Source organism: Leptolyngbya sp. CALU 1928, assembly GCF_056784215.1.
In genome coordinates, this window is the sequence record NZ_JBXBCE010000001.1 from 2,190,612 (window position 1) to 2,248,282 (window position 57,671).

The 57,671-nt window shown below is 49.6% G+C and carries 52 protein-coding genes, 1 tRNA gene and 2 riboswitches (2 of these 55 cut by a window edge); of the genes, 28 read left to right on the forward strand and 25 right to left on the reverse strand.

The annotated features are described in order from the left end of the window. The 7 genes from tilS to AC1S5B_RS10200 all read right to left on the reverse strand — a co-directional run. Positions 1–718, reverse strand: the 5' portion of a protein-coding gene (gene tilS / locus AC1S5B_RS10170) for a tRNA lysidine(34) synthetase TilS (RefSeq protein WP_482035561.1). The gene continues 308 nt to the left of window position 1, outside the view; the window shows 718 of its 1,026 coding nt (coding positions 1–718); it begins with the start codon at positions 716–718; the stop codon falls past the left edge of the window. A 15-nt stretch (positions 719–733) separates the two neighbouring features. Further along, positions 734–1,162 carry a KGK domain-containing protein gene (locus AC1S5B_RS10175; protein ID WP_482035562.1) on the reverse strand — a complete coding sequence of 143 codons (429 nt, stop codon included), beginning with the start codon at positions 1,160–1,162 and terminating at the stop codon, positions 734–736. A 1-nt stretch (position 1,163) separates the two neighbouring features. Beyond that, complete coding sequence (gene ccsB / locus AC1S5B_RS10180; RefSeq protein ID WP_482035563.1) at positions 1,164–2,171, reverse strand: c-type cytochrome biogenesis protein CcsB; 1,008 nt, start codon at positions 2,169–2,171, stop codon at positions 1,164–1,166. A gap of 85 nt (positions 2,172–2,256) precedes the next feature. Beyond that, entirely contained in the window at positions 2,257–3,975 is a 1,719-nt protein-coding gene (locus AC1S5B_RS10185) for a DUF3352 domain-containing protein (protein ID WP_482035564.1), read from the reverse strand. Positions 3,976–4,111: 136 nt separating this feature from the next. Further along, complete coding sequence (locus AC1S5B_RS10190; protein WP_482035565.1) at positions 4,112–5,788, reverse strand: tetratricopeptide repeat protein; 1,677 nt, start codon at positions 5,786–5,788, stop codon at positions 4,112–4,114. Further along, positions 5,769–7,142: a P-loop NTPase fold protein gene (locus tag AC1S5B_RS10195; RefSeq protein ID WP_482035566.1), complete on the reverse strand. Its 1,374-nt coding sequence runs from the start codon at positions 7,140–7,142 to the stop codon at positions 5,769–5,771. The genes AC1S5B_RS10190 and AC1S5B_RS10195 overlap by 20 nt, the downstream gene beginning before the upstream one ends. Before the next feature lie 125 nt (positions 7,143–7,267). Next, a tRNA-Leu gene (locus AC1S5B_RS10200) sits at positions 7,268–7,349 on the reverse strand. A 176-nt stretch (positions 7,350–7,525) separates the two neighbouring features. Between AC1S5B_RS10200 and AC1S5B_RS10205 the strand changes: the two genes are divergently transcribed. The 4 genes from AC1S5B_RS10205 (at position 7,526) to AC1S5B_RS10220 (ending at position 11,431) form a co-directional block, all read left to right on the forward strand. Next, positions 7,526–8,317 carry an LmeA family phospholipid-binding protein gene (locus AC1S5B_RS10205; RefSeq protein WP_482036616.1) on the forward strand — a complete coding sequence of 264 codons (792 nt, stop codon included), beginning with the start codon at positions 7,526–7,528 and terminating at the stop codon, positions 8,315–8,317. 150 nt (positions 8,318–8,467) lie between these two features. Then, a complete protein-coding gene (locus AC1S5B_RS10210; RefSeq protein WP_482035567.1) occupies positions 8,468–10,579 on the forward strand; it encodes a CHASE2 domain-containing protein in 2,112 nt (703 codons plus the stop codon). 145 nt (positions 10,580–10,724) lie between these two features. Then, on the forward strand, positions 10,725–10,931 hold the full coding sequence (locus AC1S5B_RS10215; RefSeq protein ID WP_482035568.1) for a ssl0294 family protein: 207 nt from the start codon (positions 10,725–10,727) through the stop codon (positions 10,929–10,931). 206 nt (positions 10,932–11,137) lie between these two features. After that, a complete protein-coding gene (locus AC1S5B_RS10220) occupies positions 11,138–11,431 on the forward strand; it encodes a hypothetical protein (RefSeq protein WP_482035569.1) in 294 nt (97 codons plus the stop codon). Here AC1S5B_RS10220 and AC1S5B_RS10225 read toward each other — a convergent pair. From AC1S5B_RS10225 to AC1S5B_RS10245, 5 genes are all read right to left on the reverse strand, one after another. Further along, entirely contained in the window at positions 11,333–12,697 is a 1,365-nt protein-coding gene (locus tag AC1S5B_RS10225) for an NAD-dependent succinate-semialdehyde dehydrogenase (RefSeq protein ID WP_482035570.1), read from the reverse strand. The two genes, AC1S5B_RS10220 and AC1S5B_RS10225, sit on opposite strands and share 99 nt — an antisense overlap. Before the next feature lie 186 nt (positions 12,698–12,883). Beyond that, positions 12,884–13,297 (reverse strand): type II toxin-antitoxin system VapC family toxin, encoded by a 414-nt coding sequence (locus AC1S5B_RS10230; protein WP_482035571.1) that lies wholly within the window; start codon positions 13,295–13,297, stop codon positions 12,884–12,886. A gap of 12 nt (positions 13,298–13,309) precedes the next feature. Continuing rightward, positions 13,310–13,531, reverse strand: coding sequence for a hypothetical protein (locus tag AC1S5B_RS10235; RefSeq protein ID WP_482035572.1), 222 nt, complete (start codon positions 13,529–13,531; stop codon positions 13,310–13,312). Between the two features lie 132 nt (positions 13,532–13,663). After that, positions 13,664–14,434, reverse strand: coding sequence for an MOSC domain-containing protein (locus AC1S5B_RS10240; protein WP_482035573.1), 771 nt, complete (start codon positions 14,432–14,434; stop codon positions 13,664–13,666). A gap of 8 nt (positions 14,435–14,442) precedes the next feature. Then, complete coding sequence (locus AC1S5B_RS10245) at positions 14,443–15,540, reverse strand: tetratricopeptide repeat protein (RefSeq protein WP_482035574.1); 1,098 nt, start codon at positions 15,538–15,540, stop codon at positions 14,443–14,445. 68 nt (positions 15,541–15,608) lie between these two features. Between AC1S5B_RS10245 and rpiA the strand changes: the two genes are divergently transcribed. Further along, on the forward strand, positions 15,609–16,328 hold the full coding sequence (gene rpiA / locus AC1S5B_RS10250) for a ribose-5-phosphate isomerase RpiA (RefSeq protein ID WP_482035575.1): 720 nt from the start codon (positions 15,609–15,611) through the stop codon (positions 16,326–16,328). Between the two features lie 48 nt (positions 16,329–16,376). Here rpiA and AC1S5B_RS10255 read toward each other — a convergent pair whose 3' ends face one another. Continuing rightward, positions 16,377–17,102 (reverse strand): ATP-dependent Clp protease proteolytic subunit, encoded by a 726-nt coding sequence (locus AC1S5B_RS10255; RefSeq protein ID WP_482035576.1) that lies wholly within the window; start codon positions 17,100–17,102, stop codon positions 16,377–16,379. 75 nt (positions 17,103–17,177) lie between these two features. Further along, positions 17,178–17,987, reverse strand: coding sequence for a YebC/PmpR family DNA-binding transcriptional regulator (locus AC1S5B_RS10260; RefSeq protein WP_482035577.1), 810 nt, complete (start codon positions 17,985–17,987; stop codon positions 17,178–17,180). A gap of 192 nt (positions 17,988–18,179) precedes the next feature. Here AC1S5B_RS10260 and AC1S5B_RS10265 point away from each other — a divergent pair, with 192 nt between their 5' ends. Further along, positions 18,180–19,715 carry a cation:proton antiporter gene (locus AC1S5B_RS10265; protein ID WP_482035578.1) on the forward strand — a complete coding sequence of 512 codons (1,536 nt, stop codon included), beginning with the start codon at positions 18,180–18,182 and terminating at the stop codon, positions 19,713–19,715. Between the two features lie 128 nt (positions 19,716–19,843). Continuing rightward, positions 19,844–20,410, forward strand: coding sequence for a hypothetical protein (locus tag AC1S5B_RS10270; protein WP_482035579.1), 567 nt, complete (start codon positions 19,844–19,846; stop codon positions 20,408–20,410). Between the two features lie 5 nt (positions 20,411–20,415). Here the strand turns inward: AC1S5B_RS10270 and AC1S5B_RS10275 are convergent, their stop codons facing one another. From AC1S5B_RS10275 to AC1S5B_RS10285, 3 genes are all read right to left on the reverse strand, one after another. Continuing rightward, complete coding sequence (locus AC1S5B_RS10275) at positions 20,416–20,613, reverse strand: hypothetical protein (RefSeq protein WP_482035580.1); 198 nt, start codon at positions 20,611–20,613, stop codon at positions 20,416–20,418. A gap of 17 nt (positions 20,614–20,630) precedes the next feature. Then, positions 20,631–22,106, reverse strand: a complete 1,476-nt coding sequence (gene glcD / locus AC1S5B_RS10280; protein WP_482035581.1) for a glycolate oxidase subunit GlcD — start codon at positions 22,104–22,106, stop codon at positions 20,631–20,633. 367 nt (positions 22,107–22,473) lie between these two features. Beyond that, a complete protein-coding gene (locus AC1S5B_RS10285) occupies positions 22,474–22,884 on the reverse strand; it encodes an HHL1-like protein (RefSeq protein WP_482035582.1) in 411 nt (136 codons plus the stop codon). Between the two features lie 312 nt (positions 22,885–23,196). Between AC1S5B_RS10285 and psb32 the strand changes: the two genes are divergently transcribed. The 3 genes from psb32 to AC1S5B_RS10300 all read left to right on the forward strand — a co-directional run bounded on the left by psb32 (position 23,197) and on the right by AC1S5B_RS10300 (position 26,606). Further along, the gene (gene psb32 / locus AC1S5B_RS10290) at positions 23,197–23,940 is read left to right on the forward strand and encodes a photosystem II repair protein Psb32 (protein ID WP_482035583.1); all 744 of its coding nucleotides are present in this window, start codon (positions 23,197–23,199) and stop codon (positions 23,938–23,940) included. Positions 23,941–24,099: 159 nt separating this feature from the next. After that, complete coding sequence (locus AC1S5B_RS10295; RefSeq protein ID WP_482035584.1) at positions 24,100–26,022, forward strand: AMP-dependent synthetase/ligase; 1,923 nt, start codon at positions 24,100–24,102, stop codon at positions 26,020–26,022. A gap of 134 nt (positions 26,023–26,156) precedes the next feature. Further along, on the forward strand, positions 26,157–26,606 hold the full coding sequence (locus tag AC1S5B_RS10300; RefSeq protein ID WP_482035585.1) for a YlqD family protein: 450 nt from the start codon (positions 26,157–26,159) through the stop codon (positions 26,604–26,606). 2 nt (positions 26,607–26,608) lie between these two features. Here the strand turns inward: AC1S5B_RS10300 and AC1S5B_RS10305 are convergent, their stop codons facing one another. Then, positions 26,609–26,788, reverse strand: coding sequence for a hypothetical protein (locus AC1S5B_RS10305; RefSeq protein ID WP_482035586.1), 180 nt, complete (start codon positions 26,786–26,788; stop codon positions 26,609–26,611). Here AC1S5B_RS10305 and AC1S5B_RS10310 point away from each other — a divergent pair. The 5 genes from AC1S5B_RS10310 to AC1S5B_RS10330 all read left to right on the forward strand — a co-directional run bounded on the left by AC1S5B_RS10310 (position 26,777) and on the right by AC1S5B_RS10330 (position 32,261). Beyond that, a complete protein-coding gene (locus tag AC1S5B_RS10310) occupies positions 26,777–30,715 on the forward strand; it encodes an Eco57I restriction-modification methylase domain-containing protein (protein WP_482035587.1) in 3,939 nt (1,312 codons plus the stop codon). The genes AC1S5B_RS10305 and AC1S5B_RS10310 overlap by 12 nt on opposite strands. 118 nt (positions 30,716–30,833) lie before the next feature. Continuing rightward, positions 30,834–31,070 carry a hypothetical protein gene (locus AC1S5B_RS10315; RefSeq protein ID WP_482035588.1) on the forward strand — a complete coding sequence of 79 codons (237 nt, stop codon included), beginning with the start codon at positions 30,834–30,836 and terminating at the stop codon, positions 31,068–31,070. Continuing rightward, positions 31,067–31,486 (forward strand): type II toxin-antitoxin system VapC family toxin, encoded by a 420-nt coding sequence (locus AC1S5B_RS10320; protein WP_482035589.1) that lies wholly within the window; start codon positions 31,067–31,069, stop codon positions 31,484–31,486. The genes AC1S5B_RS10315 and AC1S5B_RS10320 overlap by 4 nt, the downstream gene beginning before the upstream one ends. A gap of 111 nt (positions 31,487–31,597) precedes the next feature. Further along, complete coding sequence (locus AC1S5B_RS10325; protein ID WP_482035590.1) at positions 31,598–31,897, forward strand: nucleotidyltransferase family protein; 300 nt, start codon at positions 31,598–31,600, stop codon at positions 31,895–31,897. After that, entirely contained in the window at positions 31,890–32,261 is a 372-nt protein-coding gene (locus AC1S5B_RS10330; RefSeq protein ID WP_482035591.1) for a HepT-like ribonuclease domain-containing protein, read from the forward strand. Before AC1S5B_RS10325 ends, AC1S5B_RS10330 begins: the two co-directional genes overlap by 8 nt. Positions 32,262–32,327: 66 nt before the next feature. Here the strand turns inward: AC1S5B_RS10330 and AC1S5B_RS10335 are convergent, their stop codons facing one another. From AC1S5B_RS10335 to AC1S5B_RS10355, 5 genes are all read right to left on the reverse strand, one after another. Further along, the gene (locus tag AC1S5B_RS10335) at positions 32,328–34,286 is read right to left on the reverse strand and encodes a S9 family peptidase (RefSeq protein WP_482035592.1); all 1,959 of its coding nucleotides are present in this window, start codon (positions 34,284–34,286) and stop codon (positions 32,328–32,330) included. 88 nt (positions 34,287–34,374) lie between these two features. After that, positions 34,375–35,163 (reverse strand): phosphate ABC transporter ATP-binding protein PstB, encoded by a 789-nt coding sequence (pstB, locus tag AC1S5B_RS10340; protein ID WP_482035593.1) that lies wholly within the window; start codon positions 35,161–35,163, stop codon positions 34,375–34,377. Continuing rightward, positions 35,157–36,098 carry a phosphate ABC transporter permease PstA gene (gene pstA / locus AC1S5B_RS10345; protein ID WP_482035594.1) on the reverse strand — a complete coding sequence of 314 codons (942 nt, stop codon included), beginning with the start codon at positions 36,096–36,098 and terminating at the stop codon, positions 35,157–35,159. The genes pstB and pstA overlap by 7 nt, the downstream gene beginning before the upstream one ends. Before the next feature lies 1 nt (position 36,099). Beyond that, positions 36,100–37,083 (reverse strand): phosphate ABC transporter permease subunit PstC, encoded by a 984-nt coding sequence (gene pstC / locus AC1S5B_RS10350; RefSeq protein WP_482035595.1) that lies wholly within the window; start codon positions 37,081–37,083, stop codon positions 36,100–36,102. Between the two features lie 120 nt (positions 37,084–37,203). After that, complete coding sequence (locus AC1S5B_RS10355; protein WP_482035596.1) at positions 37,204–38,211, reverse strand: PstS family phosphate ABC transporter substrate-binding protein; 1,008 nt, start codon at positions 38,209–38,211, stop codon at positions 37,204–37,206. A gap of 316 nt (positions 38,212–38,527) precedes the next feature. On the opposite strand from AC1S5B_RS10355, the gene AC1S5B_RS10360 reads away from it, so the two are divergent. The 4 genes from AC1S5B_RS10360 (at position 38,528) to AC1S5B_RS10375 (ending at position 44,662) form a co-directional block, all read left to right on the forward strand. After that, on the forward strand, positions 38,528–40,930 hold the full coding sequence (locus AC1S5B_RS10360) for a protein phosphatase 2C domain-containing protein (RefSeq protein WP_482035597.1): 2,403 nt from the start codon (positions 38,528–38,530) through the stop codon (positions 40,928–40,930). 103 nt (positions 40,931–41,033) lie between these two features. Beyond that, the gene (locus AC1S5B_RS10365; RefSeq protein WP_482035598.1) at positions 41,034–42,689 is read left to right on the forward strand and encodes a CHAT domain-containing protein; all 1,656 of its coding nucleotides are present in this window, start codon (positions 41,034–41,036) and stop codon (positions 42,687–42,689) included. A 12-nt stretch (positions 42,690–42,701) separates the two neighbouring features. Further along, positions 42,702–43,058 (forward strand): translation initiation factor, encoded by a 357-nt coding sequence (locus tag AC1S5B_RS10370; protein ID WP_482035599.1) that lies wholly within the window; start codon positions 42,702–42,704, stop codon positions 43,056–43,058. Between the two features lie 182 nt (positions 43,059–43,240). Continuing rightward, positions 43,241–44,662 (forward strand): 1-acyl-sn-glycerol-3-phosphate acyltransferase, encoded by a 1,422-nt coding sequence (locus AC1S5B_RS10375; protein ID WP_482035600.1) that lies wholly within the window; start codon positions 43,241–43,243, stop codon positions 44,660–44,662. 27 nt (positions 44,663–44,689) lie between these two features. Here the strand turns inward: AC1S5B_RS10375 and AC1S5B_RS10380 are convergent, their stop codons facing one another. Continuing rightward, a complete protein-coding gene (locus tag AC1S5B_RS10380; protein ID WP_482035601.1) occupies positions 44,690–45,505 on the reverse strand; it encodes a biotin--[acetyl-CoA-carboxylase] ligase in 816 nt (271 codons plus the stop codon). Positions 45,506–45,622: 117 nt separating this feature from the next. After that, a riboswitch (guanidine-I (ykkC/yxkD leader) is annotated at positions 45,623–45,753 on the forward strand. Between the two features lie 121 nt (positions 45,754–45,874). Between AC1S5B_RS10380 and AC1S5B_RS10385 the strand changes: the two genes are divergently transcribed. Genes AC1S5B_RS10385 through AC1S5B_RS10400 form a run of 4 tightly spaced genes read left to right on the forward strand, consistent with a single transcriptional unit; the run spans position 45,875 to position 51,736 of the window. After that, a complete protein-coding gene (locus AC1S5B_RS10385; RefSeq protein WP_482035602.1) occupies positions 45,875–46,624 on the forward strand; it encodes an urea amidolyase associated protein UAAP1 in 750 nt (249 codons plus the stop codon). A 31-nt stretch (positions 46,625–46,655) separates the two neighbouring features. Then, positions 46,656–47,297, forward strand: coding sequence for an urea amidolyase associated protein UAAP2 (locus tag AC1S5B_RS10390; protein WP_482035603.1), 642 nt, complete (start codon positions 46,656–46,658; stop codon positions 47,295–47,297). Between the two features lie 8 nt (positions 47,298–47,305). Beyond that, entirely contained in the window at positions 47,306–50,938 is a 3,633-nt protein-coding gene (gene uca, locus AC1S5B_RS10395) for an urea carboxylase (RefSeq protein ID WP_482035604.1), read from the forward strand. A gap of 45 nt (positions 50,939–50,983) precedes the next feature. Continuing rightward, on the forward strand, positions 50,984–51,736 hold the full coding sequence (locus tag AC1S5B_RS10400) for a cobalt-precorrin-6A reductase (RefSeq protein ID WP_482035605.1): 753 nt from the start codon (positions 50,984–50,986) through the stop codon (positions 51,734–51,736). A 28-nt stretch (positions 51,737–51,764) separates the two neighbouring features. Here AC1S5B_RS10400 and cbiE read toward each other — a convergent pair whose 3' ends face one another. Beyond that, positions 51,765–53,027, reverse strand: coding sequence for a precorrin-6y C5,15-methyltransferase (decarboxylating) subunit CbiE (gene cbiE, locus AC1S5B_RS10405; protein ID WP_482035606.1), 1,263 nt, complete (start codon positions 53,025–53,027; stop codon positions 51,765–51,767). Positions 53,028–53,081: 54 nt separating this feature from the next. Beyond that, positions 53,082–53,240, forward strand: a riboswitch (adenosylcobalamin-variant (AdoCbl-variant) riboswitch). A 57-nt stretch (positions 53,241–53,297) separates the two neighbouring features. Here cbiE and cobG point away from each other — a divergent pair. The 5 genes in view from cobG to cobJ are tightly spaced (at most 47 nt apart) and all read left to right on the forward strand, a layout consistent with a single transcriptional unit that may run on beyond the window. Next, positions 53,298–54,818: a precorrin-3B synthase gene (gene cobG, locus AC1S5B_RS10410; RefSeq protein ID WP_482035607.1), complete on the forward strand. Its 1,521-nt coding sequence runs from the start codon at positions 53,298–53,300 to the stop codon at positions 54,816–54,818. Further along, entirely contained in the window at positions 54,815–55,444 is a 630-nt protein-coding gene (locus AC1S5B_RS10415; protein WP_482035608.1) for a precorrin-8X methylmutase, read from the forward strand. The genes cobG and AC1S5B_RS10415 overlap by 4 nt, the downstream gene beginning before the upstream one ends. Further along, on the forward strand, positions 55,441–56,145 hold the full coding sequence (locus AC1S5B_RS10420) for a precorrin-2 C(20)-methyltransferase (protein ID WP_482035609.1): 705 nt from the start codon (positions 55,441–55,443) through the stop codon (positions 56,143–56,145). The genes AC1S5B_RS10415 and AC1S5B_RS10420 overlap by 4 nt, the downstream gene beginning before the upstream one ends. A 47-nt stretch (positions 56,146–56,192) precedes the next feature. Continuing rightward, a complete protein-coding gene (locus tag AC1S5B_RS10425; RefSeq protein WP_482035610.1) occupies positions 56,193–56,918 on the forward strand; it encodes a Uma2 family endonuclease in 726 nt (241 codons plus the stop codon). After that, on the forward strand, positions 56,908–57,671 hold the 5' portion of the coding sequence (gene cobJ / locus AC1S5B_RS10430; protein WP_482035611.1) for a precorrin-3B C(17)-methyltransferase. It continues 658 nt past the right edge of the window; 764 of the gene's 1,422 nt are visible here — the first part of the coding sequence; it begins with the start codon at positions 56,908–56,910; its stop codon lies beyond the right edge, outside the window. Before AC1S5B_RS10425 ends, cobJ begins: the two co-directional genes overlap by 11 nt.

The window sequence follows — 57,671 nt, forward strand, 5'->3', positions numbered from 1 at the left end:
CGGCTTGCAGCAATTCTGCGGTCTGGTTGAATGCTTGCTCCACTTGAGGATTGAAGTGCGCTTGCAGATAGGGAATGAGTTCTAAGCGAATGCGATTTCGGGCAAACTCTAGGCTTTGATTGGTGCTGTCTTCCCAAATGGTTAGTCCCACTTCCTGGCAAAACTGGGCAGTTTGGGCACGAGTGATACTCAACAGTGGACGAACTAGCTGAAGATTTTCAACGAGCGATCGCGTCCAGGTCAACGCTTGCAATCCATCTGCGCCGCTCCCGCGCATCAGGTTATAGAGCAAGGTTTCGGCGCGATCGCTGGCAGTATGTCCTGTAACAATGATGTCATAGTTCTGCCGTTGGGCAATCTGCATCAAGCTTTGGTAGCGCCATTCACGCGCCGCTGCTTCACTGGATAGACTCATTTCCGCCGTTTGTTCAAAATAGTCAACCTGCCACTGATGCGCCAAGGTTTGCACAAACGTAGCATTCTCGGCTGAATCCGATCGCCAACGATGATCACAATGGGCGATCGCTAGTTTCCAGCCCCACTTGGGTTGCAAATCTAACAGCAGCTTTGCTAGACAAAGAGAATCTTGCCCACCGGAAACTGCCATTAAAACCCGCGATCCTTGCTTTAATAAGAGCTTTCTTTTCAGGCTTTGGTGCAAATGAGCGTGCAGACCTGTCCAAGAAGGAAGAGAGTTTTCTGGGGCAAGGTGACTCATTTGAGAGACTAGGGGCTAGTAATCATCATCTGGGCTACCGTAAAAGTCTTCCAAGTCTGCCTCCGATCGCCCTGATTGATAGATATCATCCCGATCAAGCCGAGGGGGAGAATCGGAGCGTGGCTCTAATCGCCCTAGTCGGCGTGGTTGTTCAGTCATGCGTCGCTCAGGCAGTCGGGCTTTGGGGCTATCCGGCGAGAATTCTAGCCGAATCCGAACCCGACCACGCTGCCAGCCTTGACCGCTAAACCGCAGGGCTTGACACTCCAAGCCGTCATTAAACCAGCCTTCGTTTTCTTCGACCCAGTCATTTTCGCGATCGCTGACTGCCTGTGCCAACGCATCGATAAACTCACCTACCTTAAAGGTCGGGTTTGCCATTAGCACCCGACCCAGGCTGACAAACAGCACTTCATCATTATCCAAAGGTTGAAACTCATCCATGTTAGAAAAACCAGCCGTAACTATGAAGCCCTTTACCCAACAAATTTACGCCCAAATAGCAGACCCAAACGACCAGAAAACCCGCCGCCGCAAGCAATGCCGGACGACGACCCTGCCATCCTTTAGTAATTCGAGCGTGCAAATAAGCCGCAAACACCAGCCAGGTAATCAGTGCCCAGGTTTCCTTTGGATCCCAACTCCAGTAAGAACCCCACGCTTCATTTGCCCAGACGGCTCCGGCAATGATGCCAATGGTGATCAGGGGAAATCCTAACCCAATCATGCGATAGCTAATGTTATCTAGGGTATCTGCCAGACTGAGGCGCTGCGGTGACAAAGCGACCGAGATTGCCGGAGGTTCCATGACCGCAACAGAGCCATTCTTAGAAAATGCAGCCGTCATTTCTGTGCTTAAGCTCTCGCCGATGGGTTCACCCGCTTTCCGCAGTTGATATTTGCGATCGCGATAGCTACCCGTGCCCACAGAACTTCCCTTTAGCTCAATGTTCTGCCCACGAGTGACGACTAAAAACGCGATCGACAGCAGTGCCCCCACCATCAAGGTTGCATAGCTCAACATCATCACGCTAACGTGCATCATTAGCCAGTTAGATTTAAGTGCGGGCACGAGCGGCGCAGAAGCCTGCATTTCCGTGGGCAATGTCAACGTAGCAAAGGCAGCAATCCCCATTGAAATCGGTGCAGTTACCACCCCCACGAGGCGATTGCGACTCATCTGCTCTGCCACAAAATGCATGGTGGTAATGCCCCAAGCTAAGAAAAACAGAGACTCATATAGGTTGCTTAGGGGAAAGTACCCCGCTTCTAGCCAGCGTGCGCCCAAGAGTGCCGCCATGCAAAGATTGGCGATCGCCATTCCAGTCGTGCCCGCCATTGCTAAATAGGGCAGGTTTGGAAATGCTGCCCCAACCCAGTAAACCAGCATTGTGATAAACAGGACTGCAAAGGAAGCATTGTCTAAAATGCCTTGCAGTTTAACCAGATCCATCTCGTGTTCTCCACAAAAATCTTTAAGTGAATCATTCTTATCCCTCTATCCTACGATGCTGGCTGCCATACGGACAGGGTTAGATTTATTGCGGGGGTGGCACAACCGGAGTCGGGCTTGGTGATATTGGTGGAACTGTTGGGGTCGGTAACGGTTTCGGATTTCCCGCTTTTTGCAAACCCACAAACACATCGTAGCGAGTGGTGCGATCGCCGCTCACTGCCGCCGTAACACCCAGCGATCGCACAGCTGCAACCAGTTCTCGGTTTCCTGGTGGCAGTTGCAAAATGGGAAACTTTTTGGCGTTAATTGCCTCATCCACATTCAGATAAAAATGCCCGTTGTTTGGATTGAGTCCAGCCGGGATCGCTTTTTTGAATGCTTCACTATCTGCCAATGGTTTAGCAGGACGCGGCACAATTGCGCTGGCGATCGGTGCGCCCAAGGACAGAAACGTGATATCTCCATCCATCCAACCCCGATTGATCACTGCTCCACTTTGAGGCACTGTCCAAGCAGTCACCGGCTTGCCTGCAACATCGGTTTGTTCGACCTTGAATTTATAGCGCTCCACCATGGCATCATCTAGCTTTTTCAAAGTAGCCTCGGCAGCCCGACGATCGCTGGCTTTCGTCATAATTAACAAACTAAACGGCAGACTGGCAGACGTTCCCTCTGGCGCAGCGGCAAGGGCGATCGCGAACTCGCCATCCATCCAAGGCAAAAAGTCTTGCTCCCAATCCATGCCCACTGTGGATTTAATCCCGGATCGAATCACCTCTGGATTAATCGGGGTGACTGGATTTGCCGCCGCGCCCTGACTATAATCCTGCCAAAACTTTTTCAGGTTGCCGCCTGATGCCATCACAATTGTGTCGGCAGGTAGCTGACTTGGCATAACGGAAGCGGTATTTTTACCGTCAAACTTGCGGGTGCTGTCGGGTTTTAGCCAAGATACACTTTTAAGCTGAACGCCCTCTGGTTCCAAGGTTACCGTGGCTGCCACGCCTTGATTCTGCTGGAGTTGCTCCACGTTTTGAGGAGAGAGCGATCGCCCCGTATTTGCCGCCGTCACCACTGCCGCCGCTGGCAGATTTACATACACCTTGCCAAAGGCTTGGGGCACTTTGATTTGACCCAATGCCTGATTGTAGCCCGGAGTTTTTGCCAGGTTTGCATCCCCTTTATAGGCATCGATCGCGCGATCAGTGGCTTTAGGATCGTTCGTGACTAAAAGATATTTGCCATCAATCGCCGTTGCCGAAAATGCTTGTGCGGTTCCCTGGGTTTCCTTAATTTGAAAGCCTTTATAACTGCGATCGTTGAGCTTGCCACCTTGGGAACGCGGTTGTTCTAAAATCTCTTTTGCTTTGAGCGGATCGCGAATCGGCAGTACCACCACAATCGACTGTTGGTTGGGCGGAATCGCCGGAGCGGTCACGGGTGCCCTAGGTCCCAAAAATGCCACGGTGACTTCTCCACCTACCCACGGCTGAATATCTTTTTGATAGTCAAATCCATTGCTGGTCAAGACGCGATCGCGTGCCTCTGCCAAATTTTTATCAAAAGCTGCCTGACTTTGAACCGTGCCAAACTCGCGTAATTTTTGCCACTGCCCCGGCTCAGTAGTGACTGAAATTGTGATCAAGGCATCTTGCGGAATCACCTCCGCGCCGACAGGCAAGTCTTCCGGTGCAGCTTTGGACTGAGATAAGTACCAATACGCCCCACCGCCACCAGCGATCAACAACGCAGCGGCTCCAGCCGTTAACAGGAGAGGGGACTTTGTTTTCTGGGCAACCATGGGTGTTTCACTAAGCTCAACGGGCAATGTCCCTGCCACTCTAGCAAAACTCAGAGCGATCGCCGCGAGAAATCATCCAAATAGAGTTTCTTCAGCTACCGTTTTAGCAGCCAAAATAGAAGCGCGATCGCCACACCTACCGAAACCCAAAACCAGAGGGTTTTTGACGGCGTTTACGGGAGGATGGGCGTGGAGCAGAGGGTTGATCATTAATTTTGGGAGCAGACCTAGGCTGCTGTACCGGAATAGTTTGGTTGAGTTGATAAATCTCAGTGGTACAGTTTTCCACTTCATGTTTCAGCCCCAAAGATTGGTAAATCTGCTTGGCTTGCTGGTAATGCTGAAGTGATTCCCAAGATTGCCCCAGTTTGGCAAGCGCCCTCGCCATATTGAACAGAGAAAGAGCTTCGCCGTAGCAATCGCCAATCTCGCGCCTAATTCCTAAGGACTGCTGAGAGAAATCGATCGCCCTCCGGTATTGCCCCAGGTTGCGGTAAGCATTGCCCAAATTCATAAGCCAGTTGGCTTCACCCTCCAGATCTCCAAGCTCACGTGTAATTTCTAAGGCTTGCTGAGCGAAGTCAATCGCTTGCTGGTATTGCCCCAGTGCATCATAAGCATTGCCCAAACCTCCAAGAGAATTGGACTCAAAATTGCGATTTCCCACTTCCCGTTGGACTTCCAAAGCCTGTTGATAAAATTCAATAGCCCGTGGGTACTGCCCCAGTTTGCTATAAGCATTAGCCAGATTACAAAGGCTTCCTCCCTCATCATTGCGATTGCCGATTTCACGTTGGATTTCTAAAGCCTGCAGAAGGTAATCGATTCCTTGTAGGTATTCTCCTAGCATGAGATAAGTACTTCCTAAATTGCCGAGAGCAGCGGCTTCACCTTGGCGATCACCGATCTCACGCGCTATCTCCAGCGATTTTTCGTGACAGATGATCGTCTCTGGATCAAGGGATTGAAACTGAAGGAAAAGCCCCAATTGTGTAAGCGCACTCATCTCAGCCGATCGGTTGTTCTGGGTTTGGTGGCGGTGAATTGCTTGCTGAAAGGCGTTGATGGTTTGTTCTCGTTCTTGCTTCAGATTTTGGGCAATGCCTTGGCTGATGCGTTGGGCATAAACGTGTCCTAAGCGGTCATAGAGAGTTGCCAATCCGGGTGCGTTTGGGTCTTTTGCGGTGAGGGTGGCGATTTCTGCCTGTAACTCTGCCAAGGGTGGCAAATTTTCGGGTTTGGGGTTGTCCTGAATGGGTTGCGAGGGTGAGTTGATCGGGATGGGAAACTGAGTTAGCTGGGGCGATTCATCCACAAACCGCAAGACTGCTTTACGCCAACTCCAAAAATCGGGGGCGCGACGGCTCATTTCCCGCAAAATTCGCTGCGTCACCCAAAGAACGATGGGATAGCGAAACTCGCGCAAGCCTTCCCGTGTCCATTGCAAATAGCCAAAAAATTTGTCTAAATCGCTCTGTTCGTCCTGACGATCAATCGTCACCCGCAGCAATAACTCGGCTCCCGTCACCGTAAACACTGCCGCTCCATCCTGCTGCAAATGGCTTTCCTGTTGCTTGAGCGTCTCCAACCCGGCTCTCATACTGGGTTCTTGCCCCAACCCAATTCGGTAGGGGCGAATTTGTGCCTGCCGTGCTTCAGTTTCGTAGCGCATAATGATTCGTTGCCGCAAGGCACTGTCATCACAGGAGACAATGATCGGCGCGAGTCGTCCCTGGGAGTTCTCGATCAGGGAAATCAGTTGGTCATAAGTTTCTTCGTTTTGGGTTTGGGGGTCATCCCGTTGCGGCACCATCCAGCACCCCCTCTTCCACTAGCAAATCCTGGACGATCGGGTTGAGGTCATACCAATGCACGCGATTGCGATACTCCAGCACATACAAGCCATGCAGCAAATCTAAAAATCGCTGATTTTCTAAATCTTTGGGCTTAAACTCGCGATAAATCCCAACCAGCAAATCGAAGTCATTTTGTCCGAGCGATTCTGAGTAGCTAATCTGCAAATCGGTTAGCACAGACTCTAAAATTGGCTGATCGATCACCACGGTCGGCTGATCAAACTGCTGTTGGCGAATCTGGCGGCGGATCTGTTGTAGGGCGCGATCGCAGCAGAGATCCACAATCCGAATCAGTTCGCGCAACACGCCGCCGCTTTTGAGGATGATCTGGGGCAGAATGGCTGGATCGATTAGATGTTTCGGTAAACGCCGATCTAAAATCTCGCCAAACACCGCCACTATTGGCTGATTAGGAATGCGATCGGGCTGGCGTACTGTGGCTTTACTAAAAAACTTCGCCACAGGCATCGTATGAATCTTTTTAATATTTGCCGTGACAATGCTCTTAATCGCCGCTTCTCGCAGGGTTGAAATCGGAATGGTGTAAATAATCCGAGAATTGGGAGCCAATAGCGTCTTAATATTTTTGCTGAAGACTGTTTCTGTTACGCCCAAATCCAGTTTATCTAAGTCATCAATGATTACCAGAACCGTTTGCCCCGTGGCATTTTCGATATAGGTTTGAATTTCATTAATTCGGGCAATTAAGTCAGAAATCTTGCGGGCAAATTCGATACTGATTTCTTTCCGAATCACTGAATTCACTTTGAGGCTAGATTTCACCTTTGCCAAAAATTCCAAAATTACAGGAATTCCTCCCTTGAGGCTAGCTTCGCCACTCGCTTCGATCGCCGATTCCACTGTTTTCGATTCTGTTTGGGTGTGCTTGCCCAGCCAGTGATAGAGATCCTGCTTCAGACCGGGCTTCAGCTTCACATCCCGCCGTTCGGATGCATCCAACAGTTGCACCGCGATCGAAAACAAAATATTGACGTGATCCACCGCTGATTCTTCAATCGTGTCAGCGATGGAGAAATTCACTACAAAATATTTCCCTGTTTCCGTTAGCCGAAAGCCTAACTCCGCCAGCAGGGTCGATTTGCCACAGCCCCGATGCCCCGTAAAAATCAGCTTATTATCTTGCCCGGTGCAGTCTTCAACGGCTTGCTCTAGCTCATCCACCAGTTCCGTTTGATACTCCACCCCAAACCGTGCTAAATCTTTACGCTTCACCAACGGCTCAAGCTGAAGATTTCGCCCCGCTTCACGAAAGTCTTCAAGCTGACGTTGGAGTGCTTCCTGATCCGGCATGACTCATCTCACTCTCAAAATGTCTCTGTATTGTACTTCAGAGAATAAATAGGACTCCTATATCTCAAGCCTCAGCCTCATAATTTAGGAGATTGCTGAGAAAAAAGATATCCCAAAGGGTGTAATGCGGATGAAAGGACTTGAACCTTCACTTCGTGAGAAACTAGAACCTAAATCTAGCGCGTCTACCAATTCCGCCACATCCGCATGTGTTGCTTGCCTATGATAGCAAATCACGGTCTTAGTGAGAAATCGAAATTTAAAAATAGAGGCGAATAGAAGAATCTCAATCTCTAACATCGAGAAATTAATCCCAGCAACGTTGCCAGTTCTTCATGGTTTGTTACACAATGAGGTGAACTGTATCTGAAAAAGTGACAGGTATGTTTGGCGGCTTCACTGCAAAACCGGGTGGCGACTTTGGAGAGCGAATGCTCAACACAGTTGCCAGCCAATCGATTCGACACCTATTTACTGAAAGTGAATCAGTGGAGGTGGTCATTCGTTGCAACCCTTCTAGCAAGCTGCTTCAGGGAAGTATCGATAATTTCCGCATGGAGGGACGGAATGTCGTCATTCGGCGAGACTTTCAAGTTGAGGAAATGTCGTTTGAAACCGATGCTGTTTCCATCGATTTTGGGTCTGTCCTATCAGGCAATATTCGGCTGCGTCAACCTACTCAGGCAGTGGCTCAAGTGACGCTCACTGAAGCCGGAATTAACCATGCGTTTACCGCAGAACTGGTGAGAAAACACCAGGAAAATCTAACCAACCCTGAGTTGATGCAGCTTTCTGGCGGTGAACCCGTTTCTTTCACCGATGTGAATGTGCAGCTTTTGCCAGAGAATCGGCTAGCGATTTTTGCCAAAGCGACTTTGCCGAATGGAACCGTGCCGATTAGCCTCAGCGCCACATTGGATGTAGAACGTCGTCGCAAACTGCTGTTCCAAAATCCTCAGTTTGAGCCAGAAGTAGTGCCGGAAGCGATGCGGGGTGTTTCTGAGGTTTTGACGAAAGCATTTGCCGAAATCCTCAATGGCATGGTGGATTTAGATCGATTCGATTTAGATGGGGTGATGATGCGGATTAATCGCTTAGAAACGAAGGGTAACCTGCTTATTTTTAGTGGGTATGCTCAGATTGAGCGGTTTCCGAAAGCGAGTAAAGTGGGTTAATTAGGGGCGATCGCGCCTCTTATCTTTTCCTGAGAAGTAAGAAATTTAGGAGAATTTAGGCATAATCTACAAACCATGCTGATTTTGCTGACCCTGGCATGATCAGAACTACGGGTGCTGCTTGATTCATTTGCAATTGACCCAAAAATAATGTCGGAAACGCTGCTGAATCATCGTTATCGACTGCTTCACGTATTGGGAAGCGGTGGCTTTGGGCGTACCTATGTGGCTGAAGATATTCAACAAGTGGGAAACCCCAAATGCGTCATTAAGCAACTGAAGCCTGTCAGCCAAGATCCGGTTTTTCTAGAGGTTGCCCGTCGCTTGTTTTTGAATGAAGTGGAAATTCTGCGAAGACTAGGCGGACACGATCGCATTCCTGCCCTGCTGCAAGATTTTGAAGAAGACCATCAGTTTTATCTGGTGCAGGAATATATTGAAGGGCTACCCCTGAGTGAAGAACTCGTCGCCTTAAAGCAGTTAACAGAAGTTGAAGTGGTTACGCTGCTGCGAGATGTGCTGGAGATTTTGGAGTTTGTCCACCAGCACAACATTGTCCATCGCGACATCAAACCCAGTAATCTCATGCGACGGCAACGCGATCGCCGCATCGTGTTGATCGACTTTGGTGCAGTTAAAGAAATGCAAACTCAACTGCTTCAAGGAACGGGACAGACAAATTTAACCGTGGGCATTGCCACGCAGGGCTATGGTCCCAGTGAGCAACTGGCTGGCAAACCCCGATACAACAGCGATATTTATGCCTTGGGCATCACTGCCATTCAAGCCCTCACCGGGCTGCACCCGTCTCAATTGCCGACTCATCCTACTACCGGGGAAGTCATCTGGCGCGATCGCGCAGTAGTCACTCCGTGGCTAGCGCGGATTCTTAATCAAATGGTGCGCTATCACTTCAATCAACGCTTTCAGTCAGCGGCAGAGGTGTTACAGGCGCTTGATCAGACTGCATTATTAGATGCGCCAACGCTGGGCACTGATGAAACACTGCTGCCACTCACTCAGATGGATACCTTGGCAAACGAGGGAGCGCGACCTGCTGAAATCACTGAGGTTCCGGCAAAACCCCGCCATCGTCGTAGGGTTGCCCCTCTGGTGATTGGCGCGGTTAGCCTAGTGGCGATCGCGATTGTGAGTGGAGCTAGAAACTTGGGCTGGTTGCAACCCATGGAAATCGCTGCCTATGACTGGAAGATGCGAGGTAGACCGGAGCCTGAACCCGATCCGCATTTGCTGGTAGTGGGCATTACTGAAGCCGACATTCAAGTGCAAAAGCGGTTTCCGCTCTCTGATGAAACGATCGCGGCGACCATTGCCCAACTTCAGCGCCATCAACCGCGAGCGATCGGGCTGGATATTTTTCGGGATATTCCTCAACCACCAGGGCGATCGCAACTCTTGACTGCCTTGAAAGCGCCCAACATTGTCACGATCACCAATCTTGGAACCCCCATCACCCCCGCGCCACCCGGTGTTCCCAGCGATCGCGTTGGGTTTAATGATGTGGTGCTGGATGCCGATAGTGTCGTGCGGCGTAATCTCATGTTTGCCGATTTGAACACCACCACCTATTATTCCTTTGCGTTACGGTTAGCGGTAATGTATCTAGCTAAAAAGAATATTCAGTTGCAGCCCAGTCCGGGCGATCGCACCATTGCCCAGTTAGGAACTGTTGCATTTCCGCCGCTGAGTAAAACCGCAGGGGGCTATCAAGATCTAGACGATCAAGGCTATCAGGTAATGCTGAACTATCGGGGGCGAACCGTTGCCCAGCAGGTGAGTCTCAGCCAGGTATTAAATGGGCAAGTGCCGCCAGAGCAAATTAAAGACCGAATTGTTCTAATTGGCACAACCGCCGCCAATGCCAAAGATTTATTTCTTACACCGTTCAGCGTGACTGAAACAGAAAATTCTCGGCTGCCAGGAGTCTTGATCCATGCTCAAATGGTCAGCCAATTTTTGAGTGCCGGACTGGATAAAAAACCAGCAATTTGGTACTGGTCTAATGAGCTTGAAATCGTGTGGATTGGCGGCTGGGCAGTTTTGGCAGGCGCGATCGCCTGGTTTATAGTGCGTCGTCCAGTTTTGGTTTTACTGGGGGAAGCTGGACTGATTGCGATCGTGATCATCACTGGCATTGGCACATTTAGTGCTCAAGGCTGGATTCCAATGATTCCACCCATTTTTGCAATCATCTTGACCGCAAGTGGAATCGCCACTTATCGCATGACAAAGGGCAAATAACGGAGGACGAATGACGATTAAGGCGAAAAGCAGCAATCCAAGACTCGAAACTATATCAGTTCCTCTTTAACCAGCGTTACAATCTCCAAAGGAACGCCTACTCAAACTTTAGCTTTCACCCTAATTTCGGCAAAGGAGCCTTGCAATGTTTTTCGACGAACTCACCCCCATCTTCACAGAACTGACTCAACAGCCTGTTGCGTTCATGGGCGGATTATTTTCTGGGCTGTTGCGGCTGAATCTTGCCGATGAGCCAATCAAAAGCTGGCTTGACAAGCAAGGAAATGCCTCTTTCTATCCCACAGTGACTCACAACGGCAAAAGCGGACCTCAATCTATTTCAATTGATTAAGACTGTGAGGCTGGCATCATGAGGTTTTCAACGAGTATCTTCTTCAGCCAAAACGAGAGAAATTAAGAGAGGATTCTGAAAAGTTTAAAGATAGGTTATGAATCTCACCCTGACGAAAAATCAAAAAGGTATAATAGGATACTTAATATCCGTACCTGATGATGATTTCTCACCAACTTATACCCAATGCGTTTTCTGAAATCTTTATGCAAGCCACAACCAACCATACGCTAACTTTTGCAGATCGGTATGGGCTGGCAGCGGCACTGTGTAATGATTTGATTGAAGAAGAAGAGAAACGGGCGATTGATCGCATTTTGCATGGGGTTAGGCGGGGACACATCCAGCTTGTGGACGATTTGTCTACGCTGGAATTACCCAAAGCAACCCGGCTAAAAGGATCATTTCACCCAAATCGTTTTAATGTTGACAAATTCATGAATCCCGTGAACGCCCAACTCACGACCAAAGCCCGATCGCTTGGTGCCGCCAAAGGGTAAGCGGGGGTCGGATTTCACCATGCCGTTGATAAACACGCATCCCGCCTCAATGCCGTTGATTAACTGTTCCTGTTCCGTAGGGTCGGTTGTCCAAGCGCTGGAGCCTAAGCCAAACGGGGTATTGTTTGCCAGCGCGATCGCTTGATCAATATTTTCCACACGAAACAGCAGCCCCACGGGACCAAAAAATTCTTCTCGTCCTAGAGGATTCTCATCCGCAATATCGGTGATTAACGTGGGCTGATAGTAGTTGCCGGGGCGATTGAGCCGAGCGCCGCCGATGAGAATTCGCGCACCTTGCTGAACGATCGCCTGCACTTGGCGATCGTTGTCCTCCAAAATTTTGGGCGTAGACAGTGGACCCAAGTCCGTCTCTGGCAGCATCGGATCACCCACTTTCAGCTGCTTGTATTGGGTGATCAATAATTCCTCAAACTCATCGGCAATGGAATTTGCCACAATAAACCGTTTTGCAGAAATGCAGGTTTGCCCACAGTTCAGCATGCGCGAAGTGACCGCCGTAGCCGCCGTAGCCTTCAAATCTGCACTTGGTAGCACAATAAACGGATCACTGCCGCCCAGTTCCAACACCACTTTTTTGATATTTTTTCCAGCGGCAACCGCCAAACTTGCCCCCGCAGGTTCACTGCCTGTTAACGTGGCGGCTTTGATGCGATCGTCTGCCATCAGCCCAGCGACCTTACTAGAATCCATCAACAGCGCTTGAAACACCCCTTCGGGAAAGCCTGCCTGCTGAATGATTGCTGCGATCGCCAGCGCACATTGGGGCACATTAGACGCATGTTTTAGCAAGCCCACATTCCCCGCCATCAAAGCCGGAGCCGCAAACCGAAACACTTGCCACAAGGGAAAATTCCACGGCATGACAGCAAGAATAATTCCCAAGGGCTGATAGCGAATAAAGCTATGGCTGGCATCAGTGGCGATCGCTCCATCTGCCAAAAAACGCGCCCCATTTTCCGCGTAAAACCGACAGACCGCCGCGCATTTTTCCACCTCTGCGATCGCCGATTTTAACGTCTTGCCCATCTCCAGCGTGATCAACGCACCCAAGCGATCTTTATCAGAGTCTAAAATTGCCGCCGCCGCCTCAAGCCACTGCGATCGCTGCTCAAAACTCGTCTGGCGATACTGCAAAAATGTTGATTGGGCGATCGCTACTTTCCTTTCAATTTCTGCATCTGAAAGCGCCTCAAATGTTTTCACCACTTCGCCTGTCGCCGGATTTACTGTCGCAATTCCCATAGATCCTCCCTTGCATCGCAATCACCGCTGCTTTCATTCTAGAAACCTGCCTAATCAGATTCCCAAAACCAAACATTTCATTAGAAACGGCACACCGCAAAAGCAACTTTTAAGCTTTCGGCTCTTAAGGAGTATTTATCAATAAGGAGTACATTTAATTGTGTTCGGCTAATTGGCACATAGACTTTAAATTTTCAATAATGCTCGAAACCCTGCTTGGTTAAAATGCTCATCTATTGTCAGCGCATCAGTTATCCCCTGATTTTGCATCACAACAAATGATATGCAATCAACTAATCCCCGTTCTTTATCTTCTCGATTCTTGAATAGAGTAAATGCATCGGTGTATAAATCGTTTGTTAACAGAACTACATCAACATTTGGATCAGATCGGAGTGATTCAAGAAGCTGAATCGCTGCAGCTCTATATCGCTGCTTAGAAAGTGCATTTCCAATTTCTAGCAGTACTGCTTGGGTAGTCACTAAGCGGGCTTTGCTGATCTCCAGTTGGTCAGCGAGTTGAACTGCTCGGACATGATTCTGATCGGTAACGGCAGACAAAGCGATGGCAAAAGAAGTATCCAAAAAAGCGTTAGGCATCACCAGAGCGATTTATTTTTCTCCGTTCAAATAGTGATCAATGTTCTCTGACCAGTCTGGTTCACCCTGCAAATGTAGCGATTTAGCGGTTTGAAGAAACGTTTTGGGGTGTTCTTTTAGATCGGGCAAAACACTTTCAACAATAATCCGAACTCGCGTACCTGCTTTCAAGTTTAAGGGTACTTCAGGTTGCAGAGTTGTACCGTCGAATAGGGCTTCTAAGGTCTGGAGCATAATTTTCTAGAGGCTATCGATTGCCTTGAGTATAGTCCGTTCGTGATTGTGCCTTAAGCAATATGATTGTTTTGCTCTGTTGCAGCTAACTAAAAAGAGGTTAGTTTTCAGGACGCTACAAGATAGGAACAATTACAGGGTGACCAAATCGCCGATGTGGAGTATTTTTCCAGTTTCGGAGGAGGGGGCGCGGGTGTTCACTGCCATGCGGTAGTAGTGGTTGAATCGGGAGGCTTCTGCCCAAGTGGGGAACGTCGCTTTACGGTGTTGTACAAACGTCTTTTGAAAGTTGGGGTAGGGTTGTCCTGTGATTGAGTCGCGGGTAGGAACAATGCAGCGCTGACAGGGGTTTACGCCGAAGAATTGGATAGCGCCGATGTGGAAGGGCACGAGATTGCCTGCGGTGCTGAATAGGCGCTCTTCCCAAAAGGGTTCTGCGGCGATTTCGAGAGTGGTGCGGAGGCGCGATCGCAGTTCTTCCACGCTCAACGGAAACCATGCCGCCGCCGTTGCAATCGTTTCGGTGCTGATGATCGTTGGGGCGGGGGATTGGGTGTCATCGGGAAAGCCCATGTCTAAGTTTTGAATCAGCTTGACGGGAAAGCCGAAGTAGTCACCTAGCCAACGTTCTAGAGGAGTGCGATCGCCGTCTAAATGAAAATCACTCACGTCTGCGGTATCTTGCCCTTGCAGAGAAACGATCCGACTTTTCAGATCAAAATTGGCGCGGAGTTGATGAATTGCCGGGATACGTTTCCCATTCACAAAATTGCCTTGGTAGTCGATGATGGCAAATTCGCGATCGCCCTTCAGCGCACCACTGGATAGCATCGTCGCCTCAGTCACCGCCACGCCGTCAAGCGATTTAATGGGATGGAGAAGAATCTTGGCAAGATGAACCATAGGGCAGTCTACTTTTTGGCTTCTTGAATCAGGTCGCTCCACAGGGCGACACCCGCAAACAGACTGGCAACCAGCAGGGCGATCGCTTGGCTGTGAGTGTTGAACAGAGCAACCAGCCCAATCATCACCAGCGCTGGTAGTTTTCGTTTAGAAAACATCGTGAGGGTTTGGTTCAAATCATGCCACAGACGGTTTTGCTCGGCAAGGCTACCGTTGCCCATTAAATGATCGACCAATTTACCGCTTGTCAGCAAAGTATAGAGACGGCTGCGGCTGATGGGATAGCCGTATGGATTCAGCGAGAGGGCTTGATCGAAACTGGCGATCGCATCCTCATATCGCCCCAAGCGTCGTAATGATAGCCCTCGCTCATACCAAAAGTAGAACTCATGAGGCTCTAGATCTAAAGCGCGATCGTAGCTGCTTACTGCGTCCGATTCACGGCGCAACTTGCTGAGTGCCTTAGCTTTATAGACCCACAGGTCTGCATCATCAGGGTTCAGTTCCAGGGCTTTGTCATAGTTTTTCAAAGCGTCCTCTAGCTGGTTGCGTTCCTTGAAGAGCAAGCCCCGCAGTCTCCACGCAGAATGCTCTTGGGGATTAGCGGCTATGGCGAAATCACAACTTTTTAGGGCTTCATTGGGCTGGTGCGATCGCGCTAGCTCCAAGGCTTTGAGGCTCCACACGTCTGATGCGCGAGGGTTGAGTTCTAACGCTTTTTCCAGGCTTGCTAGTCCTTCTTCTCGCTGTTCCAACTGCAACAACACGACCCCGCGATCGCGCCACAGTGCATAATCATTGGGATCTCGCTCAAGCGCGGCGGTGTAGTATTTGAATGCGTCTTGATAGCGTTCTAGCTGGCTCAACACGCTTGCCTGACCTTTGAGTGCTGGCAAATAGTCGGGATTTGCCTGAAGCGCTTGGGTATAGTACGCGATCGCGGCTTCAAACTGCTGCTGACCCGCCAAGTATTGCCCTTCTTGATAAAGCAAGCCCGTTTTTATTTCAGTTGGGGTCGAGGCATCCTCAAGTTTCTGGCGGCGTTCTGCTTGCGTCAAGCCCAGGATTACTGGATCATTCATTCGGGAATCGTTCGGTTGATTCATAGAAGGTGCCACCAAAATAGTAGACTGACGAATGGAAGCTAGATCTCTAAACCACCCCAGGAAAACCCATGAGTGCAGAACTTGACCCCGCAACATTGATGAAAAAGCAAGTTGGAGCCGCCGCCGCTGCCATGGTGAAATCTGGTTCTATTGTAGGACTGGGAACTGGGTCAACTGCCGCATTTATGATTCAGGCATTGGGCGATCGCCTCAAATCGGGCGACCTGACGGACATTCAAGGTGTGACTACTTCATTTCAAGGGGAAGTGTTGGCGCGAGAATGCGGCATTCCTTTAACAACGCTGGATATGATTGATGGCATCGATATTGCGATCGATGGCGCAGATGAAGTTGATCCTGATCTTAATTTAATCAAAGGCGGCGGGGCTGCCCACACCCAAGAAAAGCTAGTGGAAGCTTTTTCTAAGAAATTTATTGTGATTGTAGACAGCGGCAAGCTGGTGAATAAGCTGAATCTCAATTTTTTGCTGCCTGTGGAAGTGATTCCTAAAGCGCTGAACCCGGTGACGAAAGCGATCGAGCGTTTGAACGGCAAAGTGACGCTGCGGATGGGCGTAAAAAAATCGGGTCCCGTGGTCACCGATCAAGGCAATTTGATTCTAGATGTGAAGTTTACCAATGGAATCGATAATGCAGTTGAGCTAGAAAAAACTCTCAACAACATTCCCGGTGTGCTGGAAAATGGCTTGTTCGTCAACATGGTAGACCTGGTGCTAGTGGGCGAAGTAATTGACGGTCAACCTGCTGTCCGTGAAATTAGACGCTAGTTTTTGGGAGGGCGATCGCTTCGTCTTTTTGTCTCTGTGAGCATAACTTTAAGGCTGAGAGGCGGAGGGCAGCTTATTGACGACTTTATCAATAATTCCGTAGGCTTTCGCTTGTTCCGCCGACAGGTAGAAATTGCGATCGGTGTCCACTTCAATTCGTTTCAGCGGCTGACCTGTAAATTCAGCCAACAGCCGATTCAGCAGGCTTTTAAAGTACAAAACCTCTTTTGCTTCAATTGCCACCTCACTGGCTTGCCCCCAAGTTCCTCCCAAGGGTTGATGAATCATAATGCGCGAATTGGGCAACGCTAGACGTTTTCCCTTGGTTCCGCCCGCTAACAAGAAGCTCGCCATGGAACTGGCTTCTCCCAACGAGACTGTGACCACGTTAGAGCGCAAAGCGCGCATGGTGTCATACATTGCCAATCCTGCGGTTATGCTACCTCCAAAAGAATTGATGTATAGGTAAATGTCTTTTCCGGGTGCTTGCGAGTCTAAATAAAGCAATTGAGCAACTACTCTCTGTGCCATTTCAGCATCGACTGCTCCGGTAATAAATACGATTCTTTCACTAGAAAGCCATTCATCAACGCTTCTGTTGGCACCGCGATCGCTGTCAGACTGTCCGGCTTTTGGGGCTTCAGTTTGGTTTAAATTGGGCTGCGATCGCTTGAAATCTTTGCCGAAAGCAATTTCAGCGCTCAATGGATTGAGGGTGCCGAAAACCAGAGCCGCGATCAACAAAAAAGCTTGAGAACGTGTTTTAGTCGTCAAATTATCTACAAAAAATCGGGTCGTACATAGATTACTTCAACTTGGTGGCGAAGAGAATGAACACCCCGTGAAGTTTCAGGCAAGGATCAAAGATATCAGGTCTTCTGCCATTTCAAAGTTGGCGGTAACGCTCTGTACATCGTCTAAATCTTCTAAGGCATCCATGAGCTTGAGGACGCTGCTTGCTTGATCTGGATCGGTGACCTCCAAAGTATTGTTAGGAATCCAGCGCAGGTCTACCTGCGTGACCTGGTAGCCGCCCTCTTTCAACGTTTGGCTAAGGGTTTCCAGATTGGTCGGGTTGGTAAAAGATTCAGCAACGGTGCCATCCTCGGTTTCCAGCAGTTCATAAGTGTCTGCGCCGCCTTCCAAGAAGACTTCTAGCAAGGATTCTTCGTTGATTTCCGCGATCGCCTCTGATCGTCGCCCTTTTCCCGTTTTCACCGGAATCAACGATACTTCCACAAAGCCTTTTTGATCAAACATCCAGCCGACACAGCCGATTTCGCCCAAGTTGCCGCCATTTTTGCTAAACGCGACTCGCAGATCCGCCGCCGTGCGATTGCGGTTATCAGTCAAGGCTTCAATCAAAATGGCAACGCCACCCGCGCCATACCCTTCATAGCGAATCGCTTCTAAGTCGGCGTTGTCTCCCAGTTTGCCTGATCCTTTGGCGATCGCTCGGTCAATATTATCGTTAGGCATCCCTGCGGCTTTCGCTTTGTCGATCGCCGTTCTCAGTTGAAAATTACCCGCTGGATCAGGCACGCCACTCCGAGCCGCCACGATAATCTCTCGTGAGACTTTGGTAAATACTTTACCTTTCACTGCATCCACACGCGCTTTCTGACGTTTGATGTTTGCCCATTTACTGTGTCCTGCCATAGCTCAATTGCAACCTAGCGTTTATTTCAATAATCATTTCAATTCATAGGATACCCAAAGATTTATGCCGTTGGCGGAAGCGTCCTTTAGCTAAACCCTTCGCTAACCCCTACTAGCATTTTGCGATCGCGGAGGTAGCTGATACTATCGCCACTGAGTAGGTTGCTGTTGATGGAGAAGAGGCGCGAAGTCATGATAATGATGGAAATGGGGAAAGTGGCGATCGACGAAGGGCTAGAAAGCTTTCTGCTTGTGGTGTGTGTGTCGCTAACAGTCGCTACGCTGCCCCGCATTTTCGGCTGGTTTCCGCGCATTCCTTATACGTTAATGCTGGTGATTGTGGGTTTAGGATTGGCACTATTAGATGTCCGGTTAGTTGACCTATCGCCCGAACTGATTCTCTCTATCTTTTTGCCCCCGCTTTTGTTTGAAGCCGCCTGGAATTTGGAGTGGTCAAAGCTCAAGCAAGAGCTTACCCCCATCGTGCTGTATGCATTGCTGGGCGTGGCAGTATCGATCGCCGGAATCACTTGGGGACTGGGGCAATTTACCCACTTTTCGATCGAGGCAGCGCTGCTGATTGGGGCGTGCTTGTCGGCAACCGATCCGGTTTCGGTGGTGGCGCTGTTTCGCGAGTTAGGCGTAGATAAGCAACTTTCGGCGGTGATGGAGGGAGAAAGCCTATTCAATGACGGTATGGCGGTTGTGGCGTTTAGCGTGTTGGTGGGTCTAGCAATGGGCGGAGCGGAGGTGTCAGTTCAGCCTGTGCTGCTTCAGCTTGTGACGGTTTTGGGTGTAGGCGTGGGGATGGGATTGTTGATCGGACTCGCTATCTCTTACCTAACTCAACGGTTCGATTTGCCGCTGGTGGAGCAGTCGTTAACGTTGGTTGCTGCCTATGGAACCTATTTGCTGGCAGAGAAGCTAGGCGGGTCGGGAGTAATTGCAACGGTGACGACGGGGTTAGTTTTGGGCAACTTTGGCTCTCGGATTGGCATGAGTCCCCGGACGCGCATAATTGTGACCGAGTTTTGGGAGTTTCTATCCTTCTTCGTTAATTCGATTGTGTTTTTGCTGATTGGCGACCAAGTGCGCTTCTCGGAGTTAGGCAGAGATTGGCAGGCAATCGCCATTACCGTCATTGCCATGCTAATCTCGCGGGCACTGTTCATCTATGGCTTGGGCTTTCTCAGCAATCGTCTTGCCAACTCTCAACTGACTATTCCAGAACAAACAGTGCTGTGGTGGGGCGGCTTGCGTGGATCGGTGTCTATTGCCCTTGCCTTAAGCGTTCCGGCTGTGTTGCCTGTCCGCTCGGAAGTGATTTCAACGGTATTTGGGGCAGTGCTGTTTACGCTGCTCGTGCAAGGTTTGTTGATTAAGCCACTGTTAGCGCAGTTAAAGCTATTGGGCGATCAACCCATTCGACAGCGATACCTAGAGGCGATCGCTCACCAATCTGCACTCAATCGCGTTTTAGACCATTTACAAATAGTACAAGCTCGTCCTAATGCTGATCTCGAATTTTGCTCCTATCAAACCAGCCTCGTGCAAGGAGAGCTTGCCAGTTTGCAAACAGAGATCGATGAATTGTTAGATGAACATCCAAATATGCAAATCTTTGTTCAAGAGCAGCTACAGGAAGAACTGCGGGCGATCGAAGCCGATACCTACGCCGAATTTGTTCAAACTGGGCGATTAAAACATGAACTGGCTCCCCTGCTGTAAGCTGTAACTCAGCCACCTATGGCAGGGTAAAGAGTCGGTGCAGCTACGATTTTATTGAGGCTTTTGGTTTCAGTAAGCTAGGGGATGAATGATTGTTTTTAAAGTCCTGCCATTGGAACGCGCCGACCATGCTAGACAAACTGAAAATTCCACCTCAGCTTCGTCAAAAAATAGACAAGGAGCTTCAACCTCAAGAATCGATTCGCTGGATTAGTCAACACCAGCCAAAAGTTTCTAGCTTAATCGATGGCTTTCTTATATCTCTGTTTGCCATCCCATTGATAGGCGCGGGGGTGTTTTTTACTCATGTAGCGCTGGTAGATCCAATTCCTGACTTAAAAACTAACTACGGAATTGTTCTGGTTGGGGTGCTTCTCATTCTCATGGGGTTGGCACTGCTGTCACTTCCCTTCTGGCGATGGCATATCAGTAGAAGTGTGTATATCATCACCCATCAACGGTTGATCACGTTTTATGGGGCTAACATAACTACCATTCGCAGCTTTGAGCCTCAACAGCTTGAAAAGATTTACCGCCGCGAAAACAACGATGGCACAGGCGATGTGGTGGTAGTTGTGCGATCGTGGAAGGGTAGCGATGGCAATGAACGAAAAGAGGAAGTTGGATTTCTTGCTATTTCAAACCCACAACAAGTAGAAACCTTGCTTAAGGAACTGGCTCAAACTGCTTTGTAGAAGGTTTAACGCACTCGTCGTCTGATGTAGACAGCGATCGCGTTGGTATTGCTGTTGTTAAGTTTCAATTCCTGCAAGTGTTTCGGGTTGATTGCGATTTCGAGAATCCCTGCGAGTGGTTGACCTGCAAGTGTTTGACATGGATGCAGTCCCTTGCGGGATGGGGGATTAAAGGGTGCGATCGCAATCCCGGTTTCACACATCCACCCAGCCGCGCAGTTTAGAAGCGATCGACTCCTTCAAAATTTTGGCTAGAGGATGGTTTAGCCGCTTCGCCACAGGTGCGGGGTGTGGGAAATAGCTTCGTTGGATTGGCGATCGTTTGCGGGTCGATCGCCTGACGCACCCACTGCATCGTTTCCAGATCGGTTGGCGAAAACATGTCTGGCATATAGCAGCGCTTATCCGCACCAATCCCATGCTCACCCGAAATACTACCGCCGACTTTCACACAGAGCTTGAGGATTTCGCCGCCCAACGCTTCCACCTTTTCCAACGCACCGGGAACCGCATTGTCATACAAAATCAGCGGATGTAGATTGCCATCGCCTGCATGAAACACATTCGCCACATAGTAGCCATAGCGATCGCCCAACTCTGCAATAGTCTTCAGCACATATTCCAGCTTAGTCCGAGGAATCACGCCATCCTGCACATAGTAATCGGGCGACAGTTTACCCATGGCTGCAAAGGCAGCTTTACGCCCCTTCCACAAGGTCAAGCGTTCATCGACATCCGTGGCAATCCGCACGTTGCGCGCCCCATTTTGCAAACAAATCGCTTCTACTTGCTGCGTATTCTCTGCTGCCTCCACTTCCAGCCCATCCACCTCCACCAGCAAAATCGCCTCCGCATCACGGGGATAGCAGTTTGTCGCCACCACATCTTCCACCGCATTAATGCTGAGGTTATCCATCATTTCCATGCCGCCCGGAATAATTCCCGCGCCGATAATATCTGAAACCGTTGCCGCCGCTGCTTCCACACTGGTAAAGTCTGCCAGCAACACCCGAATCGATTCTGGCGTTTTCACCAATCGCAGCGTGATTTCCGTGGCAATCCCCAAGGTGCCCTCCGAGCCGACAAACACGCCAGTTAGGTCATATCCCGGCATTTCCGGCACTGTGCTGCCGATGTCCACAATCTCACCTGTGGGCGTAACGACCTTCAAACCCAACACATGATTGGTCGTCACGCCATATTTTAGACAGTGAACCCCGCCAGAATTTTCTGCCACATTACCGCCGATCGAGCAAATAATTTGGCTGGAAGGATCGGGCGCATAGAAAAACCCTGCTCCGCTGACCGCCTGCGTCACCCAGCTATTAATCACACCGGGTTGCACCACTACCCGCTGATTTTCCAGATCAATCTCCAAAATTTGCTTCATCAAAGTGGTGACAATCAGAACGCAGCCATCCACGGGCAGCGCTCCACCGGATAAGCCTGTGCCCGATCCACGAGTCACAAAGGGAATCTGGTTTTGAGCGCAGACGGTGACGATCTCCGCAACTTCTGCCGTGGTTCGGGGCAACACCACCACATCAGGACGATGGCGATAGCTGGTTAAGCCATCACATTCATACACCAGCAGTTCTTCCCTGCGGCGAACGACGTTATTTTTACCCGCGATCGCCTCAAATTGCTGGATGATCGGTTGCCAATTCCGCGTTGTTTGCCGTTCTTGAATCAGCATGAAGTTTCTCAAATACTGCTACTGACCATTCTATAGGGAGAACTAGAAGAGTTCCGTCTCTGCTGGCTAAACGACTCTACATTCACTCCACCCACTAGCCAAGCATCCCGTCAGGCATGGCGGTACACTCAAGAATCAGTTTTGAGGGTGCCCGGTGTAGGAAAATGGCTTCCACGCTGGTCTCTGCCTTGCTGGAATTAGGCAAGTTGAACCACAAGCAAATGGCTGCTTTTGTGGGCGTTGCTCCCCTTCTCCTATCTTGGGAGTTAGACCATTGGCTTACCTGCCCTAGGCTTAGGGCTTGCGTAGTAGGTGGGGGATATAACTTGCGGCCCCCAGGGTAGGCTGACTTTATTGGCACATTAGGCTACTTCTTCTTCAACAAGCCCGAAAAGCGGTCTTTAAGCTGCTCTAAAAAGTTGTCTTTGCCCGGTTGGGGAAGTTCTGCTGGTTGAATCGGCTCATCAGGAAACTGTTTTAACTGATAGCCATATTCCAAAAATTGCTGATGCTTTTTGAGGACGGGAAATAGCCGGAACGCTCCTTGCAGCAATTCAGCTTCCTGCTGGGCGATCGCATGATTGATCTTATTCAGCCGACTCACGGCAAGCGACCCCACAGGATACCAAGTTTTTTTATCTTTAATCCGAATATAAATGTTAAATTCTGGCAAACCCTCTGCCTTCATCTTGTCATACTGCTGAGAAGCCTGTCCTCGCACCTCTGCACTTTTTGAAGGTTTCTTCGGTTGTTTTGGCTGACCAAACCCATTACTCATAAGTGGTTCCTTAGAATTATTAAAACGGTTAATAAAAGTTTACACCTTTCGCGACTTTCGCGATCTCGCCCCATCCCTGGCGATCGCCTATTTTTCTGCAAAGTCCGTCAAACTATTAGAATTGCCCACATTAGCCGCATCGCGCCCGTGTTCTCCCCTAAGGTTTTCATTAGGGAAATGGTGCTGTTCCCCCTAAAAAACAGACTCGATTGATTTGTTGATTTCATCCCTGTCCCTGCTGTAGATTCAATTGCCTATCGGGATGGATTAAGCGTAGTATTTGAAAAATATAATGTTGCGACAGATATTGATATGCGTCGGCTCCTCACACCCTTTTCGTTGCTGATACCTGCAAAAAATTCCTTGTTGCAAGCATTTCAGCGATTCTGTCTATCCGTCTTGCTAGTTTTGTTCGTTACCCAACTGATTGCATTGCCAGCGAGTGCAACCAGCTTATATGAAATTCCTGACTTGCCAGAAAATACCTGGGTGCTTGACACAGCCGAAATCCTTAGTCGAACCACTGAGGGTAAACTTAGCACCGCTTTCTCAGACCTGGCGGCTCAATCTGGCTTGGAAACCCGCGTTGTCACTATTCACCGATTGGATTACGAAGAGACGATTGAGGGGTTTACAGAAAAGCTGTTTAAGCGGTGGTTTCCCACAGACGCAGATCAGGTAAACCAAACGTTGCTGGTACTCGATAACGTCACGAATAATACGGGGATTCGCACGGGAGAAAAGGTAAAGCAGTTAATGACAGACGCGATCGCAGCTAGTGTGGCACAGGAAACTGTGCTGATTCCGCTGAAGGAAGGCAACAAATACAATCAAGCATTTCTGGGTGCGGGCGATCGCCTGGTTGCCGTCCTTTCGGGGCAAGCTGATCCGGGTCCACCGGAGGTGAAAGATACCGTGATGGTGGAAGGCACGTTTGCCACCCCTGAAAAAACCAAAGAAAGTAATGCCACCGTTTGGGTGATTGGCTTCCTCGTTGCTGCAACTATTATTCCCATGGCAACCTATTATTTTTATCAATACATGGGTTCTCGATAGGCAGCAATCAAACGCCAAATGCTTGAGTGCAATCCACAGAACTCAATCCTTAAAAAGCGATCGCAAACTAGAGTTAAATTAAGATAGCTAAGGTAATGTTTTCAGCGGTTTTTTCTGCGGATGCAGAAGCCAAGTAGGAGCCTTTCTGGTACGCCTTCCATGACTCAATCTTCTCAACCCTTTGATTACAACGCAGTGCCATCGATTCCGGCACTGTGGACGATCGCGGCTCAGCGTTTCAGCACTATTGTGGCGGTGCAAGATTTCCACAGTGTCCCGCCCGTGAAGCTCACCTATGCGGAACTTTATCGGCAAATGCAGAAGTTTGCCGCTGGGTTGCAGGCGTTAGGGGTAAAAGCAGGCGATCGCGTCGGTTTATTTTCTGATAACAGCCCCCGCTGGCTAATCGCCGATCAAGGAATCATGACGGTTGGTGGAATCGATGTAGTCCGGGGTTCTCAGGCAGAAAAAGACGAGTTGTTGTTTATCTTGGAAAACAGCGGTGCCACGTTTCTCGTCGCAGAAGACTATGCCACCGTTAATAAACTGCGCGATCGCTTAGAGGATCTGCCGATTCAAGCGATCGTGCTGCTGTCGGATGAAACGCCCGATGAAGATAACCAACTGAAAATCTTGAATTTCTCCCAACTCTTAGAACTGGGCGTAGGGCAACCGCTTCAGCCTGGGTCAGCCCAGCGGGATGACTTGGCGACATTGATGTATACCTCTGGCACTTCTGGCAAGCCCAAAGGCGTAATGTTAAGCCATGGCAACCTGCTCTCTCAAGTGGATGGGGCAGGGCGGGTCGTTCGAGTACAGCCAGGAGAGCGGGTTCTCAGCATTCTGCCCGTGTGGCACTGCTACGAACGAACGTTTGAATACTTCATTTTTGGGCATGGTGCTACTCAGGCATATACCAACATTCGCCATGTCAAAAAAGACTTGAAGGACTTCCAGCCCCACTATATGGTGGCAGTGCCTCGCCTCTGGGAATCGATTTATGAAGGGGTGCAAAAGCAATTTCGGGACCAACCTGCAAAAAAACAGAAGCTAGCTCAGTTCTTTTTGCAGAGCAGCGATCGCTTCATTCGGGCACGTCGCACATTGCAGGGGTTAGATCTAGAAAACCTGAATCCATCCCTCCTAGACCGACTCACTGCACTAATCCAAATCGTACCCTTCGGAATTTTGCACGCGGTGGGCGATCGCCTGGTTTATAAAAAGATTCGGGATGGCGTGGGCGGCAACGTCAACTATTTCGTCAGCGGTGGCGGCTCCATTGCCGAACACCTGGAAGACTTCTTTGAAATCGTCGGTCTAGAAATCTTGGGCGGTTATGGACTGACCGAAACCTCACCGATTACCCATGTTCGCCGTCCGAATCGCAACCTGCGCGGTGCTGATGGGCAGGCACTCATTCAAACGGAAACACGGATTGTGGATCTAGAAACTCGCCAACCCGTCGCCATGGGCAAGCAAGGATTAGTGCTGCTGCGCGGACCCCAAGTAATGCAGGGCTATTATCAAAACCCCAAAGCAACCCAAAAGGCGATCGATGCAGACGGGTGGTTCGACACGGGCGATCTGGGCTGGTTATCCGATCAGGGTGATTTGATTATTTCGGGGCGCGCGAAAGATACGATCGTCCTCACCAGTGGTGAAAACATTGAGCCTCAGCCGATTGAAGATGCTTGTCTGCGAAGCGCTTATGTGGATCAAATGATGCTAGTCGGGCAAGACCAAAAGTTTTTGGGCGCGCTGATTGTTCCCAATGTGGATGCTTTGGAAAAGTGGGCGCTGGCGCAAGGTTATACGTTGCAGGCGACGGATTCAGCAAGCAGTCAAGCATCTGACAAACAATTAACTTTAGACAGTAAACCAGTGCAAGATTTGATCCGGCAGGAACTCAACCGCGAGGTGAAAAACCGCCCAGGATATCGCCCCGACGATCGTATTGGACCGTTTCGCCTGATTTCCGAGCCATTTTCTATGGACAATGGACTGCTGACCCAAACCCTAAAAATTCGTCGAAATGTTGTGATGGATCGCTACCAGGGTATGATTAACGAGATGTTTGTTTGATCCCGCATGATGTCCTGCTAGACAGGCATTGTACGGCTGATTAAACGTTGACTGCTGGGCTATTCTTGCCCACTCGTGAAAAGTAATTTTCACCCAAACATCTTTTTTGCTCTTGACCCTTAATGAAGCGTTTTATGGATGTCTCACCCTCTCAATTGATTCTAAAGCGTTCTGTTAATGTGAAAGCGATCGTCACACCTCGCTGGAAAGAAGAGGCGCAGCAACAACTGCAAGACCAAATCAATCAGCTAGACAGTCAACTGCAACAGCTTGAAATGCAAGCGCAGCGGATGATTTCTGAGATTCAAAAACAAAGTTTGCAACTGCCGGGTTCTGAAGGCAATCAACAGATTGAAAGCATCCAGGGTCAGGTTAATCAGAAGAAAAGTGAGTTGCTAGAGCAGAAAAATCAGGTTTTGCAACAGCTTCAGCAAGTCCAAGTTTTAGAGATGGATCAAGAAGTCAACCAAGGACAAATCGACAGCGTGTTTCGGGTTGAATTGGGGGATAACCTGATCGAAAAAATGCAGGTTGAGCTTTTGCTACGCGATGGCATGGTCGAAGAAATTCGAGGCATGGTTTAAGATCAAGACGATCGCTGGAGTAAAAGCCTTTTGGGATTAGGTGCAGATGAGATTGCTGGCAAATCTCGACAGTCTGGGCTGCGATCTTGTAGGTTGGAGGGGCAAGTAGGCACAGGGCTAAACAGCCAGTTGTTCATTAGCGCTTCAGCGATCGCACTAGGGCTGAAATCATGGATGGGCAAAAACCAAACAAGCCGTTATTTTCACAGCACTATCTAGAGCATCGGCTTCAGGAGTGCCCAGAATGGCAAGAGGATGGGGCAGCGGGTTTTGAGGCGTTAAGCCAGCTTTATAGGTCTAAAAAAGATCTGTTGCCCACCCTGAGTGAAGCGCAAACCGAGGATGTGTTTATCAAGCCAGCGCTGGAGATTTTGGGGTTTAGTCATATTCCCCAGGTGACGACTCGCGGCAAGGGCAGAGCGGAACGCCCGGATTATGCCCTGTTTACTCGTGAAACCGATCGCGATGCTGCCTATCCGCTTCAGAACGACGAACCTGCTTTTTATGCGCGGGTGCAGGCGATCGCGGAAGCAAAATATTGGGAACGTCCGCTGAGTAAGGTTTCTGCCAACGACCAGCGTGATATTTATAAAAATGCCAATCCCTCGTTTCAGATTTCTAGCTATTTGACGGGAACCGGGGTGGATTGGGGCATTTTGACCAACGGGCGCGAGTGGCGATTGTATTATCGGCAGGCTTCCTCAACGGCTACAGAATTTTATCCGGTTGATCTGGTGGAACTGCTGGAAGCAGGCGATCTGGCGCAGTTTAAGTATTTTTGGCTGTTCTTTCGGCAGGAAGCGCTGGTTAAAGATTCCCAAGGGCGCAATTTTTTAGAGCGGGTGCGGGAAGGCAGCACCACTTATGCCACTCGTGTCGGAAATGAGCTAAAAGCGTTAGTGTTCGATCGCGTCTTTCCCAGTTTGGCGGGGGGCTTTGTGGCAGATGCAACCCGGCGCGGTCAACCGATCACCCCAGAGCAGGTCTATAAAGCAACGCTATCGTTTCTCTACAAGCTGTTGTTTTTGCTCTATGCCGAAGCCCGAAATTTGTTGCCCATCGATCGCGATTATCGAGATCACAGCCTCAGCAAAATGACGCAGGAAGTCGCTCAGGGCATCAAGTGGCAAAAGAAGTTGAGCCAGACTTCCACGGCGCTCTACGATCGCCTGCTGAGTCTATTTCAAATTGTCGATCGCGGTGATCCGGGGTTGGAGGTGCCGCGCTATAACGGCGGGTTGTTTCACTTTGATTTCAGTCAGCCCAGCGATCAGACAGAGTATCGCGCCAATCATTTTTTGTCTCGCTTGAAGCTAACCGATGCGGTGCTGGCTCCTGTGTTGGATCAACTGGCGCGGTTTGAAGGACAGCCGATCGACTATAGCTTTTTGGGCGTGCGGCAACTGGGTTCGATTTATGAGGGATTGTTGGAATATCGAGTGGCGATAGCGCATGGGGCGATCGCCAATGTGCATCTGGAGAATGACAAGGGCGATCGCAAAACCACAGGCTCCTATTACACGCCTGACTATATTGTCAAATACATCGTTAGCCACACGCTGAAGCCGATTTTGGAGCAGCGACAGGCGCGGTTTGGCGAACTGATGGCGCAAATTACCCAACTGCACAGCCAACTGCACGATAAACGACTGGGAACGCAAAGCCTGAACGGGCTACAAAAGGATTTGCTACAGCTAGAGCGGCAAGCCCAAAGCACCTTACTCGATATCAAAGTGTGTGATCCGGCGATGGGCAGCGGTCACTTTTTAGTGGAAGCGGTGGACTATTTGACCGATGAACTGATTCGGATTTTGAATCTATATCCTGAACAAAACCCCGTGCTGGCAATGCTGGAGCAGACGCGCCAGAGCATTTTGCAAAACTTGAAACAGCAAGGGATCACGATTAACCCCGATCGCCTAGAACCGACGCAACTGCTGCAACGGGTGGTAATGAAGCGCTGCATTTATGGCGTGGATTTGAACCCGATGGCGGTGGAATTGGCAAAGGTGAGTTTGTGGCTACACTCCTTCACCATTGGGGCACCCTTGAGCTTTTTGGATCACCATTTGCGCTGTGGAAATTCGCTAATTGGCACGACGGCTAAAGAAGCGGAAGCGGCAATGAGCCAGGAATCGAGCGGACAGTTTACCTTGCTGACAGGACCGTTTGTGGGATTGCTGCTGGCGGCGGAAATTATGCGCGGCGTGAGTGTGTTGAGCGATGCCACGTTTGCCGAAGTGGAACAAAGCGAAACTCTCTTTCGATCGTTTGATGCCGCCGCCAAACCCTACAAACGCTTGCTCGATATCTACGTTTCTAAGTTTTTTGGCTTGAAACGCGCCGACCATTTTTTGCGAGTATTTGGCACGAGTGCTATTACGGCTGACTCTAAAACCATGAATGCCGCAGATGCCGCTGTCTATGACGATGCCCTAAAACTCAGTGACGAGAAACACTTTTTTCATTGGGATCTAGAGTTTCCAGAGGTGTTTATTGATCTAGAAAATGCCAGTTGGAAGGAGCGTCCGGGCTTTGATGCGGTAGTGGGCAACCCGCCTTATGTGCGACAAGAAGGATTGAGCGAATTTAAGCCTTTTTTCCAAGCCGTTTATGAAAGCTATAGCGGCGTTGCCGACCTCTACACCTATTTTTATGAAAAAGGGCTGAAAGTACTGCGGCGAGGTGGTTATTCGTCCTACATTGTGACGAATAAATGGCTACGGGCAGGCTATGGGGAAGCACTACGGCGATTCTTTGCTACGAATAGCCAGTTTGAAGAAATCGTCGATTTTGGTCACGCGCCAATTTTTCCCGATGCGGACACCTTTCCCTGCATTGTGGTGGTACGAAAACCTTTGATACCCACTGCTTCGCCCCTACCAAATCTACCTCCACCTACAGACAAAACGGTGCGAATCTGCCCCGTGCCCCGTGAAGCATTGGCAGGAATTGACCTGAATGGCTATGTAGAAACGGAAGGCTACGATGTGCCTTGGTCAAGATTTAGTGATGCTCCCTGGAGTTTGGAACGTCCAGATGTCGGGGCGTTGATGGAGAAGATTCGGCGGATTGGTGTTCCGTTGAAAGAATTTGTTGGTTGTAATCCTTACTACGGGATTAAGACTGGTTTCAATGAAGCTTTTGTAGTTAGTAATGATTTACGCAAACATTTAACTGAAATTGATCCTAACTGTATCGGAATTATCAAGCCATTTTTACGAGGACAAGATATAAAAAGATGGAACTCTGAATGGCATGACTTGTGGATGATTGTTGCACATAAGGATCTTGATATTGATGCTTATCCCGCAGTCAAAAACCATTTGAAAAAGTATGAATCTAAACTAAAAAAAAGAGCAGGAAGTCAAGAGTGGTGGCAGCTACAAGCCTCACCAGCATTTTTACACCTTTTTGAATTACCTAAGATTATTTATCAAGAAATTCAATTTCATCCATCTTACAGTTTTGATGATTCTGGATACCTGACAAATAACAAGGCATTCATATTACCTAGAAAAGATTTGTATGTGCTAGGCGTATTAAATTCTCCATTAATTTGGTGGCATAATTGGCGATTTTTACCTCACATGAAAGATGAGGCTTTGACACCAAAAGGTGAACTCATGGAAACTTTCCCGATCGCCCCACCCACCGACGAAATCCGCGAACAAACCGAACCCAAAGTTCAGCGACTGATTGACCTTACCAAAACCAATCAGCAATCCTATCGTGACGTGTTGGACTGGATGCAGTCCCGTTTTGAAATCGATAAGCTAGGGCAAAAACTAGAGCGTTTTGCCATCCTCAGCGAAGCCGAATTCTTAACCGAACTGCGAAAGCGCATTCCCCAGAAAGGCAAAACAGGCGATCCTTTGGGCGTAGCAGGGCAAAAAGAAATGAAGCAAATCTATGGCGATTATGCTCTACCTATGCAAACTCGCAACCGTGAGATTTTGCAGCTAGAGCATCAGATTTCTGATCTAGTCAACCAAGCTTATGGACTCACCCCCGAAGACATCGATCTACTATGGCGCACTGCCCCGCCCCGAATGCCGATTCAAAGGAATTCTAAAAATGCAACTGATGCGGTGCGATCGCTTGATTGACGCGATTGTGTATCGATTGTATGGGTTGAGTGAAGAGGAAGTGGCGATCGTGGAGGGAAAAAATGGTGCGATCGCGAAGGGAAAATGAACCAGCTAGAAACTTTGTTCAGGAGGATAAATGAGTAATCCAATCACCATACAGATTTTTGAACAGGTGAACGATTTGCCCGACAATCTTCAGCAACAGGTTCTTACCTTTGTTTTAACCTTGCGGCAAGAGCATTTACAAGAATCCGGTAATGCCTGGGATGTGCTTGAATCTCTCACCGGAACTGTCGAAGCTCCTGCCGACTGGTCAACCGAACATGACCATTATCTCTACGGCACACCCAAACACCAGGAAAATGGGTCATGATGGGCGATCGCTTGTTTCTAGACACCGCATTCATTCAAGCATTGCTTAACCCCCGCGACGACTATCATAACCAGGCAAAACAACTGTTCCCGCGCATTCGTGCAGCAACTGAAGTCTGGATTACAGAAGCCATCTTTACTGAAGTTGGCAATGCCTTAAGCGCATTCAATCGGGCTGGTGCAGTTCAGTTTATCCAACAGTGCTATCGTACCGAAAACATTAGAGTGGTTAGCATTGACACAAATCTACTAATGCAGGCACTCGCACTCTATCAATCCCGCTCCGATAAAACCTGGGGCTTAACCGACTGTATCTCTTTCGTGGTAATGCAGCAGCAAAACTTAACCAATGTGGTCACAGGCGACCGCCATTTTATTCAAGCAGGCTTTCATGCCCTGATGCTAGACATGAAATAGCGATCGCTTGATTGACGCGATTGTGTATCGGTTGTATGGGTGACTGAGGAGGAGATTGCAATTGTAGAGGGGAAAAGCACAAAAGATGCGGCTTTGGAGGAGATAAATTAAATGAGTGAAACCATAGAAAGCAGCGATGTCATCAAAAAATTGCGCCATTTGAAACCCGAACTCAAAAAACGCTATGGCGTAACTCGCATTGGGATATTTGGCTCTGTGGCACGCAATGAAGCCCACAATGGCAGTGATATTGATATCGTCGTAGATATGGCACCCGATCTTTTGAAGCGTGTCAGTCTTAAAGTAGAACTGGAATTATTGTTTAACAGAAAAGTTGATGTAGTTCGATATTGGCATGGGATGAACCATTACTTAAAGGCGAGAATAGATCAGGAAGCAGTATATGTATAATCGTTCCCTTCTTTTAGAATTGCTTCTTGAAAGTGACGAAGCAATTAGGAGAATCGAGCGAAGATTTGCAGAAATCAATTCACCTGATGATTTCACTCGTAACGATGACGGTCTTGATCGCTTAGATGGAATCAGCATGATGCTAATTTCGATTAGTGAAAACATCAAAAGGATTGAAAAAATTGTTGGAACCGATTTTTTCAATCAATATCCTGATATTCCCTGGTTAAGCATTAAAGGAATCAGAAATATCTTGGCTCACGATTACTTCAACATAGATGCTGAAGAAATATATCAAATATGTTCCAGTGACTTAGAACCTTTGAAGCAAGTATTGGCAAAAATGCGGAGTGCGATCACTTGATGGATACGCTGAAATCGCCTGGTAGCAGGTAAGGCGGTAGAAGATTCATTTTGCTGGGTGCTTAGGCTATGGAGAAATCAGGTTTGCGATCGCCACGGGTGCAATCACCTCCGCAGGCTCAAATCCAAACACCTTGGCATAGAAGTAGAATTCCCCATCCATTGTGCGTTTGATATTTTCAGCCTTACGGAAACCGTGCTGCTCCCCTTTATATAAGACATAGGCAACGGGTAAGCCCTTTGCTTTGAGGATCTCGACCATCATTTCTGCCTGGTTGGGCGGCACAATTTTATCTTCATCGCCTTGGAAGAAAATCACTGGGCAGTTGAGCAATTGAGCCGAGTGGATCGGCGATCGCTCCACATATAGATTTTTTTGCTCTGGATAGGCTCCAATCAGACTATCCAAGTAGCGGGACTCAAATTTATGGGTGTCGGTTGCCAATGCCTCCAAATCGCTGACCCCGTAGTAACTGGCACCCGCTTTGAACACATCCCGGAAGGTGAGAGCGCAGAGGGTCGTGTAGCCGCCCGCACTGCCGCCATCGATCACCAAGCGATCGCCGTCTACCTTGCCCTGTGCCGCCAGATATTTCGCTCCGTTGGCGCAGTCATCCACATCTACAATGCCCCATTGACCGTTTAGCCGTTCTCGATAGGCACGTCCATAGCCTGTACTGCCGCCGTAGTTTACATCCAGCACTGCAAACCCGCGACTCGTCCAATATTGAATTCGCAGGCTGAGCATGGTGGATGTGGCGGAAGTGGGTCCCCCGTGACTTTTGACCAGCAGCGGTGGAAGTTCATTGTCCGGCGCAGCAAAATCTTGATTGTTGGGCGGATAGTAAAAGCCGTAAGCCTCCAGTCCGTTTTCCGTGGGAAAAGCGATCGCGGTCGGCACGGATAAATAACCGGGATCAACCTGCAATTCGCTGGATTTTTGCAGCACTTCAATCTGGCGACTTGCCAAATCTAGCTGCACAATGACACCCGATTGAGTTGCCGATCCCGCTTTAAACACCACCTTTCCCGGTGCGGCGTGAATACTGCCAATTTCAGAATAGGGTGTGTCGATCAGTTCCAGCGCTTTAGTATGCAGGTTCAAACTGGCGAGATAAGAAACACCATTCTGGGTGTAAGTGCAAATAATGTGATCTGCTGACTCGAATCCATAGGTAGACATGCCGAACACCCATTGAGGCAAGCCAAATTCTGCTTTCATGGGATACAGCGGCTCGGTCGCGCCTTGCCAGCGATACAGGTTCCACCAGCCTGTGCTATCGCTGACAAAATACAGCACCCCATCCGGCGACCATTGGGGCTGAAAAATCGACTCGGTTAGTCCACCAGCGATTTTTTGGCAGTCAGTCATGCTGCCATCCACGTCGAGAGTTCCCAGCCAAAGCTCTGTGCCATCCCAGGGCATATTCGGGTGGTTCCAGCTAATCCATGCCAGTTGCGATCCGTCAGGACTGAGACAGGGCGAAGCATAGAAGTCTTTATCCGAGGCAAGAATCTGCTGATCCCCTTTGCCGTCTAGTCGAAAACTGGCGATCGCGTTCACGGCTTCACCTTCGCCGTTTTCGTCGCCATTTCCGGCACCCGTATGATCTTCACGCACACAAATCATTCGGTTGCGCTGAACATCGACTACGCCGTCGGCATAACGCCAGGGTTGTTCTGGGGTAATGGCAACGGGTTCGCCACCGGGAAGCTTGCGATAGAGCCGCTGGTCGGCAAAGTTGGAAAAATACACTGCGCCCTGATGCACCAAAAAAGCTCCGCCGCCATATTCATGCACCCGCGATCGCACATTGAAAGGCGCTGGCGTGACATCCGAAACCTGCCCTGCCGCAGTCCGGCGCACCACCACATTTCGCCCCGCTTCCGTGGGTCGCTGTTCCGTCCAGTACACCTCGCCGCGATCGAGGCGAATTTCACCTAGCCCGATCGTCCCCGCCACAATCAAATCTGAGGTGATGGGCGATTTCCAGGAGCCATAGGGGGCGATTTGCGGGGAAGTCATGTGGGGTACTCGTGCGTCAATAGTCACCCTTGAGGATAGAGGGTTTTAGTGCAGCTTGCTAGTGCCTAGGGGGATGTCGAACAATCAATCAGCCAAATCGTCCGCTGACATAGTCTTGGGTTTTTTGGTCGGCAGGTTTGTTGAACAGCAAGTTGGTTTCGTTAAACTCCACCATTTCGCCGAGATACATGAATGCCGTGTAATCTGAAACCCTGGCTGCCTGCTGCATACTGTGGGTCACAATCAAAATTGTCACCTGCTGCTTCAGGTCGTTGATCAGTTCTTCAATGCTGGCAGTGGCGATCGGGTCGAGGGCAGAAGTTGGCTCATCGAATAGCACCATGTTAGGTTCAGTGGCGATCGCCCGGGCAATGCACAACCGCTGCTGCTGCCCTCCCGACAAATTATAGGCAGGCTCTTTCAACCGATCCTTTGCCTCATTCCACAACGCCGCCCCCTGCAACGCTTTTTCCACCTTCTCGTCGATCAATCGTTTTTCAGTAATCCCCTGCACTCTCAATCCATAGGCAACATTTTCATAGATCGACTTCGGAAACGGGTTGGGGCGCTGGAATACCATGCTGACGCGCATTCGGACTTCGATTGGATCAATCTGCTTCTCTAGAATATTCACCCCATCTAGCAAAATTTCCCCGTCGTAGCGATTGCCGGGATACAAATCGTGCATTCGGTTAAAGCACCGCAACAGAGTCGTCTTGCCGCAACCCGAAGGACCAATCAACGCCGTCACTTTCCGATCCCAAACGACCATGCTGACATCTTTCAGCGCTTTGGATGACCCATAGTAAAAATCGAGGTTTTTCACCTCCGCCTTCCGCTCCATCGCAGACCCTTTGAGTACATGCGTATCTACCATTTGACTCCCTTCCGAAGACGATAACGTAAGTAAATTGCAAAAGCATTCAGCGATAGAGTCATTAAAATCAGAACGACACCCGCAGCGGCGGCATTGACTTGGAACTCTGGCTGAGGGCGAGACACCCAATTAAACATTTGAATGGGCATCACCGTAAAGGGAGCCATCAACCAGTCAAATGAAATAAATGGAAATTCAGATTTGACCGGAGAGGGCGGTAAAAACGCGATAAAAGTCAATGCTCCAATCGTAATCAAGGGAGCCGTTTCACCGATCGCCCGTGACAAGCCAATAATAATCCCGGTGAGAATACTGCCGGACGAATAGGGCAAGATGTGATCCCAAATCATCTGCCACCGACTGGCACCCAGGGCATAGGCAGCCTCTCTCAAACTACTGGGAATCGCCCGTAAAGCCTCCCGCGTCGTCACAATCACAATCGGCAAGATCAACAGCGCCAGGGTTAAGCCTGCTGTCAGAATACTCTCACCTAAATTGAGTACCGTACTAAAAAGCCCTAGCGCCAGCAGTCCATACACAATGGAGGGAACCCCTGCTAGATTGGTGACGTTAATTTCGATCAAGGCGGCTAGCCAGTTTTTCGGCGCATATTCTTCCAAATACACGCCAGCCGCCACGCCGATCGGCACCGCAATGAACATCGTCGTGACCATGACCAACAATGAGCCAATCCAAGCCGACAAAATGCCTGCTTCGTTAAAATCGCTACTCGGAAACGAGGTGAAAAACTTCCAGTTGAGTCGGGGTAGCCCCTGAATAAAGAGTTGGGCAACCAATGCGAGCAAGATCAACGTCGCGATCGAAATGACCAGCAATCCCAGTATCCCAAATAGCTTACTGATGAGTTGACGACGGGAAACCGATGCCCGAATCTGCCGTAAATCATTGCCTTGGGAAAATTCTGCCTGTGCCATGTTAATAGGTCTCGCGGAAGCGTTTCGTTAGGAAGTAGCCGATAATATTGAAAATCAACGTGACTAACACCAACACCAGCCCCGCTGCAAAAATAGTTTGGTACTCCAACGTGCCATGGGGCAAGTCACCCAAGCTCACCTGGACGATATAGGCGGTAATCGTGGCGGCTGATTCGAGGGGATTGAACGTAAATGTAGGCTGCAAACCAGCGGCGATCGCCACAATCATCGTCTCACCCACCGCCCGCGATACGCCCAAAATAAATGCTGCAATCACCCCAGAAGCCGCTGCTGGTAATACAACTTTTAACGCCGTTTGCAGGCGGGTTGCCCCGGTTGCATAGGAGCCTTCCTTAAGATTCAACGGCACCGATCGCATGGCATCCTCGCTAATCGAGCTAATCAGCGGCGTAATCATCAACCCCATGACCAGCCCAGCCCCCAGCATATTAAAGCCAGCCAATTCAGGCGGGAAAATGTCAGGGAAAATATTAGATAAATAAGTACCAATCGGTTGATACAGCCATTGCAACGCCGGAATCACAGTCAGCAACGCAAAATATCCATACACCACTGTTGGAATCCCTGCCAGTAATTCCAAAATCGGCTTGACCACCTCACGCACACTGGGAGGCGCAAACTCGCTTAAATAAATCGCTGAAATTAGACCCATCGGCAGGGCAACTGCCAAAGCGACAGCAGTCGTCGTCAGCGTTCCTGAGACGAGCGGCAAAATGCCATAGCCCGGTGGATCAAACAAGGGTGACCAGTCCTTACTGGTTAAAAACTCTATCAGCGAAACCTCTTGAAAGAACAGAACAGATTCACTGATGAGAATGTACATGATGGCGATCGTCGTCGCCACACAGGAAAAAGCGGCTAGAAATAAGACAAATTCAATCAAACGTTCCTTCAATTCGCGAATTTTCTTCTTTCGAGTAAATTGAAGCTCGTGAGCGGCAGGTTTTGAGGGCTGAGCGGTCATAGTTGTAGTTTGCCAAAAAAGTGGAAAGCCAGCAAAAAATATGCTGACTTTTAGGCGATCGCGGCACTCAAGCCAAGGGGTCGCACAGGTGTTAATGTGCGACCCCTTGGTAAAAGCTTGTTATTCTCTCAATTCGCGGCTGAGTAGCTCCTCAACCTTGAGACCCACGGCTTCGTCTCCACCAAAAATAGTACCCGTTTTAGTCGCTTTAAACCGATTCGCAAGCACCGGATAAGCCTTCGCAGGCAGACCGACGTAACCCACAGAATCAGCAGTTCTGCCGGCATTCTTGATGTAATACTCGACAAACTTCTTGACTTCGGGCTTCTTAGCAGATTTGGTGTTGACATAGATGAAGAGCGGTCGAGACAAGGGCGTGTATCGACCGTTTTCTACGGTTTGCTCAGAAGGCATCACACCATTGATAGTAACCGCTTTGACACGACTCTTGTTGGGTTTGTAGTAAGCGTAGCCAAAGTAACCCAACGCTCCTTTGTTCTTAGACACACCCTGAACTAGCACGTTGTCATCTTCGCTAGCGGTAAAATCCTTGCGAATCGACTTGGATTTACCATTAATCGCTTCAGTGAAATAGTCGAAGGTGCCAGAATCTGCGCCGGGTCCAAATAATCTCAATGGTTGATTCGGAAAGCCAGCCCGGACATCTTTCCAATTCTTGATAGTGCTACTTGGCTCCCAAATTTTCTTGAGTTCAGCCGTGGTTAAGTTCTTTGCCCAAGTATTGCCGGGGTTGACTACAACAGTCAGGGCATCAAACGCAATGGGCAATTCAACGTACTTGATCCCTTTAGCAGCACAAGCAGCCATTTCTTTCTTTAAAATGGGGCGAGATGCATTGGAAATATCCGTGTCGCCAGCACAGAATTTTTTAAACCCACCCCCCGTTCCAGAGATGCCGACCGTTACATTGGCACCACCGGCTTTTTTAGACGCTTCTGCAATTTTTTCGGTAATCGGAAAAACGGTGCTAGAGCCATCAATCTTGACGACAGAACCCTGAGAGTTGACAGCATTTACAGATAGACCCACCACTGCTGCTGTAGCCGCCGCCGCACTCACGATCGCCGTGAAGCGGTTAGGCACAAGCTTCACTTTGTCACACACCATATTGATACTCCAGAAGGTTTAAGTGTTCAGTCAGACATTTCACGATTCACAATACTTTGCCAGGGTTAAGAGCAAGTGATTTAAACCTGTACTCTGGTTAGCAAAAGGTTAAATTTAAGTAAAGTCATTCTTTGTGGACTTGTTTTTTGAATGAAAAGCCTACCAAAGCTGAATAATTGCCCAAAGAGAACCTCTCTTTGGGCGGTTTGGTTCCTAGAGGTAACATAGAGATTAAGATTGAGCTTCGTTTTTGACTAAGAACCAAATCATGCTCTTCGCTAAGGTTTAGCAACAGAGTTAATAGCCCTTTATTTGCATGGATAGCCCTGAGGCAACGATTTATTGTTCAAATGCTCTTTGTCAAGCTCCTAATGTTGAGCGTGATCGCTATTGCTTGCAGTGTGGAACCTTTCTGCCAAAGCATTATTTATGGGCGATCGCGGGGCGATCGTTCTTGCCCTCACCCGGTGAACTGCTGGCAGGACGCTATGCCTTCAAACAGGAACAGATCTTTTTAGATACGAAGCCGGGATTATTGCCAGACTCCTTGGAAGAATTACCGCAGCAGGCGGTGTCCTACCAGCGGTTAGTGTCGGATTGGCTGCATGTACCCCAGGTTTATGCCCTGTTGCCTGATCCCCAACTGCCCGGTTCGGCGATCGTGCTGCTCGAAAATACGCCGATTTATCCGGCTGATATTCAGGCTGGAAAGAGCGCACAGTCGGGAGCTTTAATGCCCGGTTTAGAAGCAGTGTGGCGAGAGGCAAGTGCCTTACAGCAGCTTCATTGGCTTTGGCAACTAGCGCAGTTATGGGAGCCGTTGCATCGGGAAGGCGTGGCAGCTAGCTTGTTGTCGGCAGAAAATTTGCGCGTGGAAGGATCTTTAATTCGCCTGCTGAGCTTAGTGGGTGATTACCAGCCGTTATCGGGTAGTTTGGTAGACTTAGGGCGATTTTGGCAGCAGTGGCAGGCAGGAGCGCAGACCGCGATCGCGCCCTTTTTAGGTGCCCTGTGTGAACAGATACAGCGCGGACAGATTCGCACTAGTGAACCACTGATTCAGTTGTTAGATCAGGCGATCGCGGCGTGCAGTCTGGCGCAATCTCGCACTGTGGAGTTTGCCACCTTAACGGATCAAGGACCCACCCGCCAGCGCAACGAAGATGCCTGCTATCCTGCCAGCGGCACAACCCGATCCGTGACCCTGACTCCCGCCCCAAAAAATGCTAATTCAACCGCTTTGATCGTGGTCTGCGATGGGATCGGCGGACATGAAGGCGGAAATATTGCCTCGAATTTAGCGATCGCCACGGTGCAACAGCGTTTGCAAACAGTGCTATTGGATGTTTCTAGTGATCCCGTTGCCTTAACGCTGGAATTAAACCGAACAGCGATCGCCGCCAACGATATCATCGTGCAACGAAACGACACCGAACATCGCCAAGATCGGCAGCGCATGGGCACAACCCTGGTTATGGCAGTCGTGCAAAACCATGAACTATACCTGACCCATGTGGGAGACAGCCGCGCCTATCGCATCACACCCATCGGCTGCCATCAGGTCACCTTGGATGATGATCTGGCATCACGGGAAGTCCGAATGGGCTACGGGCTGTATCGAGATGCGTTACGGCAGCCCAGTTCCGGCTCTTTAGTGCAGGCGCTAGGGATGAATGCATCGATGCTGCATCCCACCGTGCAGCGCTTTATTTTGGATGAAGAGTGTTTGTTTTTACTGTGTTCAGATGGGTTGAGCGACAACGATCTGATTGAAGAACATTGGCAAACCCTACTACTGCCAGTATTGGACGGTACGGTCGATATATCGACGGCGGTGCGGCAGTTGGTGGCGATCGCCAATCAACAAAATGGGCATGATAACGTCACCGTGGGGCTACTTCACTGTCGCGTTACTCCAGCGGCTCTATCCAAAGCGGCGGTGCTTCACGTATCCGACTCCCTGGCAAAATTAGCGGCAATAGCCTCTGCCACATCCCCTACGACAGAGACTCATTTAGCCGAACCTGCCTATCTACCAACAGCCAATCCTTCTACACTCAAGACTCAGCTAAAAAAGCCACCATCCAGAGCGCGCCCTAGTCTCCTTCCTTGGCTGTTAGGCTTACTCACTTTATTAGGGGGGGCTGGAGTGCTATTGGTCTGGTTCTTCCCCAGCGTTGGTATCCGCCTATTTCCAACAATAGAAAGCACTGCTGTCTCTCCTGATGTTCCTATTAGTCCCGTTCCCAGTGGATCTGGGCTTGCGTCTCCTCCTAATATTGCTGCATCTTCATTTCTAACGACTCAATCGCGGGTGTTAGTCAATCGGGCGGCGGTTGATGGAGTGGGTCAAGCTCCCGTGCTTCTCCAGCCTCAGCTACCGTCTCAGCCATCCTCTCAACCTGTTAGCCCTCCTCCATTGAGTCAGCCTGAATTACGCCCGATGCCTATTCCAGTGGGTACGGTCTTGGAGGTCGTTGCGGTGCAAGTGCGATCAGAGCAGCGGTGGCTCCAGCTCAAGGTATGCTCTCTCCCGACGGCTGTAAAGGCGATGGATCAAGCGAATGCCTCTAGTGCTTTTGGGCAACCGGGTGATACGGGGTGGATTCAAGAGACGGCGATCGCGCCCCTAGTTACCTCCGATATCAGCCTCACTCCTATACAACTGGGTGCCTGTAAGGTTAAACGCCAAACAGATCCCCCGTCAAAAACTAATTGAAGACTGCGATTTCTTTCCAAACACCGATTAGACTGATAGAACGATAAATAACTACAGAAGATCCTAAAAAAATCTATTTTGGACTGGGCTACATCCCTTACGAATGCCGTTATCTGAAAGCCCCTATTTGAGTTTGGCAGTGACCCCGTTACAGATTTCTGGCGCGGCGCATTTCGCAATTCACGTTACCAAAGCGCCCTACCCTGGCGGACTTGCCCTACACAATTGCATTTGGACGAATTCCCTCAGTCAACTGTGGCAACTGTGGCAGGAAATGTTCTTCACTCACCCTTTGCCCCCCTACCCGGTAGAGCAGACCGGGTTACCCGAATCCCTAGACTCCAATCCACCGGGGGGGATGTCGGCGCGATTGATGCAAACTTTGGGTGTCAGCCTGTGGCAGTGGGTGTTTGATGGTTCCATTATGGTGAGCATTAATCAAAGCCGTGGGATTGCGATCGGGCAGGGGCAACCGCTCCGGTTTCAGATTGAAATTCGCGATCCCATGCTCATCTCCCTGCCCTGGGAAATTATGCAAGAAGCCCCCGGCACTCCAGCCATTTCTTTAAGCCAACACATTTTGTTTAGTCGCACCACCAGCGATGTGTCTGCCTTACCGCCCTCTCGCCCTGAAACCGCCCTCAAAATCTTGCTCGTTCAAGGACAGGCATCCGATGCCAGCGGTACGGGGCTGACCAACGATGTTCTGCCCATGCTGAAGCTGGAGCAAGAAGCAGATATGTTGGCGCAAGTCCTAAAAAGTTCTGGCAATTCAGGCATTGGCGGTTCCAAGGAAATTCCTTGTGAAGTCCGCACGTTGGTTCAACCAACGCCGCTGGAACTGATTCAGGCACTTGAAACCCGCCATTACAACGTTTTGTTTTATGCAGGGCATGGGATGCCGGGTCCCGATGGGGGCGTGTTGTTTGTTCGCCCAGATATGCCCCTGAATGGCACAGAATTGGCTCAGGTATTGACTCGGTGCCAGGTAAAACTGGCGGTATTCAATGCCTGTTGGGGTGCCCAATCCGATCATTACTATCGCAACGATGCCACCATGCCGGGAGGAAAGGTTTCCCAACCCATGCCCCGCAGTAGCCTTGCCGAGGTGCTGATTCATCATGGGGTGCCCGCCGTGTTGGGAATGCGTAACTCGATTACGGATCAAGAGGCGCTGAGTTTTATTCAAGAATTGGCAAAAGCGTTGGCAGACCGGAAACCGATTGATCAAGCAGTGGCGATCGCCCGCCAACATCTGTTAACTATTTATAAATTCAATCAGCAGGCGTGGACATTACCTGTACTGTATATGCACCCTGAGTTTGATGGAGAACTGCTGACCCCGATCGCCGCCGTTACTCCCGGACATACTCAGATTGGCGTAGAATCATCGACCTCCGTTGCCTGTTTGCGATCGCTGCAAGATAATCGCGTTTGGCAAATTCGGGGTGGATACATGACCATTGGCAGAAGCCCAGACAACGATCTGATTTTGCGAGAAGAAGAAGCGGGAGCCTCTCGCGAACACGCCATGATCCTCCGGCGAGAAAGCCAGGAAACGCTGGACGATGCCACCTACTTCCTCCGAGATGTCTCTCGCTTTGGCACCTGGGTTTTCCTAGCCGATAAAGGCTGGCAACGAGTGCATCAACAAGAAGTGCTGCTGCTGCCAGGAAGCCAAATCAAATTTGGCAGTTCCCAAAATAATCCTTTAGAGTTTACGATTCTCAGCACTCCCGAAGCCCCACCATCCAGCTAACAGAGATTTCTTGTGGTCAAAAAGAAAACCCCTAATCCCAATCCTACAGAGCGATTCATCTATCGTGAATTTGGTGCCCCCGAAAACTCAGAGGCGTTACAGCGGGGTGTTCCCGATCTCCCTCCCAATCAGCAAAGCCCACGGGTTGAAACCTCCAGCAAGGGACGAAAGGGAAAAACCGTAACCATCATTCGCGGTTTTCAGGCAAACCCGGAAACCCTAACTGATTTACTCAAAAAACTTAAAAACCTGTGCGGCGCAGGTGGCACCCTCAAAGACAATGAACTTGAAATTCAAGGGGATCACAAGCAAAAAATTGTTCAACACCTACAGCAGCTCGGCTATAAAGCAAAAGCAAGTGGAGGCTGAGGGACTGGCGAATTACGAATGGCGAATTACGAATAATGCCTCAAAACCAGTGGTAAGTAGCTACTTTTCGTCTCTTAACATTCGCACTTTGCCCTTCGACATTCGCACTTCGTCCTTCAACATTTCCCCTTTGTCCCTCGACATTTTCCTTCTGTCTCTCGTAACTTTTCCTGGAGAAAACTTTGACCGACACCATCACCCGCGTTCAGCCCCCCTTAGAGTTTCTTCCGCCGGCATTTAATCCTTTGGTGCGGCGGGTGGTGAGTTGGATATTTCCTTTTTTGATCCGCTCTCAAACGACCGTCTGCCAAATTGAGGCGGAAAATGTGGAGACGTTAGTTGATCTTTTTCGCCAGTTTCAGGATGGCAAAATTCGGTTTTTACTCGCGTTTCGCCATCCCAGCGCCACCGATCCCTATTGCGTGGGGCAGTTGATTTGGAGATTGGTGCCGCAAGCTGCCAAACAGCAGGGAGTTTCACTGAAGCGCCCGGTGCATTCTCACTTTATGTACGATCGCGGCATTCCGATTTGGGCGGGTTCATGGGCTACTTGGCTTTACCCACGACTGGGCGGCATTCCGATTCGTCGCGGTAAGATTGACCTGATGGGATTAAAAGCCGCTCGTGATATTTTTGCCAATGGAGTCTTTCCCCTATCGGCGGCACCTGAAGGGGCGACCAATGGACATAACGAAATTATTAGTCCGTTAGAACCGGGAGTCAGCCAGCTGGGTTTTTGGTGCGTGGACGATATGGTGAAACAGGAGCGATCGGAGCAAGTTTTCATCTTGCCAGTTGGTATTAAATATTGTTATGTCACGCCTCCCTGGGCAGCAGTGGAGAAAATTATTACTCAACTTGAACTAGACACTGGCATAAAAGCCTCAGAGATGAGCCAAGAACAACGATTGGACGAGTCTACTCTGTATAAGCGGTTATATTGTTTGGGTGAACACCTGCTATCCGTGATGGAAGGCTTTTATACGCGATTTTATCACAAAGCCTTAGCGGTTCCGGTATCAATTCCAGATCAACACAGCTCTGGCTCAACAGCTTCGCCAATGCCCTCGTATGAAGCCTTTGCAGCACGACTGAACGCTTTGTTAAATGTAGCCCTACAGGTTGCCGAAGACCATTTCAACCTGCAACCTAGAGGCAGCGTCATCGATCGCTGTCGTCGGTTAGAACAAGCCGGGTGGGACTGTATCTATCGAGAGGATATAAACCTTGAAACCGCTTCTCCGCTTGAAAAAGGGTTAGCCGATCGCGTGGCGGAAGAAGCCGATTTGCGCGTGTGGCATATGCGACTGGTGGAAAGTTTTGTGGCAGTCACAGGGAACTACGTCAGCGAAAGACCTACTGTAGACCGTTTTGCTGAAACAACGCTGCTGATCTGGGATATGGTCTGCCGAATTAAAGGCGGAAATCCGTTTGATCGCCCTAAATTAGGTAAACAAAAAGCATTTCTCAAAATTGGAGATCCTATTTCCGTCTCCGATCGCTGGGAATCTTATCGGGGTGGGCGAAAAAATGCCAAGCAAGCCGTTGCAGATCTCACCCAAGATTTACAGATTGCCTTGGAAAGTATGCTGACGAAACAGTAAAACCCTCTTCCCGTCGAAGAAGCGACTTTAATACTGGATGATTCGTCCTGATGTAAAAGCGCGAATGCTTCCCTGGGGCGATCGCACTAACAACCTGCCCTGATCATCAAACCCCATGGCTTGCCCTGAAATCAACTCTCCATTTAGATCAATAGTCACAGGGCGATCGCGCAATCCGTCGCGTTGATGCAGTTCGGGAAATAGCGGCACAATTCCAGAAAATTGAGGTGAGTCCCATTTTTGCACCACAATATCGCGCACCTGCATTAGATAATGGCGCGATCGCTCCAGCAATAATTCTTCTGGAACGACATCAGAGATTTCATGCAGGCTGATTGCATTGCCCACCTGATCGGCAGATACCCCCGCTTGCACAAAATCCACACAGCGATTAATGCCAATCCCCACGACAAGCCGTGTTTGCCCAGAATGCATTCCAGAAGCCTCACACAAAATTCCTGCCACTTTGCGCCGTTCAATCAACACATCATTTGACCACTTCAGGCGCAGTGTTCCGCGCTGGTCGGGCAGCAAATCCTCAATGGCATGAATCACCGCTAACCCAATGACCAAACTCAACCCTGATAATTGAGCGATGGGAAAATCGAGAATGAAACTGGCGGTTAGCACCCCCGCTGGTGAATGCCAGGTGCGTCTATGCTGTCCACGTCCGGCGGTTTGATGGCGCGTAAACACGACGGCTCCATGGGGCAAGCGATCGGCGTGCGTCGTTGCCCATGTGTTTGTGCTGGGGCAACTGTCCACCCAATGCAGCCAGCCGGGTAGATCCCTTGGGTGGGGATTGCCAGAAGGAGGAAAAGGAATCAAAGGCAGACTAGACACAGAAGAATTGACTCGCTACAGCGTGAAACTATGCTTAAGGTAAGATTGCGTTGGCTTTAAGTTTGATTATATAATTAGAGGAGTTTGTCTAAATCTACTTTAAATAACACCTGAACAGGAATTTGCTTCTAGGGTTCCGATTTAGCGACTTGTTAGTTAAGTGACTGGTCCGAGAGAAGCAGCCAACTTGATATTCTGATATTGAGAATGTTGAGTGGGTCGCACGGCGGGAAAAAAGCCCGGGAGAACCATACAGAGTTAAGTCACTGTTGGCATCTCCTGGGCTTTGATGTTTGAGTTGGCGATGCAGATTAGCTTGAAACTTCTGGAAATTTCTCAACTGATTGTTTATCGTTACAGGAGACTTTTATGGTGCAAGTGTCTGTCTCGCAGGATTCTGATCTGTTCAATCCAGCCGCGATCGCTTCAGACCTAGTTCTATTGGATGAAACCCTGCCGGGTAGTGCTTACTGGCATGGCGTAATCAAGCGAGGCAATACCTTGCGTGTGACTGATTTGGAAGGTTCTCAAGGTGTTTCCTTGATTTGCTACAACGCAGATAATGCGATCGAGCGATTGAATGTCGCGGATACTGCCAAGATTCAATTCAATGCCTCTCTTAAAAAAGGCATGGTGATTTACTCCGATATGGGAAGAGTTTTGTTTTCAATTACAGAAGACACCTCTGGCTGTCACGACTTGTTTGGAGGATGTAGTCATGCTGCAAGCAACGCTGCCAAATATGGGGATGGCGAGTTTTGGATCAATTCTCGCGATAACTTCCGCAGGGCGGTGACGCGATATGGTTTGAGCAAGAAAGACATTATGCCCAACATCAATTTGTTTACGCAGGTGGCGATCGCGTCAGACGGCAAAATGAGTTTTGCCGAAGGGCGTGAGCAACCGGGAAGTTTTATCGACCTTCGTGCAGAAATGAACGTGCTGGTGGTTTTATCGAACTGCCCCCATGTAATGCATCCCAGCAAGATCTATGAGCCAAAGCCAATTCAAGTAACTGTTTGGAACTCCCCCGCAGCTACAGCCGATGATCTCTGTCGATCTGCCAATCCCGAAGCCATTCGTGGCTTCATCAACACTGATGCTTTGTTTGCTCAATAGTTTACTAGCCGCATTTTGTTAGGACTGAATCATGACGACGACTATTGAACCGATTCTCGACCCTAAGACTGCTATATATGACGAGGTGGTTCCTGCTAGACATCCGTGGTCGCGGGTGATCCAGAAGGGACAGATTCTGCGGATTGAAGATTTGGGTGGTAACCAAGCCGTTGATTTTTTGGTTTACAATGCCGATGATCCATCTGAGCGCTACAGTGCCCAAGATACGACTGTTGCCCAAGGAAATCTTTATCTGAATACGGGTAGCAAGTTGATATCAAATGATGGTCGATTGATGATGACGATCTTGAAAGACACTTGTGGAAGGCATGACACATCTGGCGGTGCTTGTAGCTGCGAGAGTAACTCGGTGCGCTTTGGGCTGGACAAAAAATACCAACATGCCTGTGTCGAGAACTTTCTCACGGCTCTAGCACCCTATGGGCTAGGGAAACGCGATCTGGTCAGCAATATCAACTTCTTTATGAATGTTCCTGTTTCGGAAGATGGCACCTTGGAAATTGTTGATGGCATTTCCGCACCGGGTAGCATTATCGATTTGCAGGCAGAAATGAATGCGATCGTGGCTATTTCCAATTGTCCGCAGATCAATAATCCCTGTAATGCATACAATCCTACGCCGATCCGATTAATTATTTGGGACACCGTGTAAAGGAACTCATGTTCAACAAAGTTCTAATTGCCAATCGGGGTGAAATTGCCTGCCGTATCATTCGGACGCTCGATCGCTTAGGAGTTGCAAGTGTTGCAGTCTACTCAGAAGCGGATGCTCATACTCAACATGTTTCAATGGCAACAGAGGCAGTCTGTATTGGGGCTGCTCCGGTTGCAGAAAGCTATCTTCAGGGCGATCGCATCCTAGAAGTAGCACAACAAACCGGAGCGCAAGCAATTCATCCCGGCTACGGTTTTTTGAGCGAGAACATCGACTTTGCAGAAGCCTGTGAAGCCGCCGGAATTGCCTTTATTGGTCCTACCCCGCAACACATTCGTCAGTTTGGGTTAAAGCACACTGCTCGTGAATTGGCGGAACAAAATCAGGTGCCATTAGTGCCCGGAACAGGTTTGCTACAAGATTTAGAGCAGGCACAACAGTTAGCAGCAGAAATCACCTATCCAGTGATGCTAAAAAGTACCGCAGGTGGCGGCGGAATTGGAATGCAGGTTTGCTTGAATGAAACAGAATTGGCGGATGGGTTTGAGAAAGTGCAACGCTTAAGCCAAACCAACTTTAAGCAAAGCGGTGTATTTCTAGAAAAATATATTCAAACAGCCCGACATATTGAAGTGCAAATTTTTGGGGATGGCAAGGGCGATGTCGTTGCACTAGGAGAACGAGATTGCTCGACTCAACGCCGTAATCAAAAAGTGATTGAGGAAACCCCAGCACCAGGCATCAGTGATGCGCTACGGCAGCAACTTTATGACTGTGCCGTGCGATTAGGTCAAGCAGCGAACTATCGATCGGCAGGCACGGTTGAGTTTGTGTTGGATGTCATCACCCAACAGTTCTACTTTTTGGAGGTGAACACGCGGCTCCAGGTGGAACATGGCGTGACTGAAATGGTCAGCGGGATCGACCTGGTGGAATGGATGGTGAGGCTGGCGGCGGGTGATTCTACCTTTCTGAATAACTGTCGATATCAACCTCAAGGGCATTCGATTCAAATACGGATTTATGCCGAAGATGCGAACAAGAATTTTCAGCCGAGTTCTGGTTTATTGAGTTTCGTTCAGTTTCCAGACAATGTTCGGTGCGATCGCTGGATTGAAACGGGAACTGAGGTCACACCATTCTATGATCCTCTGCTGGCAAAAGTGATTGTGCATGGGGCAGATCGAGAAGCCGCGATCGCTCAACTCCAAACCGCTTTACAGGAGTCCGCGATCGCGGGTATTGAAACGAATCTAGAGTATCTGCGCCAGGTTATCGCTAGTCCTGCATTTACTCAAGGAACCATTAGCACTCGCTATCTCAACACCTTTAAATATCACCCCCGCACCATCGATGTTCTCGATCCTGGCACTTATACTACTATTCAGGACTACCCCGGACGGACTGGCTATTGGGATATTGGCGTGCCCCCATCGGGTCCTATGGATCATCTAGCGTTTCGCTTAGCCAACCGGATTATAGGCAATCCCGAATCGACAGCGGGGCTGGAATTTACCGTTACAGGTTCAACCTTGCGCTTCAACTGTGACACCATTATTTGCCTGACGGGTGCCGCTATGAAAGCCACGCTCAACGGTCAGCCTGTACCTTATTGGACATCGATTCCCGTTCGCGCAGGTAGCACCCTCAAACTGAAAACCGTTCAAGGACACGGATATCGCACGTATCTCGCCATTCAACATGGATTTGATGTTCCTGAATATCTAGGCAGCAAAGCCACATTCACATTAGGCAAATTTGGCGGACATGCAGGTCGAACTCTACGAACCGGAGATGTCCTACATTTATATCAAGTGGTTGATCAAGCACAGGTTGATCAACCACAAGACATCAATAATCAATGCCCTACTGAATTAATTCCGCAGTATACAAACAAGTGGAAAATCGGTGTTCTCTACGGTCCTCACGGCGCACCTGATTTTTTCACGGGCGACGATATTGAGATGTTCTTCTCGACTCGCTGGACAATTCATCACAACTCATCTCGGACTGGCATTCGCCTGATGGGACCTAAACCAGAATGGGCGAGATCGGATGGGGGTGAAGCTGGGTTGCATCCTTCCAATATTCACGACAATGCCTACGCGATCGGCACTATTGATTTTACAGGCGACATGCCAATTATCCTGGCTTACGATGGTCCAAGCTTAGGTGGATTCGTTTGCCCAGCCACGATCGCCCAAGCTGAACTTTGGAAAATTGGACAACTCAAACCGGGCGATACCGTTCAGTTCTATCCCCTCACCCTTGAGGAAGCACTTCAGCAAGAATTAGCACAAGATCATCAAATTGAAACGCTGTCACCCTTCGCCCCCTCCACTCCTCCACCCTTCGCCCCCTCCACTCCTCCACTCCTCCACTCCCCCATACTTCACCAGATCCCTGAATCATCGACTCAAATTGCAGTTACTTATCGACAAGCAGGCGACAAATTCTTACTGATTGAATATGGTTCGTTAGTGCTTGATCTCAATTTGCGCTTTCGAGTCCATACCTTGATGGAGTGGTTAGGGGCAAATCGATTGGCGGGAGTTATTGACCTCACCCCAGGAATTCGATCGCTGCAAATCCATTACGACAGTCGAGTGTTGCCCGTTCAACAATTGCTTGATGCCTTAATTGCCGCAGAGTCAGAACTTCCAGCCATTGATGCGTTGGAGGTGCCCACGCGAGTTGTGCGTCTGCCCCTTTCCTGGGATGACGCATCGACGCAATTAGCGATTCAAAAGTATATGCAATCGGTGCGATCAGATGCGCCTTGGTGTCCTAGCAATATCGAATTCATTCGGCGCATCAATGGACTTGATACAATTGAGCAAGTGCGAGAAATCATCTTCAACGCCAGCTATTTAGTGATGGGATTGGGCGATGTCTACCTCGGCGCACCCGTTGCCACACCGCTCGATCCACGCCATCGGCTGGTCACCACAAAATATAATCCAGCGCGCACTTGGACACCTGAAAATGCTGTAGGAATTGGGGGTGCCTATATGTGTATCTACGGCATGGAAGGTCCGGGGGGCTATCAATTTGTCGGGCGCACAGTGCCTATCTGGAATCGCTACAAGCAAACTGAGGATTTTAAGCAACCCTGGCTGCTGCGTTTTTTTGATCAGATTCGGTTTTTTCCAGTGTCGCCAGAGGAATTGTTGCGTTATCGAGAAGCGGTGATTCAGGGCACGGTAAAGCTAGAGATTGAGGAAGAAACCTTTAGCCTGAAGCACTATCAGGATTTTTTGAATACGAATGCAGCAGAGATTGCTGCCTTTAGAGTAAAACAACGGACTGCATTTGCGGCAGAACGCGATCGCTGGACGACTGCGGGAGAGTTTACTCATCAAGATTTGGAAGGATTAGAAGAACCAGAAATTCCTGAGATCACCCTTCCTGACGATGTGGAAGCGATCGCGGCTCCCATGTCTGCGACTGTGTGGCAAGTGTTGGTGCAACCGGGCGATCTCGTGGCTGAGGGCGATCGCGTGGTCATTCTCGAAGCGATGAAAATGGAAATCGCAGTGCTGGCGGATGCTGCTGGCAAGATTACAGAGGTGTTTTGTCAAGCAGGGCAAACGGTGACGGCTGGACAATATTTGGCGGCGATTCGGGTAGAGGGATAAAGGAGTTTTGAGTTTTGAATGGTGGAGGGTGAAGAAATCTCTGGAATGAGTCAGCCAAAACGGGTGTTGATATTGGGTGGAACGGGTGATGCGATAAAGCTAGCTGCTAAAGCCGCTGAAATACCAGAAGTAGAGGTCATTACTTCTCTCGCAGGTCGAACTCGTCAGCCGATTGTGTCATCCGAAAACACAAGAATTGGGGGATTTGGAGGAGTTGCAGGATTAATAGACTATTTGCAAGTACAGCATATTGACTGGTTAATCGATGGGACTCATCCATTTGCGGCTCAAATCTCGTTTAATGCCGCTGCTGCCGCTACAGCAGTGAACATTCCCCACTTGATGTTGATTCGTCCGGCGTGGGAATCGGTGGCAGGTGATGATTGGATCGATGTAGACAGTAATGCTGCGGCTGCAACAGTTTTGCCAGGATTAGCCCAGCGGATCTTTCTAACGATCGGTCGGCAAGAACTCGCGGCTTTTGCCCCCCTGAAAAATTGGTTTCTGATGCGAATGATCGATCCCCCTTCGCCAGGTACGCCGATGCCACCGGGAAAACTATTACTCGATCGCGGCCCTTTTTCATTGGAAAATGAGCGATCGCTGTTGCAGCAGTATGAGATTGGGGCGATCGTCAGCAAAAATAGCGGCGGAGATGCCACTTACGCCAAAATTATCGCCGCACGAGAACGAAGGATTCCAGTGGTAATGGTGCAACGCCCAGCCGTTCCAACTGGAGAAAAAGTTGTAGATGTGAAAAGCGCGATCGCTTGGCTCAGAGATCAGGTGTCAAAATAATGGATGAGTTTTTACCCCAATCATCGGCTTACCTTGACTCTTTCACTACAACCCATTGAGTGATGGGAGCCATTGCCTTCCACCCCAGAAATTTGCCCACGGGTTCTGCCCGTTGAATCGCAATCCGGCTCAGTTCGCCGCCTAATTCATGCTGCCACTGGAATAGCATCTGTTCGCTTTCAACGGTGACGGCATTAGCAACCAAGCGACCTCCTAGACGCAGTGCTTGCCAACAAGTTTCAAATAATTCGGGTGTAGTCAAGCCACCGCCAATAAAAATTGCATCGGGTTCTGGCAATCCTTTCAAGGCGATCGGGGCGGCTCCAGCAATGATGGTGAGATTGGGCGTTCCTAGGGCGATCGCATTATCGGCAATATATTGCAGGCGGGTAGGATGCTGTTCAATGGCGATCGCTCGATAGCGGCGATCGCTCCTTAGCCACTCAATGGCGATCGAGCCACAGCCTGCGCCCACGTCCCAGAGCAGTTGTCCGGGTAAGGGCGCAAGGGCAGAGAGCGTAATGGCGCGAACTTCGCGTTTGGTAAGTTGTCCGTCGTGGTGGTAGGCGGTGTCGGGGAGTCCGGGGAGGAGGGTAGAGGAGTGGAGGGTAGAGGAGTGGAGGGGAGAAAGAGTGGAGGGATGGGAGAAATGAGCGTGAATGGCGATCGTGTTGAGGTCGGCGAGGTCGGCGATAGACCAAGTGGAAGCGATGCCTTCGGTGATGCGTTCCTGGGTGCCGCCCATGCGTTCTAGGACAGTGATTTGACTATTGCCAAATCCTTGTTGGGTCAACAGTTGGGCAACGGTTGCCGGAGTCGATTTGTCTGCGCTTAATATCAAGATTCGCGCCTCTGGGTAGAGTAGGGCATTCAACAGAGTAGGATCACGACCGCACAGGCTGAGGGTTTCGATCTCGGTCAGTGACCAGCCCAAACGGGCGCAGGCAAGACTAAAAGCGGAGGGAGCCGGAACGATCGTCATCTCTGAGATTGCAATCCGACGCGTCAGGGTCACACCAATGCCATAGCACATCGGATCGCCGCTGGCTAAGACACACACTGCCTGTCCGCGACGCTGAATAATTTGATTGATAGAGTCTTCAATCGGGGAAGTCCAGAGGATGCGTTCCCGGGTGTCTTCGGGGGGCAACATGGCAAGATGGCGATCGCCCCCCACTATCACAGTGGCTTGAGAGAACAGCGATCGCCCCACTTGGTTTAACCCGTTCAGTCCGTCTTCACCGATACCCACGATCGAGAGCCATTTTTGCCTAAAATCGTCGCTGCCCATGTTTTAAGAATGATTTGGGGAATAAAGGTCGGTTCCATCGTCTATGCTATGCTGCTGTGGCTTGATAGTGGGAAAACCCGGTGCGATTCCGGTACTGTGCCGCAACTGTAAGGCGGTTTTAGATGAGTGATTTAGATTGGATGGTGATTCAATTCCAGTTCAACGTCTAAATCTCAAATCCAAAATGGGCTGAGTCAGAATGCCACTTCAAAGCGTGTTCTTAGGAACACTGGACTGTCGATTCTCTGCGTTGCACAGAGAAGGAAATGAATGATAGATCAATTAGTACAACCCGCTGTTTGCCCAGGTTTGTTTTACAACACTCCTGCTCAAGATAGCGACCTAATTCGTATCCGTACTCCCGGCGGCTGGTTGAATGGTCAACAGGGACGAGCGATCGCGACATTGATTGAACAGTGCGGCAGTGAAACAATTCAAGTGACCAATCGAGCAAACCTACAAATTCGCTCCACACATCCACCCACTCCAGAAAATTTCCAAACGTTACAAGATCTGGGTTTGGCGGCTCAAAACCCGAGTGTAGATCATCTGCGTAACGTGATGGCTAGCCCTACCGCCGGGATTGACCCCCTGGAACTAATCGATACCCGTCCGTTGGTACAGGCAGTGGATACTTACATTCAGAATCATCCAGACTTGGCTGGATTGCCTGCCAAATTCAGCGTGGGAATTGATGGTGGTGGTGCCGTTGGCATTGGTACTCGTTCGAGTATTCCCTGGGAGCATCGCTACAACGAAATCCAGCTATCGGCAGTTTGGGTTGATCCTCCAGTAAACGATTTAATCGAGCGATCAGCGGGTGTATATTTTCGATTGGCATTGGGCGCGGGCAAGGAATTGTGTCATACCCAGGTGTTGATTGAGCCAGATGACTGTGTAGCGGTGGTCGCAGCGATCTCAACGGCTTATCTAGACTATGTGAATCAGGCTCCCGCATCCCAGAAAAAATCGCGCATGAAACACTTGCTGCAAGATTGGGGCATAGATCACTATCTCCAGCGGGTCAATAGCTATCTTCCGCGTTCTCTCCATCCGGTGGAAAATTGCCCAACCCCGCTTACTACAAAACCCTATGGGCATCTGGGCATTTATCCCCAGTACCAAACGGGATTATCTTACATTGGCATCACCTTGCCATTAGGGCAATTGACGGCTGCTCAACTTTTGGGATTGGTTCAATTGTCTGAAACCTTTGGATGTGGTGATCTGCGATTAACTCCCTGGCAAACGGTGATTCTGCCTGATATTTCTAATGAACATAAAGCCGAGGTTTTGCAAACTCTGTCATCGCTTGGATTATCGAGCGATCGCCTTGCTCCTGCGATCGCGGCCTGTGCTGGCAAACCGGGCTGTGCAGCTTCGGCAACTGAGACACAGACCCACGCGATCGCCTTGATCACTCATCTGAACCAACAGTTCACGTTAGAGTGTCCTGTCAATATTCATCTCACAGGCTGTAAAAAATCCTGCGCTCAGCCCAGTCCGGCTGAAATTACCCTATTGGGCACAACGTTTGAGCAAGAGGGGGCGATCGTGGAGGGCTATCACGTTTATATCGGAGATGATCAGCAATCATTAAAACATCATCTTGGCGACGCGATCTCCTCTGATATACCATTACTGATTCAACAACTATTGCACTTGTATAAACAGCATCAAGAAACACATCATGAATCATTTCGAGAATTCACCAGCCGATATGATATTTCAGATCTAAAATCACTAACACTTTCCTTAAAGCTTAAAAACTTAACTGTTAAAACTGCATGATTGACTATATTCGCAATGGCGATGACATCTACCGAAAATCTTTCGCCATGATTCGGTCAGAAGCTGATTTAAATGGTTTGTCTGCCGATTTAGCTCATGTGGCAGTGCGGCTGATTCATGCGTGCGGCATGACGGATATTGTCCAAGATTTAGCTGCTTCACCAGATGCAGTCCAGGCAGGACGAGAGGCTTTGGCGCTGGGTGCGCCGATTTTTTGTGATTCCCAAATGGTGGCAAATGGAATTACTCGCAAGCGGTTACCTGCCAATAATAAGATTATTTGTACGCTGAATCATCCTGATGTTCCCGCGATCGCACAGCAAATTGGCAACACGAGATCGGCAGCAGCACTCGACCTGTGGCAACCTCAGATGGCAGGGGCAGTAATCGCGATCGGCAATGCCCCGACCGCCTTGTTTCGTCTACTAGAACTGCTGGATCAAGGTGCGCCCAAACCTGCCCTAATTCTGGGCTTTCCGGTGGGATTTGTCGGAGCGGCGGAATCAAAAGCAGAACTTGCAGCCGACAGTCGCGGTGTGCCATTCATCACCCTGTATGGGCGACGGGGCGGCAGTGCGATCGCGGTAGCAGCGGTGAATGCGTTAGCAAAGGAGAATGAGCTATGACTGAATTAGGACGACTATATGGCTTGGGAATTGGGCCAGGCGATCCGGAATTGCTGACTTTGAAGGCACACCGGATTTTGACATCAGTTCCGGTGATTGCCTATCCAACCATGGAAAACGGCAAAGTGCTAGCACGGGCGATCGTGGCAGGGTTCATTCATCCTGATCAGATTGAAATTCCAATGCCGCTCCCGTTTAGCGTAGAGCGATCGTCGCAGCCCTATTACGACACTGCTGCCGAAAAAATTGCCGAACACTTGACCGCTGGGCGGGATGTAGCGGTGCTGTGCGAGGGTGAGCCAATGCTGTATGGCTCGTTTATGTATTTGTTTCAGCGGTTAGCAGGGCGGTTTCCGACGGAAGTGGTGCCCGGAATTTCTTCCACCATGGCGAGTGCGGCAATGTTAGGTGCGCCGATTACCTTCCGCAATGATGTGTTGAGTATTATGCCTGCCACGTTGGATGCGGAGACTCTGCGCGATCGCCTCGCGGTGGTGGATGCGGCGGTGATCATCAAGCTGGGCAGACACTTTGCCAAAGTTCGTACCATTCTTGATGAGTTAGGGTTGTTGGATCGCGCCCTCTATATCGAACGAGCAACCCAACCGACTCAGCGAATTGTGGCGATCGCCGAGGTTAATCCAGCCGAAGTTCCCTACTGGTCGTTGATTCTAATTCCTAGCCAAACTCAACCACAGTAAAACCTTCGATAATAGAATCACGCCCTTTTCAATCCTGGATGCTGTTTATGACCTCTGTCCAATCTGAATCGATGCCTTTTCCGGTTCTACGCACTCAGTTACCGCCCTTGGAAAATGGCGATCGCTTGACTCGTCCCGAATTTGAGCGGCGTTACACTGCCATGCCAGAGCTAAAAAAAGCCGAACTGATTGAAGGAATCGTTTATATGGCATCCCCCTTACGCTTTCGACCCCACGCCGAACCCCACGGTAATCTCATCGGGTGCCTGTGGACTTATAAAATCGCCACACCTCAAGTAGAAATGGGAATTGAGCCAACGGTGCGCCTGGATATTGACAATGAGCCACAGCCCGATGGGGTCTTATTGATCAGCCAGGAAAGCGGTGGACACTCCACCCTCAGCGAGGATGGGTATCTAGAAGGGGCACCGGAACTGGTTGCAGAGATTGCAGCAAGCAGCGTCAGCATTGATTTAGGCGACAAAAAACGCGCTTATCGACGCAGTGGCATCCAAGAATATATTGTCTGGCAGGTGTTTGATCAAAAAATTGATTGGTTTAGTTTGCAGGATGGAGATTATGTCTCGCTGCTGCCCGATCAACAAGGCGTAATTCGCAGTCAAGTGTTTCCAGGATTGTGGCTAGATCTGCCCAACCTGATAGCCGGAACCATGCAACCCGTCCTCGCAGTTCTGCAAATGGGGATTAGTTCAGCCGAACATCAAGAGTTTGCTCAACAATTAATCGAATATCAACAACAGAATGCTCAATAATATCAATTCACCTGTGATCGTTATTTTGGGAGAAGCTAGTATTCCGGTTGCGCGTCAAATTCAGGTTGCGCTGCCTGAAGCAGTGATATATGGGTTAGCCAATCGTACTCAGTCTGCAAGCGTCACCTATGATAACTTTGGCGAAACGGTTCGGGAGTTGTTTCAAGCTGGAACGCCCATCATCGGGGTTTGTGCGGCAGGTATTCTGATCCGCACGATCGCCCCATTACTCACCAATAAATGGCAGGAACCGCCCGTGCTAGCGATCGCAGAAGATGGTAGTGCTGTCGTGCCCTTGTTGGGTGGGTTGCAGGGTGTAAATGATTTAGCGCGTCAGATCGCAGTAGCTTTACAGGTTGCCCCCGCGATTACGACCACCGGGGATATTCGATTTCGCGCGCCATTATTATCGCCACCGCCTGGATATCGACTCGTCAACCCCGATGATGCCAAGACCTTTATTGCAGATTTGTTGGCAGGGGCAACCGTTCAACTCATCGGTGAAGCACCCTGGTTAGAAAACAGTCAGTTACCAATTACAAAAGCCGGAAAGCTGACAATTCAGATTGTGCCAAAGAGTCAATCTGAACGGCTATCAACATCGAGTAAAGAGTGTTTGGTCTATGAAGTAGATATCGATAGTATTGAACCAACCCAGGGGAAACTGGCGATCGTCGGAACAGGTCCCGGATCGGCGGCATGGATGTCGCCAGAAGCCAAACAGATCTTAGAGTCAGCAACAGACTGGGTCGG

Excerpts from the sequence above, each read along its gene's own strand:
- AC1S5B_RS10175 (WP_482035562.1), bottom strand. The coding sequence starts at position 1,162 with ATGGATGAGTTTCAACCTTTGGATAATGATGAAGTGCTGTTTGTCAGC.
- ccsB (WP_482035563.1), bottom strand. The coding sequence starts at position 2,171 with ATGGATCTGGTTAAACTGCAAGGCATTTTAGACAATGCTTCCTTTGCA.
- AC1S5B_RS10185 (WP_482035564.1), bottom strand. The coding sequence starts at position 3,975 with ATGGTTGCCCAGAAAACAAAGTCCCCTCTCCTGTTAACGGCTGGAGCC.
- AC1S5B_RS10190 (WP_482035565.1), bottom strand. The coding sequence starts at position 5,788 with ATGGTGCCGCAACGGGATGACCCCCAAACCCAAAACGAAGAAACTTAT.
- AC1S5B_RS10195 (WP_482035566.1), bottom strand. The coding sequence starts at position 7,142 with ATGCCGGATCAGGAAGCACTCCAACGTCAGCTTGAAGACTTTCGTGAA.
- AC1S5B_RS10205 (WP_482036616.1), top strand. The coding sequence starts at position 7,526 with ATGTTTGGCGGCTTCACTGCAAAACCGGGTGGCGACTTTGGAGAGCGA.
- AC1S5B_RS10210 (WP_482035567.1), top strand. The coding sequence starts at position 8,468 with ATGTCGGAAACGCTGCTGAATCATCGTTATCGACTGCTTCACGTATTG.
- AC1S5B_RS10215 (WP_482035568.1), top strand. The coding sequence starts at position 10,725 with ATGTTTTTCGACGAACTCACCCCCATCTTCACAGAACTGACTCAACAG.
- AC1S5B_RS10220 (WP_482035569.1), top strand. The coding sequence starts at position 11,138 with ATGCAAGCCACAACCAACCATACGCTAACTTTTGCAGATCGGTATGGG.
- AC1S5B_RS10225 (WP_482035570.1), bottom strand. The coding sequence starts at position 12,697 with ATGGGAATTGCGACAGTAAATCCGGCGACAGGCGAAGTGGTGAAAACA.
- AC1S5B_RS10230 (WP_482035571.1), bottom strand. The coding sequence starts at position 13,297 with ATGCCTAACGCTTTTTTGGATACTTCTTTTGCCATCGCTTTGTCTGCC.
- AC1S5B_RS10235 (WP_482035572.1), bottom strand. The coding sequence starts at position 13,531 with ATGCTCCAGACCTTAGAAGCCCTATTCGACGGTACAACTCTGCAACCT.
- AC1S5B_RS10240 (WP_482035573.1), bottom strand. The coding sequence starts at position 14,434 with ATGGTTCATCTTGCCAAGATTCTTCTCCATCCCATTAAATCGCTTGAC.
- AC1S5B_RS10245 (WP_482035574.1), bottom strand. The coding sequence starts at position 15,540 with ATGAATCAACCGAACGATTCCCGAATGAATGATCCAGTAATCCTGGGC.
- rpiA (WP_482035575.1), top strand. The coding sequence starts at position 15,609 with ATGAGTGCAGAACTTGACCCCGCAACATTGATGAAAAAGCAAGTTGGA.
- AC1S5B_RS10260 (WP_482035577.1), bottom strand. The coding sequence starts at position 17,987 with ATGGCAGGACACAGTAAATGGGCAAACATCAAACGTCAGAAAGCGCGT.
- AC1S5B_RS10265 (WP_482035578.1), top strand. The coding sequence starts at position 18,180 with ATGATAATGATGGAAATGGGGAAAGTGGCGATCGACGAAGGGCTAGAA.
- AC1S5B_RS10270 (WP_482035579.1), top strand. The coding sequence starts at position 19,844 with ATGCTAGACAAACTGAAAATTCCACCTCAGCTTCGTCAAAAAATAGAC.
- AC1S5B_RS10275 (WP_482035580.1), bottom strand. The coding sequence starts at position 20,613 with ATGTGTGAAACCGGGATTGCGATCGCACCCTTTAATCCCCCATCCCGC.
- glcD (WP_482035581.1), bottom strand. The coding sequence starts at position 22,106 with ATGCTGATTCAAGAACGGCAAACAACGCGGAATTGGCAACCGATCATC.
- AC1S5B_RS10285 (WP_482035582.1), bottom strand. The coding sequence starts at position 22,884 with ATGAGTAATGGGTTTGGTCAGCCAAAACAACCGAAGAAACCTTCAAAA.
- psb32 (WP_482035583.1), top strand. The coding sequence starts at position 23,197 with ATGCGTCGGCTCCTCACACCCTTTTCGTTGCTGATACCTGCAAAAAAT.
- AC1S5B_RS10295 (WP_482035584.1), top strand. The coding sequence starts at position 24,100 with ATGACTCAATCTTCTCAACCCTTTGATTACAACGCAGTGCCATCGATT.
- AC1S5B_RS10300 (WP_482035585.1), top strand. The coding sequence starts at position 26,157 with ATGGATGTCTCACCCTCTCAATTGATTCTAAAGCGTTCTGTTAATGTG.
- AC1S5B_RS10310 (WP_482035587.1), top strand. The coding sequence starts at position 26,777 with ATGGATGGGCAAAAACCAAACAAGCCGTTATTTTCACAGCACTATCTA.
- AC1S5B_RS10315 (WP_482035588.1), top strand. The coding sequence starts at position 30,834 with ATGAGTAATCCAATCACCATACAGATTTTTGAACAGGTGAACGATTTG.
- AC1S5B_RS10320 (WP_482035589.1), top strand. The coding sequence starts at position 31,067 with ATGATGGGCGATCGCTTGTTTCTAGACACCGCATTCATTCAAGCATTG.
- AC1S5B_RS10325 (WP_482035590.1), top strand. The coding sequence starts at position 31,598 with ATGAGTGAAACCATAGAAAGCAGCGATGTCATCAAAAAATTGCGCCAT.
- AC1S5B_RS10330 (WP_482035591.1), top strand. The coding sequence starts at position 31,890 with ATGTATAATCGTTCCCTTCTTTTAGAATTGCTTCTTGAAAGTGACGAA.
- AC1S5B_RS10335 (WP_482035592.1), bottom strand. The coding sequence starts at position 34,286 with ATGACTTCCCCGCAAATCGCCCCCTATGGCTCCTGGAAATCGCCCATC.
- pstB (WP_482035593.1), bottom strand. The coding sequence starts at position 35,163 with ATGGTAGATACGCATGTACTCAAAGGGTCTGCGATGGAGCGGAAGGCG.
- pstA (WP_482035594.1), bottom strand. The coding sequence starts at position 36,098 with ATGGCACAGGCAGAATTTTCCCAAGGCAATGATTTACGGCAGATTCGG.
- pstC (WP_482035595.1), bottom strand. The coding sequence starts at position 37,083 with ATGACCGCTCAGCCCTCAAAACCTGCCGCTCACGAGCTTCAATTTACT.
- AC1S5B_RS10355 (WP_482035596.1), bottom strand. The coding sequence starts at position 38,211 with ATGGTGTGTGACAAAGTGAAGCTTGTGCCTAACCGCTTCACGGCGATC.
- AC1S5B_RS10360 (WP_482035597.1), top strand. The coding sequence starts at position 38,528 with ATGGATAGCCCTGAGGCAACGATTTATTGTTCAAATGCTCTTTGTCAA.
- AC1S5B_RS10365 (WP_482035598.1), top strand. The coding sequence starts at position 41,034 with ATGCCGTTATCTGAAAGCCCCTATTTGAGTTTGGCAGTGACCCCGTTA.
- AC1S5B_RS10385 (WP_482035602.1), top strand. The coding sequence starts at position 45,875 with ATGGTGCAAGTGTCTGTCTCGCAGGATTCTGATCTGTTCAATCCAGCC.
- AC1S5B_RS10390 (WP_482035603.1), top strand. The coding sequence starts at position 46,656 with ATGACGACGACTATTGAACCGATTCTCGACCCTAAGACTGCTATATAT.
- uca (WP_482035604.1), top strand. The coding sequence starts at position 47,306 with ATGTTCAACAAAGTTCTAATTGCCAATCGGGGTGAAATTGCCTGCCGT.
- AC1S5B_RS10400 (WP_482035605.1), top strand. The coding sequence starts at position 50,984 with ATGAGTCAGCCAAAACGGGTGTTGATATTGGGTGGAACGGGTGATGCG.
- cbiE (WP_482035606.1), bottom strand. The coding sequence starts at position 53,027 with ATGGGCAGCGACGATTTTAGGCAAAAATGGCTCTCGATCGTGGGTATC.
- cobG (WP_482035607.1), top strand. The coding sequence starts at position 53,298 with ATGATAGATCAATTAGTACAACCCGCTGTTTGCCCAGGTTTGTTTTAC.
- AC1S5B_RS10415 (WP_482035608.1), top strand. The coding sequence starts at position 54,815 with ATGATTGACTATATTCGCAATGGCGATGACATCTACCGAAAATCTTTC.
- AC1S5B_RS10420 (WP_482035609.1), top strand. The coding sequence starts at position 55,441 with ATGACTGAATTAGGACGACTATATGGCTTGGGAATTGGGCCAGGCGAT.
- AC1S5B_RS10425 (WP_482035610.1), top strand. The coding sequence starts at position 56,193 with ATGACCTCTGTCCAATCTGAATCGATGCCTTTTCCGGTTCTACGCACT.